Source organism: Pseudomonas sp. NPDC085632 (assembly GCF_044541255.1).
GTDB lineage: Bacteria > Pseudomonadota > Gammaproteobacteria > Pseudomonadales > Pseudomonadaceae > Aquipseudomonas.
Genome location: NZ_JBITSX010000004.1, coordinates 118,927 through 174,248, shown reverse-complemented (window position 1 = coordinate 174,248; position 55,322 = coordinate 118,927). Strand labels below are relative to the sequence as shown.

Sequence of the window (55,322 nt, the reverse complement as noted above, 5' to 3'; positions counted from 1 at the left end):
CCGAACACACAGCTCACCCGTCGCCCGTGTCAGGGCCAGTTCATGCAGCGCGTCGTGGGTCAGGCCACTGCGCGCCTTGGCCAGCCACGCCGGGCAATTCGCATCATGGCGATACGGCGTGAACTCGGCGTATTGCTGCAACAGCCGGGTTTGCAGTTCATCCAGACGCGGGCGGATCTGCTTGCCCAGATCGGGACGCGGAGTGTCCGGCGCGGCGCCCGCCGCCTGCCATTGCGCGAGCAAACCGTACTGCACCAGTTTGTTCGCCTCCATTTGCGCAGCAATCAGTTGCGCCACGTCTTCCGGGTCGAGCTGGCGCTCTGTGGCCAGCGTGCGGGCATTGGCAATGACTTGCGCCTCACGCGGGCTGTCCTGAATCGGCTTGCCGCTGTCCCATTTGGTCAGGGCGACGAGATCGCCGATGTTCAGGCGTTCGTTCAGGGTTTCCACCAAAGGTTGCAATTCGGCACCGTAAGGGAGCCTCGCTGCCTGAGTAGTGCTGGTCAGGAAGAAAAGAAAAATACAGATTGGCAAACGTAGGGAGTGGCACATGAGTTGTCTCAATAATAAGAAATTATGATTTTTTAGCGCCTTAAATCAGGGTATTGCTAAACGTATATTTTTGAGTTTTGTAGTCTACTAAGGTTGTATGAGCGTGCCGACGCGCTCGTTCCTTGTCTGTCCAGCTGAGACCGGCATGCTAGGACGCAACTGGAGCACTGACCTGTTCAGTTTCATACGTCAAGCGATAGGAAGTATCAGTGCGTGTGCCCCGAACGCTCCGAAACAGAAGATGAAAGAAGGAAGCCAAGCCAATAGGAAGGCTCGGCGTATCGTTTCTTGCGTAGCTGCATGAATGATGGCAATTTGGGTGCTGTCAGATACTAGATGCTAGCGTTTATCTAAAGAACGAAAATTTTTATAAAAGATTAGCGCTGCTGGTACAAGCAGGTAAAAATAAAGGATTGGCAGATGAGCTACAAGGCAGAATTTAATGGTTGGAGCGAAATCACCCTGGCAGATCTGGTCGTAGCCTATCGAAAGGCGAAGGCAGATTGCTATTTTGAAAATACATTTCCTGCTTCAATTAAGTTCGCGGATTATGAACAAGATTTGCTCGTCAACCTGAGTGAGCTATTGGCGCGGTTGCGAGTAAATCGAGGGTTTTCTAAAGATCCTGATTTGATAGGTGAATTTCGTATTCTGCCGAAAAAATTATCTTTAAAGCCAAAAATCAATGCGCCAGAAGATGGTCATGTCCATTTTTCTAACTCCAATCGTGCGATGGAAGATTTACTTTCTAAAAAGGATGTGACTCCAGAGTTTAGAGTAGTTGGTGATTTTCCGGTTGACGCTCACGTACTTTCGGCTCTATGGATTAATACTGTTGGGCACAAGTTTGATGCGAAACTTGGAAGTAGCTGCTATGGAGCTAGGTTGAAACGAGTAAACAGTGATGAGCTATTTGCAGATTCTCAACATAAACCACTTCATATAAGCGCGATTGGATCTTTCGTTTCATATTTTCAGCCTTACCAAAAATGGCGTAACGATGGGCTCACAGCAATCCGAAGTGAGCTTGAACAGAACCGAGAAATCATTGCGGCATCCTTGGACTTGAAAGCTTTTTATCACTTTGTGGATCCTCTCGTTTTAGCGTCATCTGATTTTCATTCTGAGTTGGGAGTTGAGTTGAATGGTGCTGAACGAGACTTTACCGTGGAGTTCGCAAAATTTCTTAAAGTGTGGGCCGAGGGAGCAGAGAAGTTTTCGAAGAAAATTATTTCAAATAGAATAAGTGTGCCTGGTGGGCTTGCCATTGGATTGACTGCAAGTCGGGTTATATCGAACGTTTTGCTGTTTCGTTGGGATAATCTAATAAAGGAGAAAATCGCACCAGTTCACTATGGCAGGTATGTCGATGATATGTTCTTAGTTTTGCGTGACACGGGAACGATCCGCAGTAGTGAAGATTTTATGAATTTCTTGCAGAATAGACTAGGAGCAGAGGTTATTGCGCGCGCTGGTAATGCTAAAAAGCAAATCTGGGAAATTCATCAGGGTGAAGATTTTCAGGGGGGCAGCAAGATAAAGTTGCAGGCGGACAAACAAAAGCTGTTTGTACTCCAGGGGCGTGCTGGGCTTGATTTGTTAGATACAATAGAGAAAGAAATAAGTGAGTTGTCAAGTGAGCACCGCCTTATGCCATCACCGGACCAGCTTGAGGACTCGACAGCGGCGAGGGTTTTATCCGCCGCAGGGAGTGTCGGTGAAAGTGCTGACACGTTACGTCGTGCTGATGGACTGACAATCCGGCGTTTGAGTTGGTCCTTACAACTAAGACATGTAGAAACACTTGCTAGAGATCTCCCACCCCAAGAATGGTATGAGCAGCGGCAGGAGTTTTACCAGTTCGCCCATGATCACATACTTCGCCCTGATAATTTGTTTGCTCATTTTACCTATCTCCCGCGGTTGCTGGGTTTTGCAATCAGTATGAATGAATGGCAGGAAGCAGAAAAAATTGCGTTGCAGGCCTACCGTTCTTTGCAACAATTATCGGTTGCAGTTCCAAAAGGAATGCCAATATCAATTAATGGAGTTGATGCTAAGAGCGGAACTAATTTATGGCTTTTAGTAAAGGGAACTCTCACTTGGCTGTTTGTGGATGCAGCTACCCGATATTATGATCCTGATCGACTTTTGCTAGGTACGCGTTCAAAAAAAGAGCAGAGATTAGCAGATCTATTTTTAAAGGGGATTTTTGATAGCTTGCTTGAAGTTGAGAGTTTGTTGGGGTTCCAATTTGGATCTGAGGATTTTGAGAAGAAGGCGCCATTAGTAGCGTTGGCAGATCTGGCTCATGAACCGTATAAAAGAATTTTGCGAAGTCGAGCTGCGGGTGGTTTGATAGAGTGTCGCAAGGGAAATAAGGGTGCTGCTGCTTTAAAGTTGCTGGAAGCGTCTATGCTGTTGGATGGGTCAGTTTTAAAGAGTTTCCTTAAATCATCTAGGCGCAGCCGACTGCCGAATCTTGAGCAAGATGAACGAAAAAAAGAGAGTTATTTGCCATATTTGTTTCCCACGCGACCGTTAAGTCCATTGGAAATATCAGAGTTGGCCCCGGAATGTGTAGGGTTGTGTAAGATTAATGGGAAACGATCTAGTGAAAAACCGTCTACAATTTGGGCGCAATATACCCAGGCACTGGGTGGAGTTTGGATCCAACCTACTTTGCTCGCAACTGAGCAGGATTGTGGTATAGGGGGGCAGTCACAGACGTCCAACAAATATATTAGAATTGGTACGGAGCGAAAGAAAAAGTTGACTATAGCTCTCACCAATTTGAAGACCGATGAAGCAGATTGGGCTGCAATGGCGTGTGGTAAACCCAACTTATCTCGAGAGAGATATCAGAGAATAGCAGAACTTATTAATCAATCTATTAAGCTAACTCCAAAGCCAGATTATGTTTTGTTTCCGGAGCTTTCAATTCCGCTGAAGTGGGTGGATAGCTTGGCATCCAGGCTTATAGATGAAGGTATCAGTTTGATTGCTGGAACTGAGTATCGGCACTGTAGTGATGATGAAGTATTCAGCGAGGCTTGTTTGGTTCTTACGGATAATCGTTTAGGTTATCCGTCTGCGGTTAAGATATGGCAGCCTAAGCTACTTCCTGCTGTTGGTGAAGATAAAGAGCTGATTTCAAGGTACGGAAAGAAATGGGCGGATTCGAAAATTTTGCGAATGCGTACCAAACCTGTTTATATACATAATGGTATTAATTTTGGTGTTATGGTATGTTCGGAGTTGCAGAATAGTAAAGAGCGAGTCAGGTTTCAGGGAGAGATAGATGCTCTAATGGTTTTAAGTTGGAATCAGGATCTAGAAACGTTTTCCTCGTTGGTGGAAGCTGCGGCTCTCGATGTTCACGCATATACTGTGCTTGTGAATAATCGTAAGTATGGCGATAGTAGAGTTCGCGCACCCGCAAAAGAAAGCTTTATGCGGGATATAGCGCGAGTGCGAGGTGGTGATAACGATTTTGTTATTGCTGCAACTCTGGATGTCGACGCTCTACGCGCTTTTCAAAGTAGGGCGAAACGGTGGGCTGAAAGTGATGATAAGTTTAAGCCCGTACCTGAAGGTTTTAAAATGAGCAGTCAGCGACGTAAGACACCGCCGAAGTGATTTTCTATCGAATTTGAAGTTCAAGCGATAAACTTTAATTTGCTAGAGGGTTTATTGCTTGAAATTTGGTTTTTGGTTGGGGTCTCAGTAGTGTTAATTAAAAAAATGGGTAATGCATAGGTGGTCGTGTTTTTCTATTTGTTTATTGGAACCTTAAATGCTCGCAGAGGGCTTTTATAAGGTGATGCTTCACCTTGGTTTGTTGGTAGGGAAATGCAACTCGTTGAAAGCACCAAATATTACTTGTTCTTAATAGTGTTTGTTGTCGAAACGATTAAAGGTGGCCTCTGGCGTAGTGTTAATTAAGTTTTTAGGGAGCCAAAAACTTTAGCGAAATATGGGCGGTTTGGATCCTAGGGAACCGCTTGCAAAGCTGAAATAGCAATTTTGGGTGACGGAGTAGGGTGCATAAAATCAATTGGATTCAGTTGCCTACCTAAAATGTTAATTGCGCCCCGCGTGCAACTCACCGAAGCTATCCTCCAATCAGCCCTCCCGCCGTCGAGATGGACCTCTATTCAATGCAAGCCGCCGCCCAACGCCCCCTCTGGCACACCTACCTGCTGTTTCTCGCACCCATGGTGCTGTCCAATTTTCTGCAATCGATGTCGGGCACGGTCAACAGCATCTACATCGGCCAGATGCTCGGCACCCAGGCACTGGCGGCGGTGTCGGGGATGTTTCCCATCGTGTTTTTCTTTATTGCCCTGGTGATCGGCCTTGGCGCAGGCGCCGGTGTATTGATCGGTCAGGCCTGGGGCGCGCGTGAGCCGCATAGGGTCAAGGCGATTGCCGGAGCGACGCTGTTGCTGGGCGTATTGATCGGGCTGGTGGCGGCGGTGTTGGGCAGCGTGTTTGCGCGGCAGGCATTGGCGGGGCTGGGGACGCCGCCGGATGTGCTCGACGATGCGGTGGCGTATGCCCATGTGATGATGTGGATCTTGCCGTCGCTGCTGGTGTTTGTGTTGTTCACGCAGCTGTTGCGCGGGGTCAGCGATACGCTGTCGCCGTTGCTGGCGCTGGTGGTGTCGACCTGCGTCGGGCTGGCCCTGACGCCGGCGCTGATTCGCGGCTGGTTCGGTTTGCCGCAGCTGGGAATTCAGAGCGCGGCGTATGCCGGGCTTGCGGGTAATCTGGCGGCGATGGCGTGGTTGGCGTGGCGCCTGATTCGCAAGGGGCATCCACTGGCGCCGGACCGTGAGTTCTTCTCCGCATTGCGGCTCGACGGGGCGATTCTCGGCAAGGTCTTGCGCATTGGTCTGCCGACCGGCGTGCAAATGATTGTGCTGTCGCTGTCGGAGCTGGTGATTCTGGCGCTGGTTAACCAGCACGGCTCGCAAGCGACGGCGGCGTATGGTGCGGTGACGCAGATCGTCAACTATGTGCAGTTCCCGGCGTTGTCGATTGCGATCACCGCGTCGATTCTCGGCGCACAGGCCATCGGCGCCGGGCGACTGGAGCGCATGGGGCCGATTCTGCGCACCGGGCTGCTGATCAACGTGTGCCTGACCGGCGGCCTGATCGTGCTCGGCTACCTGCTGTCGCACTGGTTGCTGGGGCTGTTCCTGACCGAGGACTCGACCCGGGCGATGGCTGAGCATCTGTTGCACATCATGCTGTGGAGCCTGTTGGTGTTCGGCTTCCAGGCAATCATTGGCGGCATCATGCGCGCCAGCGGCACGGTACTGGTGCCGGTGGCGATTGCGATCATTTGCGTGGTCGGTGTGCAACTGCCAGCGGCGTACTGGCTGGACGGGCAATATGGTTTGCAAGGCGTGTGGATGGCGTTTCCGGTGGCGTATCTGGGGATGCTGGTGCTGCAGACCTTGTATTACAAACTGGTCTGGCAGCATCAGAAAATCGAGCGTCTGGTGTAGGCGCTGGCGCAACGGCCGGATGTTTGCTTAAGTCAATCGAGTCCCTCGACGGCAAGCCCCGCCCGGAGAATCCCATGTCGATCCGATTGCTGTTGGCTGCCGCCTGTTCGCTGTGCGTCGTCTCTGCCGCGCAGGCTGTCGAGTACACGCGGGTCAACACCACTGCCAGTCAGATCAGCTTTACCTACAACCAGATGGGCGCCCGGATGTACGGCACCTTCGGCAAGTTCGAGGCAACGCTGGATTTCGATACCAACAACCTCGCCAACGCCCACACCACCTTGCACATCGACCTCAACAGCATCGATGCCGGCAGCGAAGACGCCAACACAGAGTTGGTGAAACCGGCGTGGTTCGACACTGAAAAATTCCCGGTCGCGGTTTTCGAATCCAGCCACTTCACCCAAGTGGCCGAGCACCGCTACCTGATCGCCGGCAAGCTCACCCTAAAAGGCGTTACCCGCGAAGTACAAGTGCCGGTGGAGTTGAAGCCGGACAGCGCCATCGGCATTTTCGACGGTGAACTGGTGCTCAAGCGCGACGAGTTTGGCCTCGGCGCGGGGGAGTGGGCGGACACGGTAGTGTCCAAGGACATCGCCATCAAATTCAAAGTGGTGGCGCCACAGCAGTGACGCCACCGGTTTCAATCAATACGTGCGCCAGTGCCCCGGCACCCAGCGCCATTGATTGCCGCCCCAGCGATAGTGCCCGGCAATCCAGTGACAACCTGGCGCTGGCATGACCGGAACGACCTCGACCGGCGGCGGAGGCCGGTGCGGACGTGCCGGCGCGACGACGCAACCAGACAGGGTAATGGCCACGAGCGTTGCAGCCAGCAGTGATTTAACGGTTTTCGACATTGGTGTATGTCCCGCAAGAAGTGGTGGACAGGTTGTTACGCATTCATCGCACCCAATGCCCTTCGACCCAGAACCAGTTCGGCCCGCGCGCCTGCCAGTGCCCGGGTTTCCAGCGCGCGCCGTACCGCACAGGTTGCCAGTGGCCGGGCATCCACACATAACCGCGTCCTTGCCAACGCCAATGGCCCTGATCCCAGACATAACCGGGACGCGCGCCGGGCATCACTTCCATGCGCATCGGCGGAGGGGCTTGCTGGACGATCACCACCGGTTGCGCAAACACCGGTGCGCTGCTCAGCGCGGCCAGCGTCAAGGGCATCAGCAGCAGGGTTTTCCGCCATTTGGACAGGGCACGCAAAACGCTCATGACAACTCCTCAAGGCCTGCGTCGAAAGTGAACGCAGCTGAGGAGTTGGACGCCAAATCGAGAAAAGATCCTGTCGGCCACGGATGAAATTTTTGTCAGGAACAACCCTGTGGGAGGCGAGCAGGCTCGCTCCCACCTTCGATTTGTCTTTGCCAATGCAGGCTGACGCAGCCCACAAGGTATGATGTCGCGGTTTTCCGCCGGAGTTCAGCCGTAATGCCACACATCACCCACTACAAATCCCCATGCCCCGAAGGCGTCAACAGCCAGATTCTGCAAATGGTCGTGGATTACCTGACCGACATCAGCGCGGTCGGACTCGGCCCGAGCAATCTGTTGTACAACGTCTATCAATACGCGGTCGGCTATGAGGTGCATCTGTATCTGGAAGCGTTGAATGGCGAGAAGGGCACTGACGTGGAATTGCTGGTCGCCACCGATGAAGATGATCCGGAGCAGGTGATCGGTTTTCTGTTGTACCTGCCGGTGCAGGGTGATTGGGAAGCCTGCAGTGTGGCCTACATGGCGGTGCGCGAAGGGCATCGGCGTCAGGGCGTGGCACGGGCGATGATCGGTGCAATGGTCGGGCGTTATCCCCACGCGGAACTGGCGTGCACGGTCGGCAAGGTTCCCTGTTTTGAAGCGTTGGGCTTTGACGTGATCGGCTCGCGCGAAACTCAGGTGCTGATGAGCACCCGTCATTACCGCAGCAACGGCCTGCGCGGATTTATCGATACCACACCGATTTACCGGTCGCTGGAAGTGCAGCAGATCCATACCTATCTGCTGCAGAAAAACGGCAAGCGGGCGATGCTCGACGCTGAGAAACAGCGCGATCGACACCTCGATCAGACCACCCGCCACACCGAAGAATTTGTTCGGCAACGCCTGACCCTGCACTGATCTCACATCGGTAAAAAGCCCTTGCTGTGCATCCCGCAGCAAGGGCTTTTTTGTGCCTGCCATTCAGCCGAGTTTGACGTTCATGGTGATGCGTGCCGTGAACACTTTTTTACCCTCGGTATCGTGAATGTCCACGTTAACGACCTTGTCGCCCGCGCTTTGCCAGTCCACGCCTTCACCACTGGCCACCGCCGTCACATCGGTTTTCGCCTTGGCCAGGTACTCCACGGTCATGCCTTTTGGGATCCAGCGTGCGCCGGCCGGGATCGACACATCGGTCATCATCCCGGCCGCCAATTCAGCGGCGTTACACATGGCAATGGCATGCACGGTGCCGAGGTGGTTGGTGATCTCACGACGGAACGGTACTTGTACTGTCGCCGAGTTCGCACGCAACTCGGTCACCAGCGGGTTGATGCTGCTGAAGTACGGCGCGACCTGGCAGGCCATCTGGCTGAACGCCTGCGGACCTGCGCTGTTGAACATGCTGAGAAACTGACTCATGGAAACGCCTCGCTGAAAGTGATTTTGCAGAATAATGTTCCGTTACAGAATAATGTTCTGTAACGGAACGGTATTCTGTCCGCGGGAAATCTGTCAACCTGTGCGTTCTTTTTCATGGGCACGACGTGTGTCTTTCAACCCAGACTTTCAGGCAATGAGCCGCATGGACACCGCAGATCTACTTGAGCGCAGCTACCCCGGCCGCCGCGCCGAACTCAAGCGCGATATCTTTCGTAAGGCGCTGAGCCTGTTCAACGAGCAGGGTATCGAGGCCACCACCATCGAGATGATTCGCGCCGAGTGCGACACCAGCGTCGGGGCGATCTATCACCATTTCGGCAACAAGGAGGGCTTGGTCGCCGCGCTGTTTTTCACCGCGCTGGAGGATCAGGCGCGCCTGCGCGATGCCTATCTGGAGGCGGCGCAAACCACCGAGGAAGGCGTGCAGGCGCTGGTGTTCAGCTACGTCGATTGGGTCGAACGTCAATCGGAGTGGGCGCGCTTCCAGTACCACGCACGATTTGCCGTGACCAAAGGGCCGTTCAAGGACGAACTGGCCGAGCGCAACAAGACCCGCAATCTGCGCCTGCGCGACTGGCTGGCCGAATCAGGGCGCGCTGCCGAACTCAAGGCGCTGCCCGCCGAACTGTTGCCGTCGTTGATCATTGGTCAGGCCGACAGTTACTGCCGTGCCTGGCTGGCGGGGCGGGTGAAGGGCAGTCCGGCGGACTATCGCGAGTTGCTGGCACAAGCGGCCTGGCGCTCGATTCGCGTCGATGCGCTTGCGGACCGCTGATTGGCGCAGACAAAAAAAGAGCCTCAAAGCTCTTTGATGGGGAGGAAGTAGAGCCCGTGAGGCTCAAGAGGCGCATTAAGCAAGGCACGGGCTTGATTGGGGTTCAGAGCACCCGTGCCTACGCAGCGCTCGATAGAGCGGAGCCACTGCGTGATTCCATCGTAGGAGTGTGCAAGTGACGGCTCAAGTACCGCCAGTCGCACGGGCAACTAGACGCTGGCCTCTTTCATGAATGTTCACAGACTCTCTGTAGGTGTTTTTGCTGTGTCAGCGGGCGCCGGGCCAGCCTGATTTTTCGAGGGCTGCGAGCAGGGTTTGCGCATCCAGTCCCGGTACGGAATGCCCATTACCTTCGGTGCTGTCACTGGCCAGCAAGGCATTGATGATCGCTTCTTCAACCGCCTCGGTCGCGGCCAGGAACAGCTCGCTGATGTGGTCATTGTTGACCATGCGCAAACCGTCGCAGGTCGGCGCGCCTTTGCCTTCGTAGGCAGCGGGCGGCACGTGATCATTGCCGGTGGCGAAGGCGATGAAAATGTCGCCGCTGTGGTCCTCGTTACCGCCGCCGGTGCGCGCCAGACCGAGGCTCGCGCGCTGCGCCAGACGTGTGCACTGATGCGGCAACAGCGGCGCATCGGTGGCCAGGCAGACTACGATCGAACCCATGCCCGGATGCGGCAATGAGGCGCGCAGGAACGGCGAATCTTTCTGTTCCATGTAGCGCCCGACCGGGTAGCCATCGACCCGCAACTCGTTGCGAATGCCGTGATTGGCCTGCACGATCGCGCCCACAGTCCAGCCGCCCTGGGCAGCGTTCAAGCGCCGCGACGAAGTGCCGATGCCACCCTTGAATTCATGGCAGATCATGCCGCTACCGCCGCCGACGGCGCCTTCCGTGACAGGACCATCCACGGCGGCGAAGAGCGCTTCGGCGACGTGTTCAGGCTGGACGTGAAATCCGTTGATGTCATTGAGCAAACCGTCAAACGTTTCCAGCACTACTGGCATGTTCCAGTAGAGACGACCGTCGTCGGGTTGCTGCTGGCGATCCAGTGCTACCAACGCATCACGCACCACACCGAGGCTGTGGGTGTTGGTGAAGGCAATCGGACTGGTCAGCAGGCCGGCCTCGCGAATCCACTCAAGTCCGGTGGCGTCACCATTGCCGTTGAGCACATGCACGCCGGCAAAACACGGTTGCTGATTGGTCGAGCCCGGGCGCGGTTCAATCAGCGTGACACCGGTGCAAATGTCGCGCCCGGCGCCGCTGCGGCCGCGCACGTTGCTGTGGCCGACGCGCACGCCGGGTACATCGGTGATGGCGTTGAGCGGGCCGGGATGCAGTTGGCCGATGCGGATGTTGAGGTCACGGGCACGAGGTTTCATTGGTTTCTGTCTCTCTAAAAAATGCGGGGTTGTGCACTGACCCTGTGGGAGCGAGCCTGCTCGCGAAGGCGTCGGCACTTTCAACACGTCAGTGCCTGACCCACCGCTTTCGCGAGCAGGCTCACTCCCACAGGGTTTTGTGAAATGTTCAAAAAACGGGTTACTGGCCGTTCTTGACCTTGCTCCACACCCGCGTGCGCACGCGCTCGGTGGCTTTGGGCAGGGGTTCAAGGGTGTACAGCGTGGCCATCGCCGTGGCAGACGGATAAACCGCCGGGTTATCCCGCGTGGTGGCGGCCACCAGCGCTGTCGCCGCGCGGTTGCCATTGGGGTACGACAGATGATCACTGACCGGTGCGATCACTTCCGGGCGCAGCAGATAGTCGATAAAGGCCAGGCCCTGAGGACGGTTCGGCGCGTCTTTGAGCAACACCAGCGTGTCGAACCACACCGGCGCGCCTTCCTTGGGCAGGCTGTAGGCGATCTTCACGCCGTTGTTGGCTTGCTCGGCATTGGTCTTGGCTTCGAGCATCGCCCCCGACCAACCCACCGCTACGCAGATGTTGCCGTTGGACAGGTCGCTGATGAATTTCGATGAGTTGAAGTAAGCGATATGCGGACGCAATTTCAGCAGCAGCGCTTCGGCTTTTTTATAGTCATCAGGGTCGGTGCTGTTGGGTGGCAAGCCGAGATAATGCAGGGCGACCGGCAGCATCTCCGACGGCGAATCGAGCATCGCCACACCGCACTGGCCGAGTTTGGCGAGGTTGGCTTCGTTGAACACCAAGTCCCACGAGTCCACCGGCGCCTTGTCGCCCAGCGCCGCGCGCACTTTGTCGATGTTGTAACCGATGCCGTTGGTGCCCCACAGGTACGGCACCGCGTACTGATTGCCGGGATCGTTGTTGGCCAGTTTCGCCAGCAGGTCGGCATCGAGATTCTTCCAGCCCGGCAGTTGGTCGCGCGGCAGCGGGGCGAGGGCGCCGGCCTTGATCAGCGTCGGCAGGCTGAAGTTGCTGGCTACCACCACGTCGTAGCCGCTGCGGCTGGTCATCAGTTTGCCTTCGAGGACTTCGGCACTGTCGAAGGTGTCGTAGACCGGCTGGATACCGCTGTCGCGCTGGAAATCGTGCAGGGTGTTCGGGCCGATGTAGTCGTACCAGTTGTAGACGTGCACGCTCGGCGCGTCGGCGGCCATGGCCATCGAGGTGGCGCCAATCCCGGCCAGCAGGCCCAGTTGGATACTGAGGTTGATACAGCCTCGGTGACGACGCATGATGCGGCACTCCTGGCCTGTGCAGGCCGGTGATGAACAGGAGTGGTCAGCCTATCGGGCTGGCCAGGCCTGACCCATTCCCATCATGGGTTACTCAAAAGGGGTAGTGCGTGGACGCGTTGCTGCAGGAGTTGCCAGTGCATCAAAGCCTGGCCCGGGTATTTGCCGGTGTTGGCCAAGAGGGTTTCTGGCGCGCGCTGGTGGACACGTTGCGTTTGCTGGTGCCGCTGGACAATGCGCTGGTAGCGTTGATGCAAGCGGGGCAGGCGCCGCAGTTGCTGATCGACTTCGACAGCAAGGGTCGCCCCGACGAGCAGGAAGAACTGGCCAGTTACAGCGCCGGCATGTACCTGCTTGATCCGTTTTATCAGACCGCTTCGACCGGTATTGCCGACGGCTTGCACAGCCTCGCCTCGGTGGCGCCGGACCAGTTTCTGCACAGCGAGTACTACCAGAGCTACTTTCGCTCGGTGGTGGGCGAAGACGAGTTGCAGTTCATGATCAACGTCGAGGGGGGTGTGCTCGGTTTGTCATTGGGCCGTTCGACGCTGTTCGACATGGCCGAGCAGGGCCGACTGCTGTGCGTGCGTGACTGGGTGTTGGCGGCGATGCGTCGGCATGCGCAGTTGTTGCCGCCGCAGGGCGCGGTGGCGCAAACGCCGGTCGGGGATCTGGCGACGTTGCTTGACCGCTTCGATGCGCGGCTGACGCTGCGTGAAGTCGATACGGCGCGGCTGATCTTGCAGGGTTTCTCCAGCAAGGCGATGGCCCAGCAGATGGGCATCTCGCCGGAGACGGTCAAAGTGCATCGACGCAATCTGTATCACAAGCTCAATGTCACCGGGCATGGTGAGTTGTTTGCGCTGGTGTTGCGTCCACCAACTCCCTGATTCACCACAAAACCTGTGGGAGCTGGCTTGCCAGCGATGGTGCTATGTCGGGCGATGAAAATGTCGACTGCGCCGTCCTCATCGCTGGCCAGCCAGCTCCCACAGGGGGCCGTGGTGTTTGCGCGATGGCGGGGTGTCAGGGGGTGCGGTGGAAGACTAAAGCCTTGAGGCCGCTTTCAGGGTCAATGTCCGGAAACTCCGGTGGATTCTCCAGCCGCTGCTCAAAGCGCAGACTCGGCGCTTCCTGGGTCACGCCATCAATCAAAAAGTCCGAACCGAACGCCGGGTCATTCATGCACGCCAGCACCGTGCCTTGCGCCGTGAGCAATTCCGGCAAACGACGCAGCACGCGCCGGTAATCCTTGGTCAGCAGGAAACTGCCTTTCTGGAACGACGGCGGATCGATGATCACCAGGTCATACGGACCGCTATTGATCACCTTGCCCCAGGATTTGAACAGGTCGTGACCGAGGAAACTGACTTTGCTCAGGTCATGGCCGTTCAAGCGATGATTGTCGCGGCCACGGCTCAGGGCCGCGCGGGACATGTCCAGGTTGACCACATGGTTGGCGCCACCTTCGATGGCCGCCACGGAAAACCCGCAGGTGTAGGCAAACAGATTCAACACTCGCTTGCCGCTGGCCTGTTCGCGCACCCAGTTGCGCCCGTAACGCATGTCGAGAAACAGCCCGGCGTTCTGCTTGCGGCCCAGGTCGACGCGGTACTGCAAACCGCCCTCGACGATGCTCATTTCATCGATCTCATCCCCCAGCAGCCATTCGGCGGTGCTCTGCGGCAAGTAGCGATGCTGGATCAGCAACGTGTGGGCGCCAGACTGTTTCCATTCGACGGAACCGGTGATTTCCAGCAGCAACGCCTTGAGATTGTCCAGTTGCTCAGGCGCCGGCTCCTTGAACAGCGACACCAGCACCACGCCTTGCAGCCAGTCCACGGTCAACTGCTCCAGCCCGGCCCAGCGGCGTCCGCGCCCGTGGAACAGGCGACGGGTTTCGCTCGGTGCGGCCGCGAGGGCCGGCAGCAGATGGGCATGGAGGGTGGCGAGGGCTTCAGGGGTCATCGGTCAGGATCGGTAAGCAAAAGGGCCGGCATTTTAACCACAAATACACCGCTGCGAACGATCGCCGCTGACGGGCAAAAGCGCCGTTTCGCAAAAGACCTGTATCAAAAATGAATTTCTGCAGAGCCCGCCGCTCATACCAGTTAAGCAGCGGATTCAAGCCGCTAAATCGTTAATGCAATTCAGGGAGTGCAGTTCCATGTGCCCAATACCGACAGCGGACGAGCACCTTCCTGGCGGGTTGATTCTGGTGGTTGAAGACGATCCGTTGATTCTGGAGTTTCTCTGCGAAATTCTTCAGGAGGAAGGTTTCAGGGTCGAGCCGCAAACCAGCGCCGACGCCGCATCACTTTACCTTGAGCAAAACGCCCCGAACGTGGCGTTGCTACTGACCGACATCACCATGCCCGGCACCCTTAATGGCGCGGACCTGGCCAACCTGGTCGGCGACCGCTGGCCAGACAAACCGGTGATGGTCATGTCCGGTTATGAAACGCCCGAGACCTCCGGGGTCAAGCATTCGGTGGCGTTCATCAAAAAGCCCTGGGCCATCGGTCAATTGCTCGACTGCGTCGACAGCGCCTTCAAATCCAAGGCATCGCGCCTGCACTGACACGCTGGGTGAATCGACCGGGCAAGTGCTACATTGCCCGCCCGGTTTTTTGCCAGAGGATGCGACCCTTTGTCTGCTCACGATGCTGTATTCGATCACGCGTTCGGCGCGTTTCTGTTCGACATGGACGGCACTGTCCTCAATTCCATCGCCGCCGCTGAGCGGATCTGGTCAGCCTGGGCTGTGCGCCATGGCATCGATGTGGAAACCTTTTTGCCGACCATTCACGGCGCGCGCGCCATCGACACGATCAATCGTCTGAACCTGCCGGGCGTGGATGCCGAGGTGCAAGCGGCGTTCATCACCAAGGCTGAAATCGAAGACGTCGAAGGCATTGTCGAGATTCCCGGCGCCGCGGCTTTTCTCAACAGCCTGCCTGCCGATCGCTGGGCGATGGTGACGTCGGCGCCACGGGATCTGGCGTTGCGGCGGATGGCGGCGGCGGGGATTCCTGAGCCTGCGGTGATGATCACCGCTGAAGATGTCAAGGCCGGCAAACCTGATCCGGCCGGCTATTTACTGGCGGCCAAGCGGCTTGGTCTGGAAGCGCGTGATTGCCTGATTTTCGAAGACGCCACCGTCGGCATTCAGGCTGCTGAAGCTGCGGGTGCGCCATTGATGATCATCACCACGACACATCAGCATCCGCTGGAAACGGTCCATGCGACGTTGGCCAGTTATGCTGCGGTGCAGGTCAAGGTCGACAGCGACGGCAAACTTCACCTGCAAAAAAACTGACACAACACAGTCCCTGTGGGAGCTGGCTTGCCAGCGATGAGGCCCTGTCAGTCACTATAAATTTGACTGAACCACCGCTATCGCTGGCAAGCCAGCTCCCACAGGGTTAAGTGTTGCCCTGTGGTCAGTAAACCCCCGGCAGCAACCGCCAACTCCGCGCGCAATAAGCCTCGTACTCCGCCCCAAATTGCGCACGCAGCAGGGCTTCTTCCGAGTGAATCCGGGCAATCAACGGGATCAGTGTCAGCGCCGCCAGCATCAGTCCGACTACCGAACGAAACGCCAGCGCCCAGCCCACGGCATTGATCACCAACCCCAGATAACTCGGATTGCGCAGCCGTTGGTAAATGCCATCGGTGACCAACCGGTGCCCCGGCTGTATCGCCACCAACCCACTGAACCGCCGCCCCAGCACAAACACCGGCCACAATCGCAGCGCGCCACCGACGATAAACAGCAACGCGCCGAGCCAGCGCATGCCTTCAGCGCCCACCGTCCAGAAATTCACCCGGTCGCAATAGGCCGGCAAAAAACCACTGACCAGCCCGATCACACCAAACGCTGGAATCACCCAACGATTGGCGCGGTCCTCACGTTCGCCAGAGCTGAGGTTGACCTCGCTGAACAGTGAGGCGATCACCATGGCCACCGTCGCCAATGCCACGACCACCAATGAGCCGTGGGAAAAGAACATCGCCACACCGCCAATGCCCCACACCGCCAGACCCAGCCAGGCAAGGGTGGCGAGTACCGCGACAACGGTCATTTGCGCAGACATTTTCATGGTCACCTCACGGCTGGGGGCGTATCCGTTGAGTGTAGAACGCCCGAGGGCAATGGTTGTGGCTGCTGGCCTCATCGCGGGCAAGCCCGCTCCCACAGGGATTTGCGGCGTACAAAAAGTTCAGGCTCACCCATGAACCTGTGGGAGCGGGCTTGCCCGCGATGAGGCCCGTTCAGTCAGCGGAAATCTCATTACCTGTCAAAACGGTGCGGAAGGTCTCGACCAATGGCCGCAAATTGATCCGGTGCCACGCCGCCCACAATGGCGTGGTCAAGGTCAGCCACGGCAGCTCCCGCAACACCACACCCGGCGGCGCGTTATGGCTCAAACCCTTCTGAATCATCGCAATCCCCAACCCCGACGCCACCAGCCCCAGCGCAGTAAACGGCTCGGTCGCCTGCATGCGCACATCGGGGGTGAAGCCTGCGCGGATGCAGGCGCTGGCAAACTCATCGTTGGCATCCTGACGCGGCTGCACGCCGATCCATTCCTGATCGGCCAGATCCTCGGGGTTCAACGCCGCTTGCTGCGCCAATGGATGATGTTCCGGCAGCGCCAGCAGCATCGGATCATCCAGCACCTGAAAGCCCAACAGATCCGGATCGTCATCGGTCGGCGGCTCACTCACCAACGCGATATCGAGACTACGCTGTCGCAAGCCTTCCAACTGCTCGGCGGAACTGAGGTTGTACAGCGCGACATGCACATTCGGCCGGTCCACGCGCAGCACGCGCAAGGCATTGGGCAAGACGCCGGCGTGCATGGCGTTCTCGATATAGCCGATGCACAAACCGCCTTCCTCGCCACGGCCCAGGCGTTTGCCGAGTGATTCGAGGCGACTGGCGTGGGTGAGCAGGGCACGGGTTTCGGCAAGAAAAGTCTGGCCGTCGCGGGTCAGGCGAATGCGTTGCTGGCTGCGCTCGAACAGGGTCAGGCCCAGGCGTTCTTCGAGCTGGGCGATCTGCCGGCTCAGTGGCGACTGGGAAATATGCAGCCGTTCGGCGGCGCGGCCGACGTGTTCTTCCTCGGCGACTACAACGAAGTAGCGCAATTGGCGGATGTCGATCATGTCAGACCTATAGGGACTCAAGTGCTGCGCATTATGTCTTGGACGGTCTCGGTGTCGCAATCTAGGATCTGCTCAACGGTCACACAGACCCAGAACCTATCGAGGAAAAACCCATGAGCTTGAAAGACAAACTGCCCGGCCAACTGGGCTTCGGCACCGCCCCCCTGGGCAATATGTTCCGCGCCATCCCCGAAGAAGAAGCGCAAGCCACCGTGCATGCCGCGTGGGATGCCGGTGTGCGTTACTTCGACACCGCGCCCTTCTACGGCTCCGGTCTGTCGGAGATCCGCCTCGGTGAAGCGCTGAAGCAATACAAGCGTGACGACTATGTGCTGAGCAGCAAGGTCGGTCGGGTCATCCTCGATGAAGTCGAAGACGCCGCTGCCCGTGATCTCGGTGAGAAAAGTGGAGTATTCGAACACGGTCGCCCGAACAAGATCGTCAATGACTACAGCGCCGATGCAACGCTGCGTTCGATCGAGGACAGCCTCAAACGCCTGCAAACCGATCGCCTCGACATTGTCTGGGTGCACGACATCGCTCAGGACTTCTACGGTGATCAATGGCTGGAGTACTTCAACCAGGCCCGCACCGGCGCGTTCAAAGTCCTCACCCGGTTGCGCGAAGAAGGCGTGATCAAAGGCTGGGGCCTGGGTGTGAACAAGGTCGAGCCGTGCGAACTGACCCTCGACCTCAGCGAGGCGCAGCCGGATGGATTCCTGTTGGCCGGTCGCTACACGCTGCTCGATCACGAACGCCCGCTGCAACGGTTGATGGATTCGGCCCGAGCGCAGAACGTTGAAATCGTCGTCGGTGGCCCTTATAGCTCTGGAATCCTGGCCGGTGGCTCGCACTTCGAATACCAGCAGGCCAGCCCTGAAGTCATCGCCAAGGTCGAGCAGATCAAACGCATCGCCGCTGCTTACAACGTCGATATCAAAGCCGCTGCGCTACAGTTTTCGCTGGCCAATCCCGCTGTTGCGGCGGTGATTCCCGGGGCCAGCAAACCCGGCCGAATTGCTGAAGACGTCGCTGCATTGTCAGCCGTTATTCCTGCCGGTTTTTGGCAGGCGATGCGCGACGCCCAACTGGTTTCCGAACGTGCACCATTGCCAATCGATGAGGTGAAAGCATGAAGATTGATCTGAGTGGAAAACTGGCCATTGTCAGCGGCAGCACTGCTGGTATCGGCTTGGGTATCAGCCAGTCGCTGGCCGAAGCCGGCGCCACGGTGGTGGTGATCGGCCGCGACACGGGCAAAGTTGAACAGGCGTTGGCGAGTATTCGCGAGAAAGTTCCGGGTGCGCAGTTGCGTGGTTTGGCTGCCGATCTGGGCACCGCCGAAGGCGCACAAAAACTGTTTGCCGCCGAGCCGCGTGCGGACATTCTGGTGAACAATCTCGGCATCTTCGACGCCGTTGATTTCTTCGAAGCACCGGACAGCGAGTGGACGCGCTTCTATGAGGTCAACGTGATTTCCGGCGTGCGCCTGTCTCGGCATTACGTGCCGGCGATGGTCGAGCAGGGCTGGGGCCGAGTGATTTTCCTGTCCTCGGAATCCGGCGTCGCCACACCGGCCGACATGATCAACTACGGCGTGACCAAAAGCGCCAATCTGGCGGTGTCCCACGGTCTGGCCAAACGTCTGGCTGGCACCGGCGTGACGGTCAATGCGATCCTGCCGGGCCCGACTTTCACCGATGGCCTGCAAGACATGCTCAAGGATGCCGCCGCCGAATCCGGGCGCAACCTGCGCGATGAAGCCGACGCCTTTGTGCTCAAGGCCCGCCCGACCTCGATCATCCAGCGTGTCGCGGATGTTGAAGAGGTGGCGCATTTGGTGACCTACATTGCATCGCCGCTGTCCTCGGCCACTACCGGCGCTGCTCTGCGCGTCGATGGCGGCGTGGTCGACAGCCTGACTATCTGAATTCTGGAGAGACGTTTATTTATGCCAACAGCATCCGCAACCATCGATATTCCGGTTTCGGCCGATCAGGTCTGGCAATTGATCGGCGGCTTCAACACGCTGCCCGATTGGCTGCCTTTTATTCCCAACAGTGAATTGAGCGACGGTGGCCGTGTGCGCACCTTGCAGACCGCTGACGGCGGCGTGGTGGTCGAACGTCTGCAAGCGTTCGACAACGCCGCGAAGACTTACAGCTACTCGATTGAACAGGCACCGTTTCCGGCGACTGATTACCTGGCGACGATCAAGGTTGAAGCACAGGGGCAGGGCGCACGGGTGACGTGGTCGGGGCGCTTTAACGCCAAAGGCGTGAGCGATGAGGAAGTGGTGGCGCTGTTCAACGGCATCTATCAGGGTGGTCTCGAGGCACTCCGAGCCAATTACCCCGCTTAATCATCCAGCACAAAAACCTGTGGGAGCTGGCTTGCCAGCGATTGCGGTGGTTCAGTCACCTTATACGGCGGCTGACCGGCCCTCATCGCTGGCAAGCCAGCTCCCACAGGGACTGCGTCGATTTGGAGTATCGGCAGAATCAGGAATTTTCGATCAGGCTCTGCCGGCAATCGAGCACCAGTTTCGCCCCGCCCAAATCGCTGCTGCCGACTTCAAGACTGAAGCCATGCAAGCTGACGATCGCTGCGACGATCGACAACCCCAAGCCAAACCCACCCTGCGGCTGTCCGCCCTCGGCACGATAAAAGCGCTGGAACACCGCCTCACGCTCAGCCTCGGGAATCCCTGGCCCGGAGTCGTGCACTTCAATCCGCGTCTGCCCCCCGGCGTTGACGCCACGCAGCATGACCGTGCCGCCGACCGGTGTGAACTTGATCGAGTTGCTCAGCAAATTCGCCAGCGCTTCGAACAACAACGCCCGATCACCATTGAGCAGCGGCAGTGTCTCCGGCATGTTCAGGTCGAAACGCAGCTCGCCTTCCTCGGCCAGTGGCAGGTAAAACTCATGCAACTCTTCGAGCAACTGCACCGGATCGAGTTGGACAAAACCTGAACGGCGCTGACGATCTTCCAGCTCGGAAATCCGCAACAAGCCGCGAAACCGCGCCATCAGCGTGTCCGCTTCCGCCAGCACCAGATCCAGTTGCGCGGCCTCCTGCGAGCCTTCGCCGGCCTGCTGCTGCATGCGATACAACTGCGCGCGCAGGCGCGTCAGCGGCGTGCGCAAATCGTGGGCGATGTTGTCGCAGACGCCTTTGACTTCATTCATCAAGCGCTCAATGCGCTCCAGCATGGCGTTGACGATGGCGGCGAGCATGTCCAGTTCATCGCGGCGATTGGACAGTGGCAAACGATGCGTCAGGTCGCCGGCGACAATCGCCTGGGCGCTGTCCTGAATCGCCCGAATCCGTCGCAACGGCCGACGCCGCAGCAAATGCCAACCGGCAATCCCCGGCAGGATCGTCAGCGACACGCCCCAGAACAACGCATGCAAAATGATCCGCGTCACCGCAAACAGCGAGCCGTTGTCGCGCAGCAACACCAGCCAGCGACCGTCGCGGGTTTGCGTGGCGACCGCGTCGCAGCTGTCATTGGGCAGAGTCGGGTCATCGGAATCGGCGCAGTCGGCGAGCATGTGGATCTTGCCGTCCAGCGGCAGGCCTTCGGGAATCTGCTGCAATGCACCGCCGAGGTAAACGCCATCGGCATCGAACAAGCCATAGGCGTCGATGCCGCGAATATCGAAGGTCATGCTGGCGGCGAGGGCGTCTTCCAACTGTGCGCCGCGAAAGTGCGAAAACAAGTGCTGACGTTGCATCAGCGAATGTTTGGCGAGGTTGTCGAGATAGCCGGAAACCTCGTAATACATGACCCCCATGAGGATCGCGCTCCAGGCCACGAACAACGAGCTGTACAGCGCCAGCAAGCGGCTACTGGAGGAACGCCAGCCGTCAGACGGGTTCGGCAATGACATAACCTGAACCCCGTACCGTGCGGATCAGCGGCACATGGCCGACCGCGTCGATCTTCTTGCGCAGACGGCCGATGTGCACGTCGATCAGGTTGGTGCCGGGGTCGAAGTGATAACCCCAGACCTCTTCGAAAATCATCATCCGCGAGAGGATCTGGCCGCTGTTGCGCATAAGGAATTCGAGCAACTTGTATTCGGTCGGCAACAGCGTCAGCACTTGTTCGGCACGGCGTGCTTCATGGCTGATCAAATCCAGTTCGAGGTCGGCCACCTGCAAGGTTGTCGCCTGAGTCGCGCCGCTGTTCTGTCGGCGCAGCAACACTTCAACTCGCGCGGCCATCTCGTCGGTGGCGAATGGTTTGGTCAGGTAATCATCGCCGCCGGCGCGCAAGCCGCGCACACGCTCGTCTACATCAGAGAGGGCGCTGATCATCAGGATCGGTGTGGCCACGCCCATGGTGCGCAGGGTGGTGACGATGGCCAGACCATCGAGTTCGGGCAGCATGCGGTCGAGGGTGATCAGGTCGTAATTGCCGCTCACGGCGCGGTCGAGGCCTTCGCGGCCATTGTCGACCCAGTCGACTTCCAGCCCGTGGCTGCTCAGTTCGGCGACGATTTCCCGCGCAGTCACGGCGTCGTCTTCGATGGTCAAGATACGAGTCATAGGCAGGCCTGCTGATCGGTTCAAACGGAATGGCAGCATTTTGCCAAGAAATTCCGCTGACGCTTTAAATTAACTTTCATGTTGTAGCTGTCATTTGCGCGCCTTGGGGATTTATTTGCCGCAACGTTGATATCATCTGGCCACAATTTCCATCAGGAGTGGTGCCGTGCGTCTTTCGATTCGCCGTGGCTGGATGCCGATCACCGGTCTGTTGCTGGTGTTGTTCAGCGCCTCGGCATGGGCGGCCAACACGCCGTGTTCCGGCAAAAAGGGCGGGATTGATCGCTGCGACGGTGATCTGTTCCTGTGCAATGACGGCTCCATCAGCGGCTCGAAGAAAAGCTGTGCGGCGATGTTTGGCGAGCAGCGGCAGGCCCGTCCGCAAAACCTCCTGCAAAGCGATGATGGCTGCGCCTGCGGCTCCGGTTCGTTTTGCACCGGCCCACGTGGCGGGGTGTATTGCCTGACCCCAGGCGGTAACAAGAGCTACAAACGCAAATAACTGGCATTTGTGCCAATGCATAAAACCCGCTGTTATCCGGCCCTTGTTGCAATTTGCATGGTCCTGGGAAGTTCATTCTTTATAACTGATTGAAACAAAAGGATTTATTTATTTTTCGCGACTGGCACGGTCACTGCAATTCCTCTGATGACGAGTTGTAACACCATTTTTCATGCCTGGAGCAGAACAACAATGAATAGATCCCCTGATGGGTTTTATCCCGCCGTTGAAGAGTCGAGCAGCGTTTCGGGCGTGTCCTGGGGCGCGATTTTCGCCGGTGCTGCGGCTGCCGCAGCCCTGTCGATGATTTTGGTCCTGCTCGGGTTCGGTTTGGGTTTCTCTGCCGTTTCACCGTGGGCCGGAGAGGGCGTCAGCGCCAAGGGCCTGGGCATTTCAACGATTGTCTGGCTGGCGGCGACGCAGATCATCGCTTCCGGCATGGGGGGCTACATCGCCGGTCGCCTGCGGGTGAAGTGGGCGAACATGCACGGCGATGAAGTGTATTTCCGCGATACCGCGCACGGCTTCCTCGCCTGGTGTGTGGCGACGTTGGTCACTGCGGTTCTGGTGGTCGGCTCGGTCAGCAGTGTGATCAGTGGTGGTGTGCAGGCCGGTGCCAGTGTTGCCGGCGGTGCCGCCAGTGCCATGACTCAAGCGGCCGGTTCTGCTGCGGCCAACACCGACAGCAACCAGTATGGCTACTACATCGACAGCCTGTTCCGCGATGACCGTCCGGCCTCCGTCAGCGATGATGCCGCCCATGGCGCCGTGGCCCGGATCTTTGCGCAAAGCCTGGCCAACGGTCAGCTGAGTGCCGAAGACCGTACCTACCTCGCGCAACTGGTCGCCCAACGGACCAACCTGACTCAGGCCGATGCCGAGCGCCGCGTCGATGAAATCTACGCCCGCACTCAGAAAGCCCTGGCCGACGCCAAGCTGAAAGCTCAACAAGCCGCCGACACCGCCGCGAAAGTCGCTGCCTGGACTTCGCTGTGGATGTTCATCTCGCTGTTGGCCGGTGCGTTCTTCGCCAGCCTCGCGGCTACTTACGGCGGTCGTCGTCGGGATGCCGTCGAGTACGTAGAAGTCGACACCTACACCACGACCACTCCAGTCCGTTAAACAAGGAGCATGACCATGCGCTCACTACTGCTGTTTTTCCTCGGCGTACCGATCCCGATCATCATCCTGATCGCCCTGTTCGTGCACTGATTGCTCGATTGAGGCGCATGCCTCGGCCGCTTCCACCTTCGGGTGGAAGCGGCTTTTTGCTTTCTGCGGGGGCAACGGCGAGAATCGCCGCCGGAAGTGGATTGGCCGCTTTTACCTCTTTTTAAGGATGAACACGTTGGACAAGAAGGAAATCAAACGCCAGTTGGTGGAAATGCTCGAAGCCGGGCGCTCGAAAACCGAAACGTTCAAAGCGTTGTCGGGCGGTGCGGTCAAAGATCGCGTGTTGGCGGCCTGGATCGGGGGGCGTCCGGATCCGGCCCTCAGAGAAAAGCATTCACTCAAAGTCACTCTGCTCGTAGTGTTGACCTGCATCCAGGCATTGATCGGCGCAGTCTTCGGTTTCTTCCTGTTCTATGACGCAAGCGCCGGTCTGGCACTGACCATGCTGCTGATCGCTGGCGGCATTCCGTTGTTGTTTGCATGGGGCTTCTACAAGAACGTGGCGGCGGCTTACACCGTTTACGTCATCCTGACCGTCAGTCAGGTTTCACGCATGTTCAAGGGTTATGAGGAAGATCCGCTGTCGACCGTGATTGCCGTCGGCATCACTCTGGCCATTGTGTTCTACGCCGCCTGGATCAAAACCCTGCTGTTCCCGGACCTGGGTTTCATCGGCGCGAAAAAGATCAAAGGGCAGTTCGTCTTCTCCAATTGATCGTTGGACAATCCAACCGCTTTCACTGGCCTGGATCAATATTTGCTGTGGCGATATCGCCTAACGTAAATGATCCCGGCCTTTGCTGAGGTATGAACTACAGTGCTTCACGCGCACCTTGTTGCGCTGACGGAGTACCCGCGTCGACGCCCCCTCACAGCCACAATAAATGCGTCGACACGGTGTAGTGCAGCAAGGAGCTGACACCACCTCAACCGAACTTTCACGGATGAACATCGCAATGCACTGCCAAGAAAGAACTTTCGATATCCAGCCGTTGGCGCAGGCGGATATGACCGTCCACATCAACGGCCAAGCGGTCACCGCCGCTATCGGCGAAACCGTCCTCAGCGTTATCCAGTCCCTCGGCGTTCGCCAGATTGCCCGCAATGATCACGACCAGATCACCGGCGCCTATTGCGGCATGGGCGTGTGCCAGTGCTGCCTGGTGAAAATCAATGGCCAGCACAAACGCCGCGCCTGCCAGACCGTGGTGCGTGACGGCATGCAGATTGAAACCCGGGTCAACCGCATCACCACGCAAGAGGTGGTCGTATGAACCTGCAACCGGTGATTGTCGGCGGCGGCCCGGCGGGGATGGCGGCGGCCATCGAACTGGCGCGCCACGGCGTGCGCTGCACCTTGCTCGAAGAAGCTTCGCGCCTCGGCGGCGTGGTCTATCGCGGGCCGCTGCGTGATGGCGTGCAACTGGATTATCTCGGCCCGCGCTACTCCGAAGCGCTGGGCAAACTGCACGGTGATTTTCAGGAGCAGGCCGGGCTGATTGACGTGCGCCTCAACCATCGTGTGGTCGGCGCCGAAGGCAGCCGCGCGCTGGTGGTGCTCGATGGCGACGAGCAACTGCACGAGATCGAGTATCCGCAGTTGCTCCTGGCTGCCGGATGCCATGAGCGCAGCGTGCCGTTTCCCGGCTGGACCTTGCCGGGGGTGATCATGCTCGGCGGTCTGCAACTGCAAATCAAAAGCGGCGTGGTCAAGCCGCAAGGGCCGGTGATCATCGCCGGCACCGGGCCGTTGCTGCCGCTGGTGGCGACGCAGTTGCACGCTTCGGGCGTTAGCGTCGCGGGCGTGTATGAAGCCTGTGCGTTCGGCAAGATTGCCCGCGAAAGTCTCGCACTGCTGAACAAACCGCAGCTGTTTCTCGATGGTTTGAGCATGCTCGCCTACCTGAAGCTGCACGGCATCTCAATGAACTACGGCTGGGGCGTGGTCGAAGCCCACGGCGAGGGCGAGCTGAAAAGCGTCAGCGTCGCGCCGTACTCGGCGACTTGGGAACCGGACCTTAGCCGCGTCGAGCGCTTCGAAGCCAAGACCCTGGCGGTCGGTTACGGCTTTATTCCGCGCACCCAACTGAGTCAGCAGATGGGCCTGGACCATGGCTTCAGCGACGACGGTTATCTGCGCGCCAACGCGAACGTCTGGCAGCAAGGCAGCGAACCTCACGTGCATCTGGCCGGCGACATGGGCGGGATTCGCGGCGGTGAGGCGGCGATGCTCGCCGGCAAGATCGCCGCAACTTCTATTCTGCTGCAACGCGGCGTGCTCGAAGAGGAATTGGCTCGCGTGCGCCGCGACCGCTACTTGAGCAAACTCAAAGCCATCGTGCGCTTCCGCGCGGCGGTGGATCGCTACACCGAACGTGGCGTCGGCCAGACTGCATTGCCCGCCGCCGACACGGTGATCTGTCGCTGCGAACACGCGACCCGCGCCGACATTGACCTGGCGCTGGAGCAGGGCGTGCAAGACATTGCCAGCCTGAAAATGCGCACCCGCGTAAGCATGGGCGATTGCCAGGGCAGGATGTGCGTCGGCTACTGCAGCGACCGCCTGCGTCAGGCTACCGGGCGCAAGGACGTCGGTTGGCTGCGCCCGCGTTTCCCGATTGATCCGATTCCTTTTTCCGCGTTCCAGTCTGTCGGCACGGAGGCCGCTGCCCATGAGTAAGTTCTATGACGTGGTTATCGCCGGCGGCGGCGTGATCGGGGCGTCCTGCGCCTATCAACTGTCCAAGCGCAAAAACCTCAAGATCGCACTGATCGATGCCAAGCGACCGGGCAACGCAACCCGTGCGTCGGCCGGCGGTTTGTGGGCAATCGGCGAGTCGGTCGGCCTCGGCTGCGGGGTGATTTTCTTCCGCATGATGTCGGCCAACCGCAAGCGCGAAACCCAGGGTGCGGCGGTAGCCGTGGACGCAAGCACGCCGCACATTCTGCCGGAGTCATTCTTCGATTTCGCCCTGCAATCCAACGCGCTGTACCCGGCGCTGCACCGTGAGCTGAAAGACAACCACGGGATGGATTTCAAGTTCGAAAAGACCGGGTTGAAGTTCGTCATTTACGACGATGAAGACCGGCTCTACGCCGAGCATATCGTCGGCTGCATTCCGCACCTGGCCGATCAGGTGCGCTGGCTCGATCAGGCAGCGTTGCGCGAGGCCGAGCCGAGCGTCAGCCATGAAGCACGCGGGGCGCTGGAGTTTCTCTGCGACCACCAGGTCAGCCCGTTCCGCCTCGCCGATGCCTACATGGAAGGTGCACGGCAGAACGGCGTCGACATCTTCGTCAACACCAACGTCACCGGCGTGTTGCACCACGGCAGCCGCGTCACCGGTGTGCAGACGGCCGAGGGGGGCGTGTTCCACTGCAAGACGCTGATCAACGCCGGCGGTGCTTGGGCGGCGGACTTGAGCGAATGGGCCACGGGGATTCGCATCCCGGTAAAACCGGTGAAAGGCCAGATTCTGCTGACGGAGCGCATGCCGAAGATTCTAAACGGCTGCCTGACCACCAGCGACTGCTACGTGGCGCAGAAGGACAACGGCGAGATCCTGATTGGCAGCACCACCGAAGACAAAGGCTTCGACGTCACCACCACCTACCCGGAAATCGCCGGGCTGGTGCAGGGTGCGGTGCGTTGCCTGCCGGAACTCAAGGATGTGAATCTGAAACGCACGTGGGCGGGCTTGCGTCCGGGTTCGCCGGATGAGTTGCCGATTCTCGGGCCGATGCGTGGGGTGGAAGGGTATTTGAATGCCTGCGGGCACTTCCGTACCGGGATTCTGACCTCGGCGATTACTGGCGTGCTGCTGGACAAACTGGTCAACGATGAGCCGCTGCCGCTGGATATCACACCGTTTCTGGCGGATCGGTTTGCAGTGGCTCCGGTCAAACAGGAGCGCACGCTGGAGATGGTTTGATTCAAGAAACATTGATACTGAATGGGCTGGCGCCATCGCTGGCAAGCCAGCTCCCACAGTGATCGAGTCGTCCCCCTATTCTGTATACGACACCGAACCCTGTGGGAGCTGGCTTGCCAGCGATGGCGCCAGTCAGACCAGCTCTGATATCGGGATCCGTGCAAACACGTCAGCTCTTGCGCGATTCTTCTTCGAGTTGGTCGGATTCAAACAACCGCGCCAGCTCCGCCCGGGCCTCCTGGGCGGTTTGCAGGACTTTCGCCGCATCGTCGTAAATCGCGTGTTGCGCCTCCAGCACCTGTTCGTCGTGATGCTTGAAGCGCTTGATCCGCGCATCGGCCTGGGCCTGAGTCAGACCAAGTCCCACCAACGTGCGCCGGCTCATTTCCAGACTCGAATAATAAGTCTCACGAATCGCCTCCGCGCCAACATCCACCAAGCGGTGTACGTGCTGACGGTTACGCGCCCGGGCGATGATCTTCATGTGCGGATACAGCTTGCGCACCACCTCAGCAGTCTTGATGTTGGTCTCCGGATCATCCGTGGCAATCACGAAATATTCCGCCTCGCCGACCTTGGCCGCATTGAGGATTTCCGGACGCATCGGGTCGCCGTAGAACACCGGCACACCGCCGAAACTGCGCGACAGTTCGATGGTTTCCACCGAGGTGTCCAGCGCGACGAACTTGATGTTCTGCGCCCGCAGAATCCGCGCCACGATCTGACCCATCCGGCCCATGCCGGCGATCACCACCCGTGGCGTGTCAGTGTCTATTTCACGGTATTTTTCCGGCACTTCCACCGGCTGCACTTTCGGGCTGACCAGCCGCGCGCAGAGCAACAGCAACAACGGCGTCACCGCCATCGACAGGGTGATGGTCAGCACCAGCAAGTCATACAGGCGTGGTTCGAACAGGCCCTGATCACGACCGATCTTGAACACCACAAAGGCGAATTCACCACCCGCCGCCAAGACGATACCGAGGCGAATCGCACTGACCTTGCTCAAGCCACCGGCCAGACGCCCGACGACGAACAGCAGCGGCAATTTCAGCCCGATCAACAGCAGCGTCAGCCCCAACACGGTGATCGGCGCGCTGAGCAGCAGGCTGAGGTTAGCGCCCATGCCGACACTGATAAAAAACAGCCCGAGCAGCAGCCCTTTGAACGGCTCGATCTGCGCTTCCAGTTCATGACGATATTCCGAATCCGCCAACAGCAGACCGGCGAGAAACGCCCCCAGTGCCATCGACACACCGACCAGATCCATCAACCACGCCGTGCCGATCACCACCAGCAACGCCGTGGCCGTCGACACTTCCGGCAGACCGGTTTTCGCCACCACGCGGAACACTGGACGCAACAGATAGCGTCCACCGACCACGACCACGGCGATACCGCCGAGCACCTGCAACGCGTGGTTCAGGCTTTCGGCGTTACTGGTGTCGTGAGCACCGCCGGCGAGCATCGGCACCAGCGCAATCAACGGAATTGCAGCGATGTCCTGGAACAGCAGAATCGCAAACGCCAGACGCCCATGGGGGCTGGTCAATTCCTTGCGCTCGGCCAGACTTTGCAGACCGAATGCCGTCGAGGACAGCGCCAGACCGAGGCCGAGCACAATCGCACTGTTCAGCGGTTGGCCAAACACCGACAACGCCAGTACGCCGATCACCGAAGCGGTCAGCAGCACCTGCGCCAGACCGACGCCGAACACCGATTTGCGCATCACCCACAAGCGTCGCGGCGACAGCTCAAGGCCGATGATGAACAGCAGCAACACCACGCCCAGTTCGGAAATATGCGCCACGCTCTGTGGATTGCCGATCAGGCCCAATACCGACGGGCCGATGATCACCCCGGCAAACAGATAACCGAGCACGGCACCCAGTTGCAGACGTTTGGCCAAAGGCACGGTGAGCACGGCCGCGAACAGAAAGACGACAGCGGCTTGCAACAGATTGCCTTCATGGGGCATGGGGGATTACTCCTGACAACGGTACGGCGGGGGTGACAAGGATAAGGGTTACAGCGACTTTTCATCCACCGAAGATCCCCTGTAGGAGCTGTCGAGTGCAACGAGGCTGCGATCTTTTGATCTTGCTTTTGCCTTCGAAGAATCAAGATCAAAAGATCGCAGCCTGCGGCAGCTCCTACAGGGGATCTTCATGTGGTCTGTAATAAGTTGCATCAATTGGTTACATTTATAGCCTAAGCGTATCAATCTCCCGAGTTCCCGCCATGGCCATCAACTTCGACCTCAACGACCTGCAAGCCTTTCGCGCCGTGGTCGAGCAGGGCAGTTTTCGCAAGGCCGCCGACACCGTGCGCCTGTCGCAACCGGCGTTGAGCCGACGCATCGAAAAGCTCGAAGACGCTCTCGGCGTGAAGCTCTTCGAACGCACCACGCGCAAGGTCAGCCTGACCCAGGCCGGGCGCGGATTCATGCCCAGTGTCGAGCGTTTGCTCGATGATCTCGATGTCGCGTTGCTGGGCATCAGCGAAGTCGCTTCGACCCGTTTGGGCCATGTCACCGTCGCTTGTGTGCCCTCGGCGGCGTACTACTTCATGCCTCGCGTGGTCGCGCGCTATCACCAGCAATTCCCGCGCATCAAGGTCAAAGTGCTCGACTCCAGTGCGCACGATGTCTTGAGTGCGGTGGTCAATGGCGAGGCGGATTTCGGCTTGAGTTTTCTCGGCACGCAGGATGCCAAAGTCGAGTTCGAACCGCTTGTGCAGGAGTGCTACGTCGTTGCCTGCCGGCGCGATCATGCGTTGGCCGGGCGCAGCAGTGTGAGCTGGGACGAGTTCTATCAGCAGGATTACATCTCGCTCGACAAGACGTCCGGCAACCGCTTTCTGCTCGATCAGGCGTTAAGCAGCGTGGTGCCGCAGCGCTCAAGCATCTGCGAAACCCGGCATGTGACGACGATGATCGGTCTGGTCGAGGCGGGGTTGGGCGTGGCGGCGGTGCCGCTGATGGCGATGCCCGGTCCGGATCATCCGATCCTGACGCGGGTGCCGCTGACTGATCCGCAAGTGATGCGCAGTGTCGGCATCATCAAGCGCCGGGGTCGTACGTTGACTCCGGCGGCACTGGAGCTGGAGCGGCTGGTGGTGGAGATGAAAGTCCAGCCGCCAACGATCAGTGCTTGACCGAGTCCAGCCCGGTGGCCTGCACGTCCGCTTGTGCGGCGGGCGCGGCGAGGTAGGCGAGCAAGGCTTTGGCTTCTTGCGGATGTTGCGCGCCGACCGGAATGCCGGCGGCAAAGCGCGTTACCGACTGCACCGATTCCGGAATCTTCGCGACGAAACTCACGCCCGGCACCGGCAGCAATTCGCTGACCTGCTGGAAGCCCAGTTGATAGTCGCCGGTGGCAACCACCGAGCCCACCGGGATTTTCGCAATCATTTTGGCCTTCGGTTTCAGCTGATCTTCGATGCCCAGTTTTTTGAACAACTGCTGCTCGATGTACACGCCGCTGGCGCTGTCGGAGTAAGCCACCGATTGTGCGTCGAGCAGGGTTTTCTTCAGGCCGTCGACGCTGCTGATGTCCGGTTTCGGCGCGCCTTCACGCACCACCAGGCCGATCCGCGAATCTGCCAGCTCAACGCGCGAGGCGGGGTCGACCTTGCCTTGCTTGATCAGGTCATCGAGGGCGTAGCCGACCATGATCACCACGTCGGCATGCTCACCGCGCGCGAGGCGGTTGGGGATCGCCTCCGGCGCCTTGCCCATCGACGGGCCGAGGCTGGTGGTCAGCGTGTTGCCGCTGGCGGCGGCGAATTTCGGCCCGAGGATTTTGTAGGCGGCAGTGAAGCCGCCGGAGGTCATCACGCTCAACTCTTCGGCCTGGGCCGCGAGGTTGAACGCGAGACCGGCGAGCAGGGCGGTGACAGTAAACAGTTTTTTCATGGCGAGTTTTCCTCAGGCCGCGACAGGTTGCAGACGACCACCGGCACGGCGGTACAGATAAAGAGTGGCGCACAAGGCACACAGCGCACCGACGCTCATCCAGTAACCCGGCGCGGCTTTGTCGCCGGTGTACTGAATCAGGAAGGTCGACATCGCCGGGGTGAAACCACCGAAAATCGCCGTGGCCAGGCTGTAGGCGAGTGAGAAACCGGCAACGCGCACTTCAACCGGCATGATCTCGGTGAGCGCCGGAATCATCGCGCCGTTGTACAGGCCGTAGATAAACGACAGCCACAACAGCGACAGCAACATGTGGCTGAAGCTCGGCGCCTGCACCAGATACGACAACGCCGGATACGTCGTGGCCAAGGCCAGCAGCGACATCGCAATCAGCACCGGACGACGGCCGATACGATCCGACAACATGCCGCCAATCGGCAACCAGAAGAAGTTCGACACACCGACCAGCAAGGTCACCAGCAACGCGTCGGAGGTGCTCAGGTGCAGCACGGTTTTGCCGAAGGTCGGCGCGTACACGGTGATCAGGTAAAACGCGGTGGTGGTCAGCGCGACCATCAACATGCCACCAAGTACCACGCCCCAGTTCTGACCGAGGGTGCGGAACACTTCGCCCATGCTCGGGCGGTGTTTGCGTGCGGCGAACTCTTCGGTCTCCGCCAGATTACGCCGCAGCACAAAGATGAACGGCACGATCATGCAGCCAACGAAAAACGGAATCCGCCAGCCCCAATCGGCAATCACATCCGGCGCCATCCACGCGTTCAAGGCATAGCCCAAAGCAGCGGCGACGATGATCGCCACTTGCTGACTGGCCGACTGCCAGGCAGTGAAGAAACCTTTGCGACCCGGCGTGGCGATCTCGGCGAGGTACACCGACACACCGCCCAATTCCGCACCGGCCGAGAAGCCTTGCAGCAAGCGCCCGATCAACACCAATGCCGGTGCAAACAGGCCGATGCTTTCGTAACCGGGTACCAGCACAATCAAGATCGTGCCGCTGGCCATGATCGACAGGGTGACGATCAAACCTTTACGCCGGCCGACATCATCGATGTACGCACCGAGCACAATGGCGCCCAGCGGACGCATCAAAAAACCTGCGCCGAATACGGCAAAGGTCATCATCAGGGAAGCGAACTCACTGCTCGCCGGAAAGAACACCGCCGCGATTTGCGTGGCGTAGAAGCCGAACAGGAAGAAATCGAACTGTTCGAGGAAGTTGCCCGAGGTCACCCGGAAAATGGCGCCGGCCCGCGAGCCGCCGTGTGGGATTGAGGCTGTCATAGAAAAGTACTCCACCGCTTTTATGACGTGCGCGACGGGAGGGCGGCGCACGGTTTTTATTGAGGCGGATGGTGGCGCAGGTGTAACGAGATGTTAATTGCATTATTGGCATGGATTGATGTGCAAAGTGGATCAATGGTTTTTTTGGGTATAAATCCATTGCTGCGTTAACGGCTGCTTATGGTTTCGCCCTCACCCCAGCCCTCTCCCGAGGGAGAGGGAGCCGATTTCGGTTGGTTTTGAAACTTGCATTCGACTCGGTATCGCACGTCGGCGCACTTCTGCCCAACACCTCGGTCAGTCCCCTCTCCCTCCGGGAGAGGGCTAGGGTGAGGGGCTCTTGATTTTGCTTTTGTCTCCAGGACCCCCGAATTCCAATGACCTCAAGCGGCCACCCCCGGCAAAAAAGGAATGATTCCCGCCCCACGCAGTCGGAGTTGAGGTACTACCCAATTCAGGAGGTTCACCGATGAACAGCAAAACCCTAATCGCCAGCCTAGCGCTCGTCGCCGGCATCGCCGGGATCAGCCCACTTGTTCAAGCGGCGCAAACCTCAAATGAACAGGCCGTTCAATCCCCGGTCAGCGACCGCGAACTGAAGGTCAACGACCGTGCCCCGGATATTTATCAGCGCAGTGAAAAAGCCATCGACTGGAAAACCAAGGGCCTGAAAAAACCTGTTGATCAGGCGCAATGGGTACAGATCAATGATCAGTACGTCATGGTGATGATCACCAACGGGACGATTGTCGAGATGAAGCCGGTCGAGCGCTAGAAAATACCAGCCAGAAAGAGCTATGCGAGACTTGCTTCACCAACGATTTCTGTCGCTTAATCGAGCCAAAGGAATGGCTCACTAAGGACAGTTAATGTTTATTACATCCGCTAGCCCGGAAGACGTGCTCCGTTGGTTCAAGAATGCCGACCATGGCCAAGAAGTTCTTTGCTTGCTGTTGGCAAACGAAAGCAGTCTTGCCGCCAGTACCAGTAAAGATGGAAGCGGCCTGCTTTCCTTAATAAAAAATTACTCCAAAACCAACGTCGCCTTGGGCAGTCGTATCGCATTTCTCGTTTTTCATGCTCAAGCGGAAAAAATGTTGGAACTGCCAGGAGCCAGGAGTACGCGCAAGATATTTTTCGCCGATAACCTGTTAGCGCCTGAGAGTCACGTCACATTACCTCTGAGTGAGGTGCCTGTTTTCAAAGATGTCAGTGAAGACGATTTTGCCCGTCGCATGATCCTTGCCGAAGAGACCGCCGAGTCAACCTTGCAACTGGACGCCAGTTTCGTTGAGCTGCTAGGGATTGACGCGCAAAGCTTGCCCGCCATTTGTACTTTTGTCCGAGGTATTGATGAGGTGGCAGTCAAGTCGTTGCCCGCTCAATGGACGCAAAAGGAAGTGCAGGAGTATTTCCATGCGCTGCAGGCATTTTTGGACGAGCTGGATGCAACTCCGCTTCCACCGCCGATGGGGGGTATCGAACAGGCTTATGGGCATCTAGCTGATTTGATCGTTTCCATCGAGGCCAACAAGAGGAAAGTCGACAAGGTCTTGCTGGCGCTCGCCAAACATTCCAGTTTGCCGGAATCGGAGCAGCGATTGGTCGACGGTTTTATCAAAGAACAGAGCGGGACAACAGAAGCTCTCCAAGCGCTTTTCTCCCAATTGCCATCCATCGATTTTTCGCTTGCGAGCCAGGAGTCGCGACGACTCAAATGTTTGCGATTGGCGGAGAGTATTGATCGCGCGCTGGAATTACTTCGTGCTTACCACGTTGACCGTTTTAATGAGACCGAAGAGCTGCAACTGGAAAGAATCGAAAGGCGCCAGGCTCAACTTTCGGAGTTTGTTCATAAACTTGCTGCTAAGCGTACACTTACAACACTGGGCGCCCCGCGTGCGCTTCCAGCAGGTTTCTGGACGGTATTGGGGCGGGCTAAAGACATATTGGATATCACCAAAACATTGTCGGAACTCCTGAAACCCTCATAACCCCAGTATCAGGCTCTGATGTTTTCAACCTGATGCCCCAACCGATACTGGTTGTTACCACTGCGCTTGGCCTCATACATCGCCAGATCGGCAATGTGCAGCAAGCGATCCATAGCCGTCGCATGATCCGGAAACACCGCCACGCCAAGGCTGGTGCCGATGTGGCGCTGGTCGTTGCCGATGCTGATCGGGGGCGACAGTTCGATGAAAATTTTCTGGCAGATGCTGCGGGCTTCGTCCTGCAAACTCAGGCTCGGCGCCAGACCTTGCAGGATCACCACGAACTCATCGCCGCCAATGCGCGCGACGGTGTCGGTGGCGCGCAAGATGCGTTTCAACCGTGTTGCCGTAGTGATCAGCACCCGGTCGCCGGCGGCATGGCCGTAGCGATCATTGATGGTTTTGAAACCGTTGAGGTCGACGAACACCAATGCGACGCGGGTCTCGGTCTGCCGCGCTTGATCCAGCGCTTCGGACAGGCGTTGCTCCAGTACCAGGCGATTGGGCAGGCCGGTCAGCGGATCGAAGTGAGCGAGGTGTTGCAGGTAGCTGGCCGAGGCTTTTTCTTCGGTGATGTCGCGCACCACGCCCATCATTTTCACCACCGCGTCGTGGTCGTTGCGCACCACGTTGCCGGTTTCCCGCAGCCAGCGAATCGTGCCGTCGGGCCACACCACGCGGTATTCCTCATCGTGGTTTTCGCCAGTCTCCAGGCAGCGCAGTTCGCCTTCGCGCACCTTGGTGCGGTCGTCCGGATGCACGCAGGAACAGAACAGCGCATAGGACGGCGTGATTTCGCCGATCTTGAACCCGAACATGCCGTAAATCGCATCCGACCAGTACAGCCGATCCGTGTCGACTTCCCAGTCCCACGTGCCGATGCGCGCAAAGTACTGGCTGCGCTTGAAACGCTCGACGTCGCCGTCCTGCTGAATGTGTTGGCCATCGGCGGCCCGTCTCAGCAGATCACGATACTGCGCGAGCTGCCTGCGAAAACCGCGTTCGCGCCACAGCAGCAGGGCGATGATGGCGAGCAAGATCGCGCCCACGGCAAGGCTGATCCAGAACAGAGTCATTCAGGCGCTGCCAGCATGTCGGGTCGATCCGTGGAGTAATGGCGGTTGGCTATGTTAATGCTTCAATACTCTGTTCCGATACCACGTTGATCTGCGCTGGCAGGTTGCCAATTACCGGCAATTCTGGGAAAACGGCTGCCGGCTGAACAATAGAGTGAATGTTATGAATGATGAACTGCAGGTAATCGATCTTCAGGTCGGCGAAGGCAAAACCGCCGTCAAAGGCGCGCTGATCACCACCCAATACACCGGTTGGCTGGAAGACGGCAGCGAGTTCGATTCTTCCTACAGCCGTGGCAAACCTTTTCAGTGCGTGATTGGCACCGGGCGGGTGATCAAGGGTTGGGATCAGGGGTTGATGGGCATGCAGGTGGGGGGCAAGCGTAAATTGCTGGTGCCGGCGCATCTGGGGTATGGCGAACGGACGATGGGCAAGATTCCGCCGAATTCGAATCTGGTGTTTGAGATTGAGTTGTTGGAAGTGCTGACGCGGGAGGATTGAGATTGGGGGTGTCGATTTGGATGAAGTTCGTTACTTCATCCAAATGCCGTCAGGATGGATCAGGTGAATACGTCTATATCGTCGAGCGTGTCTTCGATGATCCCTTGCAGTGAAGGGTGCGTTTGCTTGGCTGATTCGAGTGCCGCAAAAACTGTTTCAGTATCCAGCTCGCCATGTCGGCGAGCGATGTGCCCAAGCGCAGTAGCCGCAGCGGCCACAATTGTTTCGGTTTTGCTGGTCAGGTATTTCAAGCAGATGTCCTGAGCCCAATTTCTATCGGTTTCATTCAGGCCAATGGATACGAGTGCGGCGATTACGTTTGCATCGGTGTCGCTGGCAAGGAGTCTTATGGCCTCGTCATGGCTTATAGATGGATCTTGATAGATGAGACCCATTGCCGAAGTTAACCCCTGAGGCCTATAAAAAGATCGAGTTCCGATGGCAGTTTTTCATTAATCGCCACGCCGATTTTTTGAGCTTGATCGAGTGTCAGCAGCCACTCGCCGTCGGGACTTTCGTCAAGGCTTTCCCAACCCATTGCAGCCAAAACTGCCGATTCAAATTTAGGCCCAACTGTAAGTTGGTATTTTAAGGTGTGGTCGCCCTCGTCACCTTTCAAGAAACCGCTAATCCATAAAAACATCTGTAGCTTCCTGTCTGCCTCACCCATTGGAGTGGCTGGTCTGACGGGGGAGTTCTCTCTTGAAAGCGTTCGCCTCAACTTGGCCAGCAGGCGCATATTGGCGGCGTCCTGCGGTGTGTCTTCCAATGCTTCCCAGACACAAGAGAAGCTTTGGAAGCGGGGGTGATGTTCCTTCATGGTTTGAGCCTTCCTGGGTTTTGGCTTTCAGATATTCGTCAGCAGAAAGAACGCTTTCGCGAGCAGGCTCGCTCCCACATTGGAACGGAGGTGTACTCGAATGTCGCGAGTAACCGCGAACACCTGTGGGAGCGAGCTTGCTCGCGAAGAACGATCACGCGGTCAATCAGGCTGCGTGTGCCATCTCGGCCAGTGTGTCGGCCACGGTTCTTTGTAGTGAGGGGAACCGGCGGGTCACGCGGCGCAGTGCGGGTAGCACGGCGTCGATTTCCAGTTCATCGAGTTGGGGAAGGACGGTGACGGCGGAGGCGACGATGGATTCGCGTTCGCTTTCGAACAGCACCAGGCAGGCGTTCTGTGCCCAGCGTCCGTCCCGTTCGTTGAAACCCATGGCCACCAGTGCCGCGACGACTTGTGCATCGGTTTTGTTGGACATGTTTATTGCCTCAGGGCGGGGTCGATTTTGTCGAGGGCGCGGTTGACCGCGAGTTCGCCGAGCATGACCACTTGCTGGATGCCGAGCACGGTGTTGCGGTAGGGCGAGTCGAGCAGGGCGGCGAAGTCGCTGAGCATGACGCTGGCCGAAGCCATGGATTCGCAGGCATGGGCCATGAGGTCTTCGGCGCCGGTGTTGGGGTCGACGAGGAACATGGTGCTGGGTTTGCGTGGTGGCGCTGGGGGCGCGGGTTTCAGGTAGTGATCGAGGGCGCGTTCGGCGGCTTCGTGGAGTTTTCTGGAGCCCGGTGTGGAATAGGGGGACGTTGGATTTGGATCTATTTCCGCTTCTGTTTCGGGCGGATTCGGAGTGATTTTGAACATATGCTAGGAAACCTCAATGAGGCTGACACCGTTTGCGACTAAACATTGGGTGGCAGCTATACGCAGGTTAGTCGACCGGACTCCTAGCTAAACCGGCGCGCTCGAAAGCGCCCTACGCATAGCTGCCATTGAGTGCAGGCATGGAGATGCCAGACTGAATAACAGCTTGCAAGCTAGAGATGACACCGAGCGACTAAACCCGATCACTGAACATTCAGTGACGCGAACCAAGTTACCGGCAGCCCCCAAGCCGCACAAACCGGCGGATTCTGGCGTAGTTGTAGGCAAAGGCGCAAGGCGCTGTAGCCTCATGGCTGATGTCTAAATGATGCTGCGTTTGACAGGGCGCTTTCGCGAGCAGGCTCGCTCCCACAGGGGAATGCATTCCAACAGGTGGAAGCAAAAAGATCCTGAAAATCACCTCAGGACTCAACCCTCACACCCCGCCCAAACCGCTCCCGATACACCGACGGCGGCACCCCCACCACCCCACGAAACGCCACACGAAAACTCTCCACCGACCGATAACCACAACGCTCGGCAATCTGCTCGGTATTGTCCGGCGTGCTCTCCAGCAATTCCCGCGCCCGCGCCAACCGTTCATGCTGCAACCACGCTTTAGGCGACTGCCCGCTGGCCTCGGTAAACCGCCGCAGAAAAGTACGCTCACTCATCGCCGCTTCGCTGGCCAGATCACGCACCTCCAGCGGTTCATGCAAACGCTCGCGCGCCCATTGCATCACCCGCGACAGATCATTGCGCGGCGTCGGGCTGACCGGGGTCGGAATGAACTGCGCCTGACCGCCAGTACGCTGCGGCGACATCACCAGTCGCCGCGCCACCGAGTTGGCGACTTGCGTGCCGAAGTCCCGCGCCACCAGATGCAGGCAGGCGTCAATCCCGGCAGCGCTGCCGGCCGAGGTGATCAACTGACCGGAGTCGACATAAAGCACATCCGGATCGACCGCAATCGCCGGGAAACGCTGCGCCAGTTCGGCGGTGTAGCGCCAATGCGTGGTGGCGCCATGTCCATCGAGCAAACCGGTGGCCGCCAGCACAAATACACCTGAGCAAATCGACAGCAATCGCGCACCCCGGGCATGGGCCTGGCATAGCGCGTCGATCAATGCTGGAGGCACCGCCGCGTTGCGATCGCGCCAGCCGGGAATGATGATGGTGCGCGCCTCGGCCAACAATTCCAGGCCGCCATCGGCCAGTACTTGAATGCCGCCCAAGGCGCGCATCGGGCCTTGATCGACCGCCGCAATGGCGTGGGTGTACCACGGAAAATCGAACTCCGGCCGAGTCAGGCCAAAGACCTCAACGGCGATGCCGAACTCGAATGTGCAGAGGCCGTCGTAGGCCAGAATCGTGACCAGACCTGGTGATGTCGGCATTTGGCGGAAAATTCCCGGTGAGTGTCTTGTGCGCCACTGTAGCCGCAAGCGACCGCTCGATAAAGTCTGCTCACACCCGTTCAGACAAAGGAGCAACACCCATGACCAGCCTCGTTCGCGACATCCCTGCCGCTCCGTCGGCAATCGCGCTGATGCACTTCAGTAATCGTCTGACTTTCGAAACCGATTGTTCCGACGTCTTCAGTAGCCAAGAGGCTGGCGAGATCGATTTTGTCCTGGTCGACGTCCGTGGATCATTGGCCTATGAACGCGGACATGTGCCGGGCGCGATCAATATCCCGAACCGTTTGCTGACGGCGGCGGAGCTGGCGATCTACCCGAAAACAACGCTGTTCGTGGTCTATTGCGCCGGCCCGCACTGCAACGGCGCGAACAAGGCGGCGGTGAAACTGGCAGCGCTGGGTTATCCGGTCAAGGAGATGATCGGCGGGGTTACCGGATGGCTGGATGAAGGCTTTCAGTTGAGTGTGCCGCAAGTAGTCAATGCGGCCATCGGCTGCGAATGCTGACGTTCTTTTAAGACAATTCCTGAGCAAAAAAAGCGCTTGTCCTACAGCCTTTGCACCACGACGGCGCACCCGTTGACCCCGGTCAATCGGTGCGCCGATCTTTCATAAGTATTTGTCGCTTAAACACAATTTACCCTGTGCACGCCGCCATAGACTGCCGGCCACTTCGGTGTTTGTAGCCAATTGGCCATGACCGAACGCTGAATCGAAAGCTGCCAATAAAAGCCTCCGCACACAGGAGTTATAAATGAAGAAGCTAGTGATGTTCGGTGCCCTGGCACTGTCGATGTTGTCCCTGACCGCCGTGGCCGAAGACGCCAAGCCGATCCGCATCGGTATCGAAGCCGGTTACCCGCCATTCTCGATGAAAACCCCTGACGGCAAACTGACCGGTTTCGACGTCGATATCGGCGATGCGCTGTGCGCGCAGATGAAAGTCAAATGCACTTGGGTCGAGCAGGAATTCGATGGCCTGATCCCGGCGCTGAAAGTGAAGAAAATCGACGCGATCCTGTCGTCGATGACCATCACCGACGACCGCAAGAAAAACGTCGATTTCACCATCAAGTACTACCACACCCCGGCGCGCTTCGTGATGAAGGAAGGCTCCGGTGTCAAAGACCCGCTGACCGAGCTTAAAGGCAAGAAAGTCGGCGTGCTGCGTGCCAGTACTCACGACCGTTACGCCACCGAAGTGCTGGTACCAGCCGGGATCGACCTGGTGCGTTACGGCTCGCAACAGGAAGCCAACCTCGACATGGTTTCCGGGCGTATCGACGCGATGCTGGCCGACTCGGTCAACCTCAGTGACGGTTTCCTGAAAACCGACGCGGGTAAAGGTTTTGAATTCGTTGGCCCGACCTACGAAGACGCCAAGTACTTCGGCGGCGGCGCCGGCATTGCGGTGCGCAAGGGCGATACCGCGCTGGCCGAGCAATTCAACAAAGCCATCACCGAAATCCGCGCCAATGGCGAGTACAAGAAAGTCCAGGACAAGTACTTCGACTTTGACGTGTACGGCCATTAATACGCCGTAGAAAAAAGTGGCCCCGTTTGCGCGGTGGCCACTTTTTTTGCGCCCATGATTTATCCTGTTTCACACATTTCCCATGTAGGAGCTGCCGAAGGCTGCGATCTTTTGACTTTGCTTGTGAAAAACAAGATCAAAAGATCGCAGCCTTCGGCAGCTCCTACAGAAACATCGGAGTCTTCCCATGCAACGCATCGACCATGTTCTGCCCTGGAGCCACTTGGGCAGCGAGCGCTCCCTCAGCGTGTTCCGCTATGGCGCGGGCCCCCGCAAGGTGTACATCCAGGCCAGCCTGCACGCCGATGAACTGCCGGGCATGCGCACCGCGTGGGAACTCAAGCAGCGCCTCAATGCGCTGGAACAGCAAGGCCGTTTGCAGGGCGTGATCGAGCTGGTGCCGGTAGCCAACCCGATCGGCCTCGATCAACACGTGCAAGGTGCGCACATGGGCCGCTTCGAACTGGGCAGCGGCAAGAATTTCAACCGTGCCTTCGTCGAACTCAGCGCACCGGTCGGGGCGTTGATCGGTGAGCGTCTGGGCGCAGATGCCGAAGCCAACGTTGCACTGATCCGCCAAGCCATGGGTCAAGTGTTCGAAGACCTGCCGGCCCCGGCCTCGCAACTGGAGGCCTTGCATCGCTTATTGTTGCGCCATGCCTGCGATGCCGACATTACCCTCGATCTGCATTGTGATTTCGACGCGGCGATTCACTTGTACGCGCTGCCGCAGCACTGGCCGCAGTGGCAATCGCTGGCGGCACGCTTGAAGGCCGGCGTGGCGCTGTTGTGTGAAGATTCCGGCGGCAGTTCGTTCGATGAATCCTGCTCGACGCCGTGGCTGCGTCTGGCGCGGGCGTTCCCCAACGCCGCGATCCCGGCGGCGAACCTGGCGACCACGCTGGAACTGGGCAGCATGGGCGACACCCGGGTCGATCAGGCGCAGGCCAATTGTGAGGCGATTCTCGGTTTCCTCGCGGAGCAGGGGTTCATCAGCGGCGAGTGGCCTGTGGCGCCGGGCGAGTGCTGTGAAGGTCTGCCGTTCGAGGGCACCGAATACCTGTTCGCGCCGCACCATGGCGTGGTCAGTTTTCTGCGCAATGCCGGCGAGTGGGTGGAGCAGGGCGATGCGTTGTTCGAGGTGGTCGATCCGTTGCAGGATCGCGTGACCACCGTGCGCGCCGGCACCAGTGGCGTGTTGTTTGCGCTGGATCGCGGGCGTTATACCGAGCCGGGGATCTGGCAGGCGAAAGTGGCGGGGCGGGTGGCGTTTCGTACAGGGAAATTGACCAACGACTGACGGATCTTCACTGGATTCACCGGCCCTTTCGCGAGCAGGCTCGCTCCCACAGGGGAATGCATTTCCAATGTGGGAGCGAGCTTGCTCGCGAAGGGGCCATCGGCGGCACACTGCTGATAGCCCTTCATTGGATCTGACGGCCTCATCGCTGGCAAGCCAGCTCCCACAGTGATTGAAGGTGCTCACAAATATTGTGTTCACACAAATCCTGTGGGAGCTGGCTTGCCAGCGATGGCGGCATCCGCAACACCATTGAGTTTGGAACCACGCCGCAGGATTTTAGGCTCTCCCCGAACCCGACACTCCCACAGTGATTGAAGGTGTTCACAAATATGGTGTTCACACAAATCCTGTGGGAGCTGGCTTGCCAGCGATGGCGGTTTCAACAGCACCACAGAATTTGGTTCCTTGGCCGGGAATGTTAGGCTCCCCCCCGAACCCGACACTCCGTGAAGGAATGCTCTATGTTGAAGGTCTTTGCTCTGTTGACCCTGCTGGCGTCCAGCGCCGTGCAGGCGCAAACCACGCTGCAATCCGATCTGCCGCTCAAGTACATCGAGCAGGTGCACGCCGACGCCGAGGCGCGGCCGCTGGTGATTTTTCTGCACGGCTACGGCAGTAACGAAGCCGATCTGATCGGCATGAAATTTCAGCTCCCGGCGCAATACAACTACCTGTCGGTGCAGGCGCCGCTGGCGCTCGGTGAAGGGCGTTTCCAGTGGTTTCGCAAGAAAGGCGAAGGTGCCTACAACGGCGAGACCGATGATCTGAAGGTCAGTGGCCAGAAACTGCGAGACTTTATCGCGCAAGCAGCAAAGAAATATCACACCACCCCGGACAAGGTGTATCTGATCGGCTTCAGCCAAGGCGCGATGATGACCTACGAGGTGGGGCTGCGGCCGCCAGTCGCCGTCGGCGGGATCGCCGCGTTGAGCGGACGTTTGTTGCCGGTGTTGAAGGCTGAACTCAAGGGCGAGCAGCAGGCGTTGCCGCTGAGCATCTTCATCGGCCATGGCACGGCCGATGACCGTGTGCCGTACCACGACGGCACCGAGGCCAACGCGCAACTACAGAAACTCGGTTACAAGCCGCAGTTTCATGCCTATCCCGGCGTCGGCCACAGCATCAGTGCGGCCGAGCTGCGTGACTTGAACGGCTGGTTGCAGCAGCTCAATCCTTGAGGATGGTTTTCACCAGGGCATCGTGACCCTTCTTGTCGCTGGCGCGGGAGATTACCTGCACCAGTGCCATCTTCGTGCCGGAGCCGGCCATCAGCGTGGTGTTGAGGGTCTGGCCGCCGCCCTGGGTCGCGGTGCTGTCGACCTGACGCAAGCCAAGGCCGGTGCCTTTCTGGGTCAGGCTCTTTTCGCTGAGTTTGTTGAAGTCCGGCAGGGCCTTGCGCTGGTCTTCAATGAAACTCGCCACGCTGCCGTCGAGAAACTGCCCGTCGTTGTCCTTGACGTGCTGGCCTTCGGGAATCTTGTTTTGCGCGGTAATGACCACGGTTTTTGTGGCCTCGTTGGTGTACATCGTGCCCGTGGTCCCGCTTGGGCTGGTCGGCAGCGGGTCGGCGACGAAACCCTTTGGCAGTACAAAAGTGAGTTTGCCATCGAGCATCGAGACTTTCTCGGTGCCGGCATTTTTCTTGGCCGCTTGCGCGTGGAGGGCGCCGAAACCGGCGAGGGCCGCCACCAGCAGGACGACGGCTTTTTTGCTTAACAATGACATGTGAATCTCCGGTGGATGGTCGCGCGAGGCGGGCGATCATCCCACGGAGGGGGGCGGGCGTTCCAGCGTGAATCGTCTGAGCGGTTACTGTGCCTGCGCTTTCGCCAACGGACGGGCCAACAGGCGTTTGGTCACACCAAGCATCCCCACCGACACCGCAACGCCGACGGCAAAACCGCTCAGGCCCATGCTTGGCAACGTCAGTGCCGAGACCAGACAAAACGCTGAAAACGAATACATGCCGGTCGCCGTCGCCCGCAACAGTGCGGCGGTAAATGCCGGGCCGCGAGTCTGTTGCGAGAACACCGCCATGACACTGCCGAGCACCGGGAACACCGCAAGCAAACCGCTCCAGCGCTCGCCGACGGTACTGGCGAGCATCGTCACCACCAGGGTCAACGCGGCGCCGGCGATCATCCGCCAGATCAGTTTGTCCGACTTCGGCGCCGGGCCGTTCAACACCGGTTTCACCGTGGGAAACAGATACGGCGATGCCAGCAGCGCAATCGCCGCCGCCGCCACAGAGAATGGCAAGGACGCTGGAATCAATGACAGCACCCCAGCGATCACGGCCCAGACTGACAACGACGCGGTCAGCGCCAACGGCCAGTTCGCCCGTTGCGCCACCTGCGCGTAGGTGATGCAGAACGCAATCATCGCGAACATCGCCGACAACGCCGCCACCGCCGATTGCGCGGCAAACGCGGAACCCTGTTCGATGGCGAGGAAAAACAGAATCGGCCCGACCACCACCGGCAATCCCGACAGCCACCCGGCCACGCTCGGCCCCCAGCGTTTGCCCGCCAGGGAAATCAGCAGCAGAAAACCGGGAATCAGCAGCAGTTTGAGGATCAGCACGCAGGAGTCTCCATCCGTTGAAGGTGCGCCACGTTAGCATTGTCGACTGGCGATTGCTGCCTATGTGCGCAGTTTTTGTATACAAAGTGCCAGAGGCAATACCCGGCTATGCTCTGTCTATCAGGGCTTGCCGGAGTCGATGCCGCGATGAACAGAACACCGAAGGTGTTGCGCGGATGCTGCGGCATCGGCTTGTGGGCGCTGTTGCTGACGCCAACCTGGGCCAATTGGCAGGACGCCGTGCCTGGCGCGCAGATCATTGGCACCGGCGATTACAGCGTGTTCGGTTTCGATGTCTACAACGCGCGGCTGTGGAGCGCCGCGCGCCCCTTGGTCGACGGCCAGCCGTTTGCGCTGGAGCTGATCTACCGCCGCAGCATTTCCCGCGACGACCTGGTCAAGGCCAGCGTCGACGAAATCAAACGCCTGGCCAATGGCCGCGTCAGCCCGGCGCAGTTGGCCCGGTGGCAAGTCCAGATGCAGCAATCGTTTGTCGATGTGCAGGCCGGTACGCGGATTACCGGGGTGTATCTGCCGGGGCAGGGCGCGCGGTTTTTTGTCGGTCAGCAGTTACAGCACGAGATCGATGACCCTCTGTTTGCCCGAGCTTTTTTTGCTATCTGGCTCGATCCGCGCACGCGCAGTCCCGAGTTGCGCGAACAGTTATTAGGTATGAGCCAATAGATTTTTTTGCGCTTCAAGGCTCAGGCGGAAACCTCTAAGCTGCGTCTTTCCGACTTGTTTCTGGATGTGTGCGTGAAATTCAGTTTGCCCAAAATCGCCACCGCGCCGTTTTGCCCGCCGGAAGTGGCCGGCAGTGTTGCGGTTGACCCTAACGCCGCGTTCTTCAAACGCGTACTGCGTTTCGCCGGCCCCGGGTTGCTGGTGTCGATCGGTTACATGGATCCGGGCAACTGGGCCACCGCCATCGAGGCCGGTTCACGCTTCGGTTACAGCCTGTTGTTTGTGGTGTTGCTGGCGAGTCTGGCGGGCATGGTCGTGCAATGCCTGTGTTCGCGGTTGGGCATCGCCACCGGGCGCGATCTGGCGCAGCTGTCCCGTGAGCGCTACAGCACACCGACCGCGCGCCTGCAGTGGGTGCTGGCGGAAATCTCGATCATCGCCACCGATCTGGCCGAAGTGCTCGGCTGCGCGCTGGCGTTCCACTTGCTGCTCGGTTGTTCGCTGACCTTCGGCATTGCTCTGACGGCGTTCGACACCTTGCTGGTGCTGGCCCTGCAAAATCGCGGTTTCCGCCGGCTGGAAGCGATCATGCTGGTCCTGGTTACAACCATCGGCGTGTGTTTCTTCGTTGAACTGTTGCTGATCAAACCCTACTGGCCTGACGTCGCCCAAGGTTTCAAACCGTCGCTGGCGGCGATCAGCGAGGCGGCGCCGTTGTACCTGGCGATCGGTATTCTCGGTGCGACGGTGATGCCGCATAACCTTTATCTGCACACCTCGATCGTGCAGACGCGGATGATCGGCAAGGACCTGGCGAGCAAGCAGGACGCGGTGAAACTGGCGCGCATCGACACCATCGGTTCGCTGGCGCTGGCGTTACTGGTCAATGCGGCAATCCTGATCCTCGCCGCTGCGGCGTTTCACCAGTCCGGGCACACCGATGTGGTGGACATTCAGGACGCTTACCACTTGCTCGATCCGCTGGTCGGCGGCGCGCTGGCCAGTGTGTTGTTCGGCGTCGCGCTGCTGGCGTCGGGGCAGAGTTCGACTTTCACCGGCACCATCGCCGGCCAGGTGATCATGGAGGGTTACCTGAACCTGCGGATTCCGTGCTGGCAGCGACGCTTGATCACTCGCGGACTGGCGCTGATTCCGGCGTTTATCGGCGTGTGGCTGATGGGCGATAACGCGATCGGCAAGTTGCTGGTGCTGAGTCAGGTGGTGTTGAGTCTGCAATTGCCGTTTGCCTTGTATCCCTTGATTCGCATGACCAACGACAAACGGCTGATGGGGCCGTTTGTGAATCGCTGGCCAACCCGGGTGCTGGCCTGGGGCTTGTTCGTGGTGATCAGTGGTGCTAACAGCTGGTTGATTTTGCAGTGGGCGGTTTGAGCCTATTTTGCAGTGACTGGTTGGGCCTCTTCGCGAGCAAGCTCGCTCCCACAGGGGTATTGGGTGTACACACTAATGTGATCACCCGAAAACTAATGTGGTAGCGAGCTTGCTCGCGAAGACGAACTGTCAGGCGCCCACGTCGCTGAACAATGGAATGCGCCCATTGAGCGAAGGCCGGTAGTGCCAGTTCAAGCGATTCAGATCGATGCCATGCCCAAGTATTTCCCGCACCGTCGCCCCGGCAATACTCATCGCCAACGCTTGTCCCGGACACTGATGCTGGCCACTGCCAAAACTGAAGCTGCGGCGGTTGGCGCGCTGTGGCAGAAACTGCTCCGGCCGTTCGTTAAGCGCCGGATCACGATTGGCCGAGGCCAACAAAACCAGAATCACATCGCCTGCTTCGACCCGCACACCGGCAATCTCGCAGGGTGCGGCGACAAAGCGCCGGGTGTTCTGCACAGGCGGATCGAAGCGCTGCACTTCGCTAACCAGCGCTTCGATGGCTTCGCCGCGCAACGCCGGTTGACGACGTAGCGCCAACAACGTATTGCCGATCAGTCCGGCGCAGGCTTCGAACGTCTGCGAGCAGAGGCCGATCAGGTTGGCGATCAGGGTTTCCTCATCGCCGACAAAGCGCTGCTGGATCGCGCTGAGCAAATCACTGGCGGGTTCGGCGCGCAGTTCGATGAAGTAGCCGCGCAGTTGTTCGGCCGCCGTATCCGCTGCGGCCAATTGCAGGTCATCGCTCAACGGCGACAGACAGGCGACGAAGTCCGCCGTCAGTTCACTGACCACCCGCGCCTGCGCCGGCGTGAATCCCAAAAGCGCCGCGACCACGCACACCGGGCCACGAAACATTGCCTTGTACACACCGTCGGCGTCCGCTGTGATCAGCCGTGCGGCGACCAGTCTGTCGACCGCCTCAAGGTCGAGCGCGGCCAACTCAGGCTCGATCGCCGAACGCAGGCAGCGCTGGCGTTCACCGTCATTCATGCGCATCAGTTGGCCGAAGACTTTGCCGGCCATGCTTCCGGCGATCGCTTTGGGCACCGGCTCCTGCGCCGGACGCACGCGGCAGTCGGCGTGGGCCAACACCGCACACACCGCGTGCGCGCTGCTGGCGACCCACAGTTTCAGCTCGGGATGAAACGTCAGTCCACCTTCTGCCCGCAGTTCGGCGTAGTAGGGATAAGGATCGACATGCGTTGCGGCGCTGATCGGGTTCATGGTTTGCATCCTTGTCGGTGGGGAAAGTGTTGCTACTATCTCCACTGCGCAACGACGACGATTCGTCCGGGAGCGAACTATGCACGCAGAACATCAAGACATCGGCGTATCGCAGGTGGCCGCCGCCATCGCCGAGCCGGCGCGGACGAAAATCCTTTGCTCGCTGATGGACGGCCACGCCCGCACCAGCACTGAGTTGGCGACGATCGCCGAGGTCAGCGCCTCCACCGCCAGTGCGCACCTGGCGAAACTCAAGGATCTGGCATTGGTGCGCCTGCACGTGCAGGGCCGTCATCGCTATTACAGCCTCGCCGATCAGCGCGTGGCGCAGGCGTTGGAAGCGTTGATGGTGATTGGCCAGAACGCCGCGCCGACGTTCAAGCCGCATACGCCGGATCGTCTGCAATTCGCCCGCACGTGTTATGACCACATGGCCGGGACGTTGGCGGTATTGCTGCATGACCGTTTGCTCGAGGCCGGTTGGCTGGTGGCAACCGACGAACACGCGTATCGCTTGAGTGAGACGGGCGAGGTGTTGTTTCGCGGTCTGGGCATCGACGTGCAGGATTTGACGACCCTGCGCCGCAAGTTTGCCTGCCCGTGTCTGGACTGGAGCATGCGCCGGCCGCATCTTGGTGGCTCGCTGGGCGCGGCGTTGTTGCAAATGGCGTTGAAGCGCAAGTGGGTGACACAGGATCTGGACAGTCGGGCGCTGGCGTTGACGGGGGTGGGGCGCAAGGAGATCAGTGCGCGGTTTGGCCTTGAATTGCCGGTAGACGGGCAGATCAAAGGATCGCAGCCTTCGGCAGCTCCTACAGGAATCGCGTACACCCGATAAATCTCGAACCTACCCAATCCATGTAGGAGCTGCCGAAGGCTGCGAGCTTTTGATTTCCAGCGTCTGACCGACGAGGGGTGCATCTGCCACCTTGTATCACCGCAGTCGACCCTATACTGTATATGCAAACAGTATAGGGCCTGCGCCATGCAAATCATCGACAAGCTGAGCATCCTCGCCGACGCCGCCAAGTACGACGCCTCCTGCGCGAGCAGCGGCGCGCCCAAGCGCAGCTCTGAAGGCAAGAGCGGGCTGGGTTCGACTGATGGTATGGGCATTTGCCACAGCTACACGCCGGACGGGCGTTGCGTGTCTTTGTTGAAGATTCTGCTGACCAACTTCTGTCTTTACGATTGCCAGTACTGCGTCAATCGCCGTTCCAGCGATGTTCCGCGTGCCCGTTTCACCCCCGAGGAAGTCGTGGCACTGACCATGGATTTCTACCGGCGCAACTGCGTCAGCGGGTTGTTCCTCAGCTCGGGGATCATTCGCTCGGCGGACTACACCATGGAGCAACTGGTGCGAGTGGCGAAGCTGCTGCGCGAAGAGCATGAATTTCGCGGCTACATCCATCTCAAGACCATTCCCGAAGCCGATCCGGCATTGATTGAAGAGGCGGGGCGCTACGCCGATCGCCTGAGCGTCAACATCGAACTGCCGACCGATGCCAGCCTGCAAGTGCTGGCGCCGGAGAAGGACATCAAGTCGATCAAACAGGCGATGAACACCATCTACACCGGCGTGCAGACTGTGTTGAACGAGCCGCGTTCGGCGAAGTTCGCCCCGGCCGGGCAGAGCACGCAATTGATTGTCGGCGCCGACGACACCGATGACAGCACCATCCTCCACAGCGCCCAGGCCTTGTACGGCAATTTCCGACTGCGCCGGGTTTATTACTCAGCCTTCAGTCCGATCCCCGACAGCCCGAAAAGCGTGCCGCTGGCCGCGCCGCCGCTGATGCGCGAGCACCGTTTGTATCAGGCTGATTTTCTTCTGCGCAGCTACGGCTACAGCGCCGATGAATTGCTCAAGGGGCCGGGCAATCTGGCGCTGGACATCGACCCGAAACTGGCGTGGGCGTTGCAGAATCGTGAGGTATTCCCGCTGGATCTGAATCGCGCCGAAGCGTCGTTGATTGCGCGTATTCCCGGTATCGGACTGCGCACCACTGAACGACTGGTGGAGCTGCGCCGCCAGCGGCGCATTCGTTACGAAGACGTCGCACGCATGCGCTGCGTGCTGGCCAAGGCCAAGCCGTTCATCATCACCAGCGACTATCACCCGCAACAGGCCGAGGTCACCAGCCATATGCTCTATCAGCAATTGCGCGACCGGCCGATGCCACAGCAGATGGGGCTGTGGGGATGATCAATCTCGATTGCGACGACCTGTTCGACACTTGGCGCCAGCAGGCGCGCTGGCTGCTGAGTCATGAAGTCGATCCGAGTCTGGTCAGTTGGGCGTCGGAAGGCTTGGGCGATCTGTTTGCCAGTGATGATCCGGTGCCTGAAGGGCAGGGGCCGTTTCAGGCACGTATTCCACGAGCGCTGCTCGACACCCTGGAACAGGCCTCGCGCTATCGTGGCGATCAACGCTGGAGCCTGTTGTATGAAGTGTTGTGGCGCGTCAGCCATGGCGACCGTACGGCGATGATGGCCGGGGACAGACTCGGTAGCGAATTGCAGCGACGGATCAAACAAGTGAATCGAGAAGCCCATCATCTGCATGCGTTTGTGCGCTTCATCGAGCGGCCGTCCTCCAGCGCGGGTCCACAATACGTGGCGTGGCATGAACCGGCCCACGACATCTTGCCCAGCGCCAGTGAACATTTCATTGGACGAATGGGCAAGCATCGCTGGTTGATCGCCACGCCGCGGGATGGGGTTTATTACGATGGCGAGCAATTGATTCATCAGCGCCAATGCCCACAGGAATGGCAGCAACTGGCGCAGAATGTCGACGATCCCCATGGTGATCTGTGGTTGACGTATTACAGCCACATCTTCAATCCAGCGCGGTTGAACGAGAAGGTCATGCAGGGGCATTTGCCGGCGCGGTTCTGGAAGAATCTGCCAGAGGGGGAGTTGATTCCGGGGTTGATTACGCAGGCGCGGATGGGCAAGCAGCAGAATGGGCAGGCGAGTGGGATTGCTGATCGACTTGGTAAACGGATTGCCTTGAAGAGCGAAAAGCCTACCCTCACCCCAGCCCTCTCCCGGAGGGAGAGGGAGCTGACCGAGGTGTTCTCCCGTACGACATCGACCTGAAAGTTCGCGTCGAACTTCTGTCTGGAGAACAACCGAGATCGGCCCCCTTTCCCCCTCGCCCCCTTGGGGGAGAGGGCTGGGGTGAGGGGGAAAAGATCTCCAGTCTTACCCAAAAAAAACCAACAACCACAATCAAAAAAGCCCCCCACCAATCACTCGGTGGAGGGCTTTTCTACATCAGCAGCCGTCAGATCAAACCTTGACGATCCAGCCCGCTGGCGCTTCGATGTCGCCGGTCTGTACGCCAGTCAGCTCTTTGTAGAGCTTCTGGGTCACTGGGCCGACTTCAGTCTCACTGTGGAACACATGCAGGTGATCGTTGTAGCTGATACCACCGATCGGGGTGATCACCGCAGCCGTACCGCAAGCGCCGGCTTCCTTGAAGTCCGACAGCTTGTCGATCAGCACGTCGCCTTCAACCACTTCCAGGCCCAGACGCGATTTCGCCAGTTCGATCAGCGACAGGCGGGTGATGCCTGGCAGCACGGACGGCGAGTTCGGAGTGATGAACTTGTTGTCGTGGGTGATCCCGAAGAAGTTGGCCGAACCGACTTCTTCGATCTTGGTGTGGGTCATCGGATCCAGGTAAATCGCGTCGGCGAAGTTGGCTTTCTTCGCTTTCGAGCCCGGCATCAGGCTGGCCGCGTAGTTGCCGCCGACCTTGGCTGCGCCGGTGCCCTGTGGGGCCGCGCGGTCGTAGCTAGAGATCTGGAAGTTGTGCGGGGTCAGGCCGCCCTTGAAATAGGCACCGACCGGAATGCAGAAAATCGAGAAGATGAACTCGGGCGCAGTGCGCACGCCGATGTTGTCACCGACGCCGATCACGAACGGACGCAGGTACAGCGCGCCGCCGGTGCCGTATGGCGGAATGAAGCGCTCGTTGGCACGAACCACTTCCTTACAGGCTTCGATGAACTGCTCGGTGTCGACCGTCGGCATCAGCAGACGCGCGCAGCTGCGTTGCATGCGCAGGGCGTTCTGGTCCGGGCGGAACAGGTTGATCGAGCCGTCCTTGCAACGATAGGCCTTCATGCCTTCGAAGCACTGCTGGCCATAGTGAAGGGCCGTCGAGCCTTCGCTGATGTGCAGCACGTTGTCTTCGGTCAGGGTGCCTTTGTCCCACTCGCCATCGCGAAAGTACGACAGATAGCGTTTGTCGGTCTTGATGTAGTCAAAACCCAGCTTGTCCCAATTGATGCTTTCGTTACCCATGACACCCTCTATCACTGAACAACCGTCGAAACGGTTCAAGGCTTCTGACGTTTTTTGGATGGGCACAACAATACTTCATTCTTGGGCGGTTTCGCAGCCGGAATTCGCTCCACTGATCGTTCCCACGCTTGATCGTTCCTGCGCTCTGCGTGGGAATGCCTCATCGGACGCTCCGCGTTCGGCTTTTGGGACGCAGAGCGTCCCCGGCTGCATTCCCACGCAGAGCGTGGGAACGATCAACGCAGCTACAGGTGCAGTGCATGGCCGAGGGCACGCAACGCCGCTTCCTGCACCGCTTCACCCAAGGTTGGATGCGCATGAATGGTGCCGCCGATGTCTTCCAGCCGCGCGCCCATTTCGAGGCTTTGCGCAAACGCCGTGGACAATTCGGAAACCCCGACGCCCACCGCTTGCCAGCCAACAATCACATGGTTATCCCGACGAGCGACCACGCGCACGAAGCCGCTTTTTGATTCCAGCGTCATCGCCCGACCATTGGCGGCGAACGGGAAACTGGAAACAATGCAGTCCAGACCCGCCGCCTTGGCCTCGTCCGGGGTCTTGCCGACCACCACCAATTCCGGGTCGGTGAAGCACACGGCAGCAATGGCGGTCGGGTTGAACTCGCGGGTCTTGCCGCTGATCAACTCGGCAACCATTTCGCCTTGAGCCATGGCGCGGTGCGCCAGCATCGGCTCGCCGCTCAGATCGCCGATGGCGTAGACGTTACGCATGCTGGTCTGGCAGCGGCTGTCGATCTTGATCGCCGAGCCGTTCATGTCCAGATTCAGCGCTTCCAGATTCCAGCCCTGGGTATTCGGTTTGCGACCGACGGCGACCAGCACCTGATCGGTTTCCAGGTTCAGGGTGTCGCCCTCGGGATCACGCACCTGCAAAGTGCCATCGAAACCCAGCACGCTGTGCTTCAGATACAGCTTCACGCCCAGTTGTTTCAGCGCGTCATGCACCGGTTGTGTCAGTTCAGCGTCGTAGGCTGGCAGGATGCGATCCTGTGCCTCGACCACGCTGACTTCAGCGCCGAGCTTGCGATAAGCGATACCCAGCTCCAGACCGATGTAACCACCGCCCACCACCACCAGACGTTTCGGCACGGATGTCGGTGCCAATGCTTCGGTGGAGGAGATGACCGGCCCGCCAATCGGCAGGATCGGCAGATTGACGCTGGTCGAACCGGTGGCCAGCACCAAGTGCTCGCACTGGATGCGCGTGTCGCCGACATCCACGGTTTTACCGTCGATGACCTTGGCCCAGCCATTGATGACTTGAACCTTGTTCTTCTTCAGCAGCGCAGCCACTCCGGTAGTCAGACGATCAACAATGCCGTCCTTCCATTCGACGCTTTTAGTGATGTCGAGGGTCGGCGCGGAAACGCTGATACCCAGCGCCGAATGCTGGCTGTGATGCTCGGTCTGGTGAAACTGCTCAGCCACGTGAATCAGCGCCTTCGACGGGATGCAGCCGATGTTCAGGCAGGTGCCGCCCAGCGATTGGCCTTCGACCAGGATTGTCGGAATGCCCAGTTGCCCGGCGCGGATCGCCGTTACATAACCGCCGGGGCCGCCGCCGATGATCAGCAGCGTAGTGTTCAGAGATTGCATGCGCGCCTTACTCCACAAACAAAGTGGCAGGTTGTTCGATCAAGCCACGAATGGCCTGGATGAAGAGTGCCGCGTCCATGCCGTCGACCACGCGGTGATCGAACGAGCTGGAGAGGTTCATCATCTTGCGGATCACCACCTGGCCTTTGACGACCATTGGCCGTTCGACGATTTTGTTGACGCCGACGATGGCCACTTCCGGCAGGTTCAACACCGGGGTGCTGACGATGCCGCCCAACGCACCGAGGCTGGTCAGGGTGATGGTCGAGCCGGACAGCTCATCGCGGCTGGCCTTGCCATTGCGCGCGGCGTTGGCCAAACGCGAGATCTCGGCGGCGCTGTCCCACAGACTGCGGGCTTCGGCGTGACGGACCACCGGCACCATCAGGCCGACATCGCTTTGCGTGGCGACGCCGACATGCACCGCGCCGAGGCGGGTGATGACTTGGGCTTCGTCATCGTAACGGGCGTTGATTTGCGGGAAGTCGCGCAGAGCGACGACCAGGGCGCGGACGAGGAACGGCAGCAAGGTCAACTTGCCACGGCTCGCGCCGTGTTTTTCGTTCAGGTGTGCGCGCAATTCTTCTATCGCAGTGACGTCGATTTCTTCGACATAACTGAAGTGTGCGGCGCGCTGGGTGGCGTCCTGCATACGCTGGGCGATCTTGCGGCGCATGCCGATCACTTGAATCTGTTCTTCGTCGTTACGCTGGGCGTAAGCAGCGGCAACCGGCGCCGAGGCGTTCGACTGACCTTGCGCCAGATAGGCCTCAAGGTCTTCGTGCAACACACGACCGGCCGGGCCGGAACCGCGCACCAGACGCAATTGAATCCCCAGATCCAAGGCATGTTTGCGCACGGCCGGCGAGGCCAGCGGACGTTCGTCTGCTTCGCGCGCAACCATCGGGCCTTGGCAAACCGCAGCCGGACGCGGGGCGGCAGCGGGTTTGCTTTCCACCACGGTTTCAACTTTCGGCGCCGCAGGCGCTTCTTTGACGGGAGCAGACGCGGCCGATTCTTTCAGATTGCCGGCACCTTCAACCTCGATGCTGATCAGCACGCTGCCAACCGCCATCACTTCACCCGGCTGACCACCGAGCGCAATCACTTTCCCGTGTACCGGCGATGGAATATCGACCATCGCTTTGTCGGTCATCACATCCGCCAGCACCTGATCTTCAACGACCAGATCGCCAACCTTGACGTGCCACTGCGACAGTTCTACTTCTGCGATGCCTTCGCCGATGTCCGGCATCTTGATAACGTGCGTGCCCATTCAGACCTCCATGACCAGTTTCAGCGCAGCTCC

At 58.9% G+C, this 55,322-nt stretch carries 56 protein-coding genes (1 of these 56 running past the window's edge); 30 read left to right on the top strand and 26 right to left on the bottom strand.

The features are described 5' to 3' along the window. On the bottom strand, positions 1–552 hold the 5' portion of the coding sequence (locus ACIF4X_RS05805) for a chorismate mutase (protein ID WP_397481335.1). It extends 18 nt beyond the left edge of the window; only the first 552 of its 570 coding nucleotides appear in the window; the start codon lies at positions 550–552; its stop codon lies beyond the left edge, outside the window. 420 nt (positions 553–972) lie between these two features. Between ACIF4X_RS05805 and ACIF4X_RS05800 the strand changes: the two genes are divergently transcribed. From ACIF4X_RS05800 to ACIF4X_RS05790, 3 genes are all read left to right on the top strand, one after another. After that, entirely contained in the window at positions 973–4,191 is a 3,219-nt protein-coding gene (locus ACIF4X_RS05800) for an RNA-directed DNA polymerase (protein ID WP_397481334.1), read from the top strand. Between the two features lie 521 nt (positions 4,192–4,712). Beyond that, entirely contained in the window at positions 4,713–6,068 is a 1,356-nt protein-coding gene (locus ACIF4X_RS05795) for an MATE family efflux transporter (protein ID WP_397481333.1), read from the top strand. 74 nt (positions 6,069–6,142) lie between these two features. After that, entirely contained in the window at positions 6,143–6,700 is a 558-nt protein-coding gene (locus ACIF4X_RS05790; protein ID WP_397481332.1) for a YceI family protein, read from the top strand. 15 nt (positions 6,701–6,715) lie between these two features. On the opposite strand, the gene ACIF4X_RS05785 is transcribed toward ACIF4X_RS05790, so the two are convergent. After that, positions 6,716–6,928 (bottom strand): hypothetical protein, encoded by a 213-nt coding sequence (locus ACIF4X_RS05785; RefSeq protein ID WP_397481331.1) that lies wholly within the window; start codon positions 6,926–6,928, stop codon positions 6,716–6,718. Positions 6,929–6,971: 43 nt separating this feature from the next. Continuing rightward, complete coding sequence (locus ACIF4X_RS05780; protein WP_397481330.1) at positions 6,972–7,295, bottom strand: YXWGXW repeat-containing protein; 324 nt, start codon at positions 7,293–7,295, stop codon at positions 6,972–6,974. 216 nt (positions 7,296–7,511) lie between these two features. On the opposite strand from ACIF4X_RS05780, the gene ACIF4X_RS05775 reads away from it, so the two are divergent. Then, a complete protein-coding gene (locus ACIF4X_RS05775; RefSeq protein WP_397481329.1) occupies positions 7,512–8,198 on the top strand; it encodes a GNAT family N-acetyltransferase in 687 nt (228 codons plus the stop codon). A gap of 63 nt (positions 8,199–8,261) precedes the next feature. Here ACIF4X_RS05775 and ACIF4X_RS05770 read toward each other — a convergent pair whose 3' ends face one another. Continuing rightward, positions 8,262–8,702 carry a hotdog fold domain-containing protein gene (locus tag ACIF4X_RS05770; RefSeq protein WP_397481328.1) on the bottom strand — a complete coding sequence of 147 codons (441 nt, stop codon included), beginning with the start codon at positions 8,700–8,702 and terminating at the stop codon, positions 8,262–8,264. A gap of 163 nt (positions 8,703–8,865) precedes the next feature. Here ACIF4X_RS05770 and ACIF4X_RS05765 point away from each other — a divergent pair, with 163 nt between their 5' ends. Continuing rightward, positions 8,866–9,498 (top strand): TetR/AcrR family transcriptional regulator, encoded by a 633-nt coding sequence (locus ACIF4X_RS05765; RefSeq protein ID WP_397481327.1) that lies wholly within the window; start codon positions 8,866–8,868, stop codon positions 9,496–9,498. 267 nt (positions 9,499–9,765) lie between these two features. Here ACIF4X_RS05765 and ACIF4X_RS05760 read toward each other — a convergent pair whose 3' ends face one another. Both ACIF4X_RS05760 and ACIF4X_RS05755 read right to left on the bottom strand, forming a co-directional pair. Further along, positions 9,766–10,884: a P1 family peptidase gene (locus ACIF4X_RS05760; RefSeq protein WP_397481326.1), complete on the bottom strand. Its 1,119-nt coding sequence runs from the start codon at positions 10,882–10,884 to the stop codon at positions 9,766–9,768. Positions 10,885–11,044: 160 nt separating this feature from the next. Beyond that, on the bottom strand, positions 11,045–12,160 hold the full coding sequence (locus ACIF4X_RS05755; RefSeq protein ID WP_397481325.1) for an extracellular solute-binding protein: 1,116 nt from the start codon (positions 12,158–12,160) through the stop codon (positions 11,045–11,047). A gap of 110 nt (positions 12,161–12,270) precedes the next feature. Between ACIF4X_RS05755 and ACIF4X_RS05750 the strand changes: the two genes are divergently transcribed. Next, on the top strand, positions 12,271–13,050 hold the full coding sequence (locus ACIF4X_RS05750) for a LuxR C-terminal-related transcriptional regulator (protein WP_397481324.1): 780 nt from the start codon (positions 12,271–12,273) through the stop codon (positions 13,048–13,050). 136 nt (positions 13,051–13,186) lie between these two features. On the opposite strand, the gene ACIF4X_RS05745 is transcribed toward ACIF4X_RS05750, so the two are convergent. Continuing rightward, positions 13,187–14,128: a class I SAM-dependent methyltransferase gene (locus tag ACIF4X_RS05745; RefSeq protein WP_397481323.1), complete on the bottom strand. Its 942-nt coding sequence runs from the start codon at positions 14,126–14,128 to the stop codon at positions 13,187–13,189. A 199-nt stretch (positions 14,129–14,327) separates the two neighbouring features. Between ACIF4X_RS05745 and ACIF4X_RS05740 the strand changes: the two genes are divergently transcribed. After that, on the top strand, positions 14,328–14,741 hold the full coding sequence (locus tag ACIF4X_RS05740; protein ID WP_397481322.1) for a response regulator: 414 nt from the start codon (positions 14,328–14,330) through the stop codon (positions 14,739–14,741). 69 nt (positions 14,742–14,810) lie between these two features. After that, on the top strand, positions 14,811–15,479 hold the full coding sequence (locus ACIF4X_RS05735) for an HAD family hydrolase (protein ID WP_397481321.1): 669 nt from the start codon (positions 14,811–14,813) through the stop codon (positions 15,477–15,479). A gap of 124 nt (positions 15,480–15,603) precedes the next feature. On the opposite strand, the gene ACIF4X_RS05730 is transcribed toward ACIF4X_RS05735, so the two are convergent. Together ACIF4X_RS05730 and ACIF4X_RS05725 are read right to left on the bottom strand one after the other, a co-directional pair. Further along, positions 15,604–16,263, bottom strand: a complete 660-nt coding sequence (locus ACIF4X_RS05730) for a methyltransferase family protein (RefSeq protein ID WP_397481320.1) — start codon at positions 16,261–16,263, stop codon at positions 15,604–15,606. A gap of 172 nt (positions 16,264–16,435) precedes the next feature. After that, positions 16,436–17,332, bottom strand: a complete 897-nt coding sequence (locus tag ACIF4X_RS05725) for a LysR substrate-binding domain-containing protein (RefSeq protein ID WP_397481319.1) — start codon at positions 17,330–17,332, stop codon at positions 16,436–16,438. A 113-nt stretch (positions 17,333–17,445) separates the two neighbouring features. Between ACIF4X_RS05725 and ACIF4X_RS05720 the strand changes: the two genes are divergently transcribed. From ACIF4X_RS05720 to ACIF4X_RS05710, 3 genes are read left to right on the top strand one after another with little or no spacing between them, the layout of a single operon-like run. Next, on the top strand, positions 17,446–18,468 hold the full coding sequence (locus ACIF4X_RS05720; RefSeq protein ID WP_397481318.1) for an aldo/keto reductase: 1,023 nt from the start codon (positions 17,446–17,448) through the stop codon (positions 18,466–18,468). Beyond that, positions 18,465–19,262, top strand: coding sequence for an SDR family NAD(P)-dependent oxidoreductase (locus tag ACIF4X_RS05715; protein WP_397481317.1), 798 nt, complete (start codon positions 18,465–18,467; stop codon positions 19,260–19,262). The genes ACIF4X_RS05720 and ACIF4X_RS05715 overlap by 4 nt, the downstream gene beginning before the upstream one ends. A gap of 21 nt (positions 19,263–19,283) precedes the next feature. After that, positions 19,284–19,694, top strand: coding sequence for an SRPBCC family protein (locus ACIF4X_RS05710; protein ID WP_397481316.1), 411 nt, complete (start codon positions 19,284–19,286; stop codon positions 19,692–19,694). 139 nt (positions 19,695–19,833) lie between these two features. On the opposite strand, the gene ACIF4X_RS05705 is transcribed toward ACIF4X_RS05710, so the two are convergent. Both ACIF4X_RS05705 and ACIF4X_RS05700 read right to left on the bottom strand, forming a co-directional pair. Next, complete coding sequence (locus tag ACIF4X_RS05705) at positions 19,834–21,228, bottom strand: sensor histidine kinase (protein ID WP_397481315.1); 1,395 nt, start codon at positions 21,226–21,228, stop codon at positions 19,834–19,836. Next, a complete protein-coding gene (locus ACIF4X_RS05700) occupies positions 21,206–21,889 on the bottom strand; it encodes a response regulator transcription factor (RefSeq protein ID WP_016986226.1) in 684 nt (227 codons plus the stop codon). The genes ACIF4X_RS05705 and ACIF4X_RS05700 overlap by 23 nt, the downstream gene beginning before the upstream one ends. 193 nt (positions 21,890–22,082) lie before the next feature. Here ACIF4X_RS05700 and ACIF4X_RS05695 point away from each other — a divergent pair, with 193 nt between their 5' ends. From ACIF4X_RS05695 to hcnC, 6 genes are all read left to right on the top strand, one after another. After that, positions 22,083–22,391 (top strand): hypothetical protein, encoded by a 309-nt coding sequence (locus ACIF4X_RS05695; protein ID WP_397481381.1) that lies wholly within the window; start codon positions 22,083–22,085, stop codon positions 22,389–22,391. A 192-nt stretch (positions 22,392–22,583) separates the two neighbouring features. Beyond that, the gene (locus ACIF4X_RS05690; protein ID WP_007914999.1) at positions 22,584–23,513 is read left to right on the top strand and encodes a membrane protein; all 930 of its coding nucleotides are present in this window, start codon (positions 22,584–22,586) and stop codon (positions 23,511–23,513) included. 226 nt (positions 23,514–23,739) lie between these two features. Next, positions 23,740–24,279 carry a hypothetical protein gene (locus ACIF4X_RS05685; protein ID WP_397481314.1) on the top strand — a complete coding sequence of 180 codons (540 nt, stop codon included), beginning with the start codon at positions 23,740–23,742 and terminating at the stop codon, positions 24,277–24,279. Between the two features lie 241 nt (positions 24,280–24,520). Beyond that, positions 24,521–24,838 carry a cyanide-forming glycine dehydrogenase subunit HcnA gene (gene hcnA / locus ACIF4X_RS05680; protein ID WP_397481313.1) on the top strand — a complete coding sequence of 106 codons (318 nt, stop codon included), beginning with the start codon at positions 24,521–24,523 and terminating at the stop codon, positions 24,836–24,838. Beyond that, positions 24,835–26,244 (top strand): cyanide-forming glycine dehydrogenase subunit HcnB, encoded by a 1,410-nt coding sequence (hcnB, locus tag ACIF4X_RS05675; protein WP_397481312.1) that lies wholly within the window; start codon positions 24,835–24,837, stop codon positions 26,242–26,244. Before hcnA ends, hcnB begins: the two co-directional genes overlap by 4 nt. Further along, on the top strand, positions 26,237–27,496 hold the full coding sequence (hcnC, locus tag ACIF4X_RS05670) for a cyanide-forming glycine dehydrogenase subunit HcnC (protein ID WP_397481311.1): 1,260 nt from the start codon (positions 26,237–26,239) through the stop codon (positions 27,494–27,496). Before hcnB ends, hcnC begins: the two co-directional genes overlap by 8 nt. A 169-nt stretch (positions 27,497–27,665) precedes the next feature. Here hcnC and ACIF4X_RS05665 read toward each other — a convergent pair whose 3' ends face one another. Continuing rightward, positions 27,666–29,474, bottom strand: coding sequence for a monovalent cation:proton antiporter-2 (CPA2) family protein (locus ACIF4X_RS05665; protein ID WP_397481310.1), 1,809 nt, complete (start codon positions 29,472–29,474; stop codon positions 27,666–27,668). Between the two features lie 263 nt (positions 29,475–29,737). On the opposite strand from ACIF4X_RS05665, the gene ACIF4X_RS05660 reads away from it, so the two are divergent. Further along, complete coding sequence (locus ACIF4X_RS05660; RefSeq protein WP_397481309.1) at positions 29,738–30,652, top strand: LysR family transcriptional regulator; 915 nt, start codon at positions 29,738–29,740, stop codon at positions 30,650–30,652. Here ACIF4X_RS05660 and ACIF4X_RS05655 read toward each other — a convergent pair. Next, positions 30,642–31,412, bottom strand: a complete 771-nt coding sequence (locus ACIF4X_RS05655) for a substrate-binding domain-containing protein (protein WP_397481308.1) — start codon at positions 31,410–31,412, stop codon at positions 30,642–30,644. The genes ACIF4X_RS05660 and ACIF4X_RS05655 overlap by 11 nt on opposite strands. A 12-nt stretch (positions 31,413–31,424) precedes the next feature. Further along, the gene (locus ACIF4X_RS05650) at positions 31,425–32,717 is read right to left on the bottom strand and encodes an MFS transporter (RefSeq protein WP_397481307.1); all 1,293 of its coding nucleotides are present in this window, start codon (positions 32,715–32,717) and stop codon (positions 31,425–31,427) included. A 469-nt stretch (positions 32,718–33,186) separates the two neighbouring features. Here ACIF4X_RS05650 and ACIF4X_RS05645 point away from each other — a divergent pair, with 469 nt between their 5' ends. Further along, positions 33,187–33,492 (top strand): RcnB family protein, encoded by a 306-nt coding sequence (locus ACIF4X_RS05645; RefSeq protein ID WP_397481306.1) that lies wholly within the window; start codon positions 33,187–33,189, stop codon positions 33,490–33,492. A 94-nt stretch (positions 33,493–33,586) separates the two neighbouring features. After that, a complete protein-coding gene (locus tag ACIF4X_RS05640; protein ID WP_397481305.1) occupies positions 33,587–34,711 on the top strand; it encodes a hypothetical protein in 1,125 nt (374 codons plus the stop codon). An 8-nt stretch (positions 34,712–34,719) separates the two neighbouring features. On the opposite strand, the gene ACIF4X_RS05635 is transcribed toward ACIF4X_RS05640, so the two are convergent. Next, entirely contained in the window at positions 34,720–35,787 is a 1,068-nt protein-coding gene (locus tag ACIF4X_RS05635; protein ID WP_397481304.1) for a diguanylate cyclase domain-containing protein, read from the bottom strand. Positions 35,788–35,950: 163 nt separating this feature from the next. Between ACIF4X_RS05635 and ACIF4X_RS05630 the strand changes: the two genes are divergently transcribed. After that, positions 35,951–36,289: an FKBP-type peptidyl-prolyl cis-trans isomerase gene (locus ACIF4X_RS05630; protein WP_034156149.1), complete on the top strand. Its 339-nt coding sequence runs from the start codon at positions 35,951–35,953 to the stop codon at positions 36,287–36,289. Positions 36,290–36,348: 59 nt separating this feature from the next. Here ACIF4X_RS05630 and ACIF4X_RS05625 read toward each other — a convergent pair whose 3' ends face one another. The 5 genes from ACIF4X_RS05625 to ftrA form a co-directional block, all read right to left on the bottom strand. Then, complete coding sequence (locus ACIF4X_RS05625; protein WP_397481303.1) at positions 36,349–36,684, bottom strand: hypothetical protein; 336 nt, start codon at positions 36,682–36,684, stop codon at positions 36,349–36,351. An 8-nt stretch (positions 36,685–36,692) separates the two neighbouring features. Further along, positions 36,693–37,109, bottom strand: coding sequence for a pyocin S6 family toxin immunity protein (locus ACIF4X_RS05620; RefSeq protein ID WP_397481302.1), 417 nt, complete (start codon positions 37,107–37,109; stop codon positions 36,693–36,695). Positions 37,110–37,275: 166 nt separating this feature from the next. After that, entirely contained in the window at positions 37,276–37,545 is a 270-nt protein-coding gene (locus ACIF4X_RS05615; RefSeq protein ID WP_116030089.1) for a hypothetical protein, read from the bottom strand. 2 nt (positions 37,546–37,547) lie between these two features. Continuing rightward, positions 37,548–37,928, bottom strand: coding sequence for a DUF6124 family protein (locus ACIF4X_RS05610; RefSeq protein WP_397481301.1), 381 nt, complete (start codon positions 37,926–37,928; stop codon positions 37,548–37,550). Positions 37,929–38,350: 422 nt separating this feature from the next. Continuing rightward, positions 38,351–39,325 (bottom strand): transcriptional regulator FtrA, encoded by a 975-nt coding sequence (gene ftrA / locus ACIF4X_RS05605; protein ID WP_397481300.1) that lies wholly within the window; start codon positions 39,323–39,325, stop codon positions 38,351–38,353. A 101-nt stretch (positions 39,326–39,426) separates the two neighbouring features. Here ftrA and ACIF4X_RS05600 point away from each other — a divergent pair, with 101 nt between their 5' ends. The 4 genes from ACIF4X_RS05600 to ACIF4X_RS05585 all read left to right on the top strand — a co-directional run bounded on the left by ACIF4X_RS05600 (position 39,427) and on the right by ACIF4X_RS05585 (position 43,363). Beyond that, on the top strand, positions 39,427–39,855 hold the full coding sequence (locus ACIF4X_RS05600; RefSeq protein WP_397481299.1) for a rhodanese-like domain-containing protein: 429 nt from the start codon (positions 39,427–39,429) through the stop codon (positions 39,853–39,855). A 247-nt stretch (positions 39,856–40,102) separates the two neighbouring features. Then, complete coding sequence (locus ACIF4X_RS05595) at positions 40,103–40,882, top strand: ABC transporter substrate-binding protein (RefSeq protein WP_016775210.1); 780 nt, start codon at positions 40,103–40,105, stop codon at positions 40,880–40,882. Between the two features lie 187 nt (positions 40,883–41,069). Then, positions 41,070–42,182, top strand: a complete 1,113-nt coding sequence (locus tag ACIF4X_RS05590) for a succinylglutamate desuccinylase/aspartoacylase family protein (RefSeq protein ID WP_397481298.1) — start codon at positions 41,070–41,072, stop codon at positions 42,180–42,182. Between the two features lie 464 nt (positions 42,183–42,646). Continuing rightward, positions 42,647–43,363 carry an alpha/beta hydrolase gene (locus ACIF4X_RS05585; RefSeq protein WP_397481297.1) on the top strand — a complete coding sequence of 239 codons (717 nt, stop codon included), beginning with the start codon at positions 42,647–42,649 and terminating at the stop codon, positions 43,361–43,363. Here ACIF4X_RS05585 and ACIF4X_RS05580 read toward each other — a convergent pair. Together ACIF4X_RS05580 and ACIF4X_RS05575 are read right to left on the bottom strand one after the other, a co-directional pair. Beyond that, entirely contained in the window at positions 43,353–43,910 is a 558-nt protein-coding gene (locus ACIF4X_RS05580) for a hypothetical protein (protein ID WP_397481296.1), read from the bottom strand. The genes ACIF4X_RS05585 and ACIF4X_RS05580 overlap by 11 nt on opposite strands. An 84-nt stretch (positions 43,911–43,994) precedes the next feature. Then, entirely contained in the window at positions 43,995–44,768 is a 774-nt protein-coding gene (locus ACIF4X_RS05575) for a hypothetical protein (protein ID WP_397481295.1), read from the bottom strand. Between the two features lie 147 nt (positions 44,769–44,915). Here ACIF4X_RS05575 and ACIF4X_RS05570 point away from each other — a divergent pair, with 147 nt between their 5' ends. Both ACIF4X_RS05570 and ACIF4X_RS05565 read left to right on the top strand, forming a co-directional pair. Beyond that, on the top strand, positions 44,916–45,452 hold the full coding sequence (locus ACIF4X_RS05570) for a chalcone isomerase family protein (protein WP_397481294.1): 537 nt from the start codon (positions 44,916–44,918) through the stop codon (positions 45,450–45,452). A 72-nt stretch (positions 45,453–45,524) separates the two neighbouring features. After that, entirely contained in the window at positions 45,525–46,844 is a 1,320-nt protein-coding gene (locus ACIF4X_RS05565; protein ID WP_397481293.1) for an Nramp family divalent metal transporter, read from the top strand. Between the two features lie 129 nt (positions 46,845–46,973). On the opposite strand, the gene ACIF4X_RS05560 is transcribed toward ACIF4X_RS05565, so the two are convergent. Beyond that, positions 46,974–48,077: a cytochrome P450 gene (locus ACIF4X_RS05560; RefSeq protein WP_397481292.1), complete on the bottom strand. Its 1,104-nt coding sequence runs from the start codon at positions 48,075–48,077 to the stop codon at positions 46,974–46,976. A gap of 79 nt (positions 48,078–48,156) precedes the next feature. Between ACIF4X_RS05560 and ACIF4X_RS05555 the strand changes: the two genes are divergently transcribed. The 3 genes from ACIF4X_RS05555 to ACIF4X_RS05545 all read left to right on the top strand — a co-directional run bounded on the left by ACIF4X_RS05555 (position 48,157) and on the right by ACIF4X_RS05545 (position 51,182). Next, positions 48,157–48,915 (top strand): ArsR/SmtB family transcription factor, encoded by a 759-nt coding sequence (locus tag ACIF4X_RS05555; RefSeq protein ID WP_397481291.1) that lies wholly within the window; start codon positions 48,157–48,159, stop codon positions 48,913–48,915. A 147-nt stretch (positions 48,916–49,062) separates the two neighbouring features. Continuing rightward, positions 49,063–50,283, top strand: a complete 1,221-nt coding sequence (locus tag ACIF4X_RS05550; protein WP_134176637.1) for a putative DNA modification/repair radical SAM protein — start codon at positions 49,063–49,065, stop codon at positions 50,281–50,283. Further along, a complete protein-coding gene (locus tag ACIF4X_RS05545; RefSeq protein WP_397481290.1) occupies positions 50,280–51,182 on the top strand; it encodes a TIGR03915 family putative DNA repair protein in 903 nt (300 codons plus the stop codon). Before ACIF4X_RS05550 ends, ACIF4X_RS05545 begins: the two co-directional genes overlap by 4 nt. A 192-nt stretch (positions 51,183–51,374) precedes the next feature. On the opposite strand, the gene ACIF4X_RS05540 is transcribed toward ACIF4X_RS05545, so the two are convergent. The 3 genes from ACIF4X_RS05540 to ACIF4X_RS05530 all read right to left on the bottom strand — a co-directional run bounded on the left by ACIF4X_RS05540 (position 51,375) and on the right by ACIF4X_RS05530 (position 55,289). Then, a complete protein-coding gene (locus ACIF4X_RS05540; RefSeq protein WP_053121443.1) occupies positions 51,375–52,394 on the bottom strand; it encodes a branched-chain amino acid aminotransferase in 1,020 nt (339 codons plus the stop codon). A 245-nt stretch (positions 52,395–52,639) separates the two neighbouring features. After that, positions 52,640–54,013, bottom strand: coding sequence for a dihydrolipoyl dehydrogenase (lpdA, locus tag ACIF4X_RS05535; RefSeq protein WP_397481289.1), 1,374 nt, complete (start codon positions 54,011–54,013; stop codon positions 52,640–52,642). 7 nt (positions 54,014–54,020) lie between these two features. Beyond that, entirely contained in the window at positions 54,021–55,289 is a 1,269-nt protein-coding gene (locus ACIF4X_RS05530) for a dihydrolipoamide acetyltransferase family protein (RefSeq protein ID WP_397481288.1), read from the bottom strand. Positions 55,290–55,322: the final 33 nt, after the last annotated feature.

Bases quoted from the DNA above. Each gene is read 5' to 3' on its own strand.
- ACIF4X_RS05800 (WP_397481334.1), top strand. From the start codon at position 973: ATGAGCTACAAGGCAGAATTTAATGGTTGGAGCGAAATCACCCTGGCA.
- ACIF4X_RS05795 (WP_397481333.1), top strand. From the start codon at position 4,713: ATGCAAGCCGCCGCCCAACGCCCCCTCTGGCACACCTACCTGCTGTTT.
- ACIF4X_RS05790 (WP_397481332.1), top strand. From the start codon at position 6,143: ATGTCGATCCGATTGCTGTTGGCTGCCGCCTGTTCGCTGTGCGTCGTC.
- ACIF4X_RS05785 (WP_397481331.1), bottom strand. From the start codon at position 6,928: ATGTCGAAAACCGTTAAATCACTGCTGGCTGCAACGCTCGTGGCCATT.
- ACIF4X_RS05780 (WP_397481330.1), bottom strand. From the start codon at position 7,295: ATGAGCGTTTTGCGTGCCCTGTCCAAATGGCGGAAAACCCTGCTGCTG.
- ACIF4X_RS05775 (WP_397481329.1), top strand. From the start codon at position 7,512: ATGCCACACATCACCCACTACAAATCCCCATGCCCCGAAGGCGTCAAC.
- ACIF4X_RS05770 (WP_397481328.1), bottom strand. From the start codon at position 8,702: ATGAGTCAGTTTCTCAGCATGTTCAACAGCGCAGGTCCGCAGGCGTTC.
- ACIF4X_RS05765 (WP_397481327.1), top strand. From the start codon at position 8,866: ATGGACACCGCAGATCTACTTGAGCGCAGCTACCCCGGCCGCCGCGCC.
- ACIF4X_RS05760 (WP_397481326.1), bottom strand. From the start codon at position 10,884: ATGAAACCTCGTGCCCGTGACCTCAACATCCGCATCGGCCAACTGCAT.
- ACIF4X_RS05755 (WP_397481325.1), bottom strand. From the start codon at position 12,160: ATGCGTCGTCACCGAGGCTGTATCAACCTCAGTATCCAACTGGGCCTG.
- ACIF4X_RS05745 (WP_397481323.1), bottom strand. From the start codon at position 14,128: ATGACCCCTGAAGCCCTCGCCACCCTCCATGCCCATCTGCTGCCGGCC.
- ACIF4X_RS05740 (WP_397481322.1), top strand. From the start codon at position 14,328: ATGTGCCCAATACCGACAGCGGACGAGCACCTTCCTGGCGGGTTGATT.
- ACIF4X_RS05730 (WP_397481320.1), bottom strand. From the start codon at position 16,263: ATGAAAATGTCTGCGCAAATGACCGTTGTCGCGGTACTCGCCACCCTT.
- ACIF4X_RS05725 (WP_397481319.1), bottom strand. From the start codon at position 17,332: ATGATCGACATCCGCCAATTGCGCTACTTCGTTGTAGTCGCCGAGGAA.
- ACIF4X_RS05720 (WP_397481318.1), top strand. From the start codon at position 17,446: ATGAGCTTGAAAGACAAACTGCCCGGCCAACTGGGCTTCGGCACCGCC.
- ACIF4X_RS05715 (WP_397481317.1), top strand. From the start codon at position 18,465: ATGAAGATTGATCTGAGTGGAAAACTGGCCATTGTCAGCGGCAGCACT.
- ACIF4X_RS05710 (WP_397481316.1), top strand. From the start codon at position 19,284: ATGCCAACAGCATCCGCAACCATCGATATTCCGGTTTCGGCCGATCAG.
- ACIF4X_RS05705 (WP_397481315.1), bottom strand. From the start codon at position 21,228: ATGTCATTGCCGAACCCGTCTGACGGCTGGCGTTCCTCCAGTAGCCGC.
- ACIF4X_RS05700 (WP_016986226.1), bottom strand. From the start codon at position 21,889: ATGACTCGTATCTTGACCATCGAAGACGACGCCGTGACTGCGCGGGAA.
- ACIF4X_RS05695 (WP_397481381.1), top strand. From the start codon at position 22,083: ATGCCGATCACCGGTCTGTTGCTGGTGTTGTTCAGCGCCTCGGCATGG.
- ACIF4X_RS05690 (WP_007914999.1), top strand. From the start codon at position 22,584: ATGAATAGATCCCCTGATGGGTTTTATCCCGCCGTTGAAGAGTCGAGC.
- hcnA (WP_397481313.1), top strand. From the start codon at position 24,521: ATGCACTGCCAAGAAAGAACTTTCGATATCCAGCCGTTGGCGCAGGCG.
- hcnB (WP_397481312.1), top strand. From the start codon at position 24,835: ATGAACCTGCAACCGGTGATTGTCGGCGGCGGCCCGGCGGGGATGGCG.
- hcnC (WP_397481311.1), top strand. From the start codon at position 26,237: ATGAGTAAGTTCTATGACGTGGTTATCGCCGGCGGCGGCGTGATCGGG.
- ACIF4X_RS05665 (WP_397481310.1), bottom strand. From the start codon at position 29,474: ATGCCCCATGAAGGCAATCTGTTGCAAGCCGCTGTCGTCTTTCTGTTC.
- ACIF4X_RS05660 (WP_397481309.1), top strand. From the start codon at position 29,738: ATGGCCATCAACTTCGACCTCAACGACCTGCAAGCCTTTCGCGCCGTG.
- ACIF4X_RS05655 (WP_397481308.1), bottom strand. From the start codon at position 31,412: ATGAAAAAACTGTTTACTGTCACCGCCCTGCTCGCCGGTCTCGCGTTC.
- ACIF4X_RS05650 (WP_397481307.1), bottom strand. From the start codon at position 32,717: ATGACAGCCTCAATCCCACACGGCGGCTCGCGGGCCGGCGCCATTTTC.
- ACIF4X_RS05645 (WP_397481306.1), top strand. From the start codon at position 33,187: ATGAACAGCAAAACCCTAATCGCCAGCCTAGCGCTCGTCGCCGGCATC.
- ACIF4X_RS05640 (WP_397481305.1), top strand. From the start codon at position 33,587: ATGTTTATTACATCCGCTAGCCCGGAAGACGTGCTCCGTTGGTTCAAG.
- ACIF4X_RS05635 (WP_397481304.1), bottom strand. From the start codon at position 35,787: ATGACTCTGTTCTGGATCAGCCTTGCCGTGGGCGCGATCTTGCTCGCC.
- ACIF4X_RS05630 (WP_034156149.1), top strand. From the start codon at position 35,951: ATGAATGATGAACTGCAGGTAATCGATCTTCAGGTCGGCGAAGGCAAA.
- ACIF4X_RS05625 (WP_397481303.1), bottom strand. From the start codon at position 36,684: ATGGGTCTCATCTATCAAGATCCATCTATAAGCCATGACGAGGCCATA.
- ACIF4X_RS05620 (WP_397481302.1), bottom strand. From the start codon at position 37,109: ATGAAGGAACATCACCCCCGCTTCCAAAGCTTCTCTTGTGTCTGGGAA.
- ACIF4X_RS05615 (WP_116030089.1), bottom strand. From the start codon at position 37,545: ATGTCCAACAAAACCGATGCACAAGTCGTCGCGGCACTGGTGGCCATG.
- ACIF4X_RS05610 (WP_397481301.1), bottom strand. From the start codon at position 37,928: ATGTTCAAAATCACTCCGAATCCGCCCGAAACAGAAGCGGAAATAGAT.
- ftrA (WP_397481300.1), bottom strand. From the start codon at position 39,325: ATGCCGACATCACCAGGTCTGGTCACGATTCTGGCCTACGACGGCCTC.
- ACIF4X_RS05600 (WP_397481299.1), top strand. From the start codon at position 39,427: ATGACCAGCCTCGTTCGCGACATCCCTGCCGCTCCGTCGGCAATCGCG.
- ACIF4X_RS05595 (WP_016775210.1), top strand. From the start codon at position 40,103: ATGAAGAAGCTAGTGATGTTCGGTGCCCTGGCACTGTCGATGTTGTCC.
- ACIF4X_RS05590 (WP_397481298.1), top strand. From the start codon at position 41,070: ATGCAACGCATCGACCATGTTCTGCCCTGGAGCCACTTGGGCAGCGAG.
- ACIF4X_RS05585 (WP_397481297.1), top strand. From the start codon at position 42,647: ATGTTGAAGGTCTTTGCTCTGTTGACCCTGCTGGCGTCCAGCGCCGTG.
- ACIF4X_RS05580 (WP_397481296.1), bottom strand. From the start codon at position 43,910: ATGTCATTGTTAAGCAAAAAAGCCGTCGTCCTGCTGGTGGCGGCCCTC.
- ACIF4X_RS05570 (WP_397481294.1), top strand. From the start codon at position 44,916: ATGAACAGAACACCGAAGGTGTTGCGCGGATGCTGCGGCATCGGCTTG.
- ACIF4X_RS05560 (WP_397481292.1), bottom strand. From the start codon at position 48,077: ATGAACCCGATCAGCGCCGCAACGCATGTCGATCCTTATCCCTACTAC.
- ACIF4X_RS05555 (WP_397481291.1), top strand. From the start codon at position 48,157: ATGCACGCAGAACATCAAGACATCGGCGTATCGCAGGTGGCCGCCGCC.
- ACIF4X_RS05550 (WP_134176637.1), top strand. From the start codon at position 49,063: ATGCAAATCATCGACAAGCTGAGCATCCTCGCCGACGCCGCCAAGTAC.
- ACIF4X_RS05545 (WP_397481290.1), top strand. From the start codon at position 50,280: ATGATCAATCTCGATTGCGACGACCTGTTCGACACTTGGCGCCAGCAG.
- ACIF4X_RS05540 (WP_053121443.1), bottom strand. From the start codon at position 52,394: ATGGGTAACGAAAGCATCAATTGGGACAAGCTGGGTTTTGACTACATC.
- lpdA (WP_397481289.1), bottom strand. From the start codon at position 54,013: ATGCAATCTCTGAACACTACGCTGCTGATCATCGGCGGCGGCCCCGGC.
- ACIF4X_RS05530 (WP_397481288.1), bottom strand. From the start codon at position 55,289: ATGGGCACGCACGTTATCAAGATGCCGGACATCGGCGAAGGCATCGCA.